The organism is Duncaniella sp. (genome assembly GCF_029054785.1).
GTDB lineage: Bacteria > Bacteroidota > Bacteroidia > Bacteroidales > Muribaculaceae > Duncaniella.
Map to the genome: position 1 here is coordinate 1 of NZ_JAIDEN010000027.1, position 47,331 is coordinate 47,331.

The 47,331-nt window shown below is 54.3% G+C and carries 38 protein-coding genes and 2 tRNA genes; 22 read left to right on the plus strand and 18 right to left on the minus strand.

Annotation, left to right across the window (positions count from 1 at the left end; all coding sequences use genetic code 11):
• Positions 1-157 precede the first annotated feature (157 nt).
• From K2H17_RS01525 to K2H17_RS01545, 5 genes are all read left to right on the plus strand, one after another.
• Positions 158-1,057, plus strand: coding sequence for a hypothetical protein (locus K2H17_RS01525; RefSeq protein WP_300130570.1), 900 nt, complete (start codon positions 158-160; stop codon positions 1,055-1,057).
• A gap of 68 nt (positions 1,058-1,125) precedes the next feature.
• On the plus strand, positions 1,126-2,433 hold the full coding sequence (locus K2H17_RS01530; protein ID WP_300130573.1) for a Na+/H+ antiporter NhaC family protein: 1,308 nt from the start codon (positions 1,126-1,128) through the stop codon (positions 2,431-2,433).
• Positions 2,434-2,461: 28 nt separating this feature from the next.
• Positions 2,462-3,355 (plus strand): WYL domain-containing protein, encoded by an 894-nt coding sequence (locus tag K2H17_RS01535; protein ID WP_300130575.1) that lies wholly within the window; start codon positions 2,462-2,464, stop codon positions 3,353-3,355.
• A gap of 42 nt (positions 3,356-3,397) precedes the next feature.
• Positions 3,398-4,387, plus strand: coding sequence for a hypothetical protein (locus K2H17_RS01540; RefSeq protein ID WP_300130578.1), 990 nt, complete (start codon positions 3,398-3,400; stop codon positions 4,385-4,387).
• 157 nt (positions 4,388-4,544) lie between these two features.
• Positions 4,545-6,623: a TonB-dependent receptor gene (locus K2H17_RS01545; protein WP_300130580.1), complete on the plus strand. Its 2,079-nt coding sequence runs from the start codon at positions 4,545-4,547 to the stop codon at positions 6,621-6,623.
• 127 nt (positions 6,624-6,750) lie between these two features.
• Here the strand turns inward: K2H17_RS01545 and K2H17_RS01550 are convergent, their stop codons facing one another.
• From K2H17_RS01550 to K2H17_RS01575, 6 genes are all read right to left on the minus strand, one after another.
• Positions 6,751-7,899, minus strand: coding sequence for a Fic family protein (locus K2H17_RS01550; RefSeq protein WP_300130583.1), 1,149 nt, complete (start codon positions 7,897-7,899; stop codon positions 6,751-6,753).
• A gap of 186 nt (positions 7,900-8,085) precedes the next feature.
• Positions 8,086-10,107 (minus strand): M13 family metallopeptidase, encoded by a 2,022-nt coding sequence (locus tag K2H17_RS01555; protein WP_300130585.1) that lies wholly within the window; start codon positions 10,105-10,107, stop codon positions 8,086-8,088.
• 38 nt (positions 10,108-10,145) lie between these two features.
• A complete protein-coding gene (gene xseB, locus K2H17_RS01560; protein WP_300130588.1) occupies positions 10,146-10,373 on the minus strand; it encodes an exodeoxyribonuclease VII small subunit in 228 nt (75 codons plus the stop codon).
• A 256-nt stretch (positions 10,374-10,629) separates the two neighbouring features.
• A complete protein-coding gene (locus K2H17_RS01565) occupies positions 10,630-11,214 on the minus strand; it encodes an adenylate kinase (protein WP_300130591.1) in 585 nt (194 codons plus the stop codon).
• Positions 11,215-11,338: 124 nt separating this feature from the next.
• Positions 11,339-11,881 carry a hypoxanthine phosphoribosyltransferase gene (gene hpt, locus K2H17_RS01570; protein WP_300130593.1) on the minus strand — a complete coding sequence of 181 codons (543 nt, stop codon included), beginning with the start codon at positions 11,879-11,881 and terminating at the stop codon, positions 11,339-11,341.
• A gap of 120 nt (positions 11,882-12,001) precedes the next feature.
• The gene (locus tag K2H17_RS01575; RefSeq protein WP_300130596.1) at positions 12,002-12,283 is read right to left on the minus strand and encodes a PQ-loop repeat-containing protein; all 282 of its coding nucleotides are present in this window, start codon (positions 12,281-12,283) and stop codon (positions 12,002-12,004) included.
• Positions 12,284-12,414: 131 nt separating this feature from the next.
• On the opposite strand from K2H17_RS01575, the gene K2H17_RS01580 reads away from it, so the two are divergent.
• Both K2H17_RS01580 and K2H17_RS01585 read left to right on the plus strand, forming a co-directional pair.
• Positions 12,415-14,472 (plus strand): Ig-like domain-containing protein, encoded by a 2,058-nt coding sequence (locus K2H17_RS01580; RefSeq protein WP_300130599.1) that lies wholly within the window; start codon positions 12,415-12,417, stop codon positions 14,470-14,472.
• A 650-nt stretch (positions 14,473-15,122) separates the two neighbouring features.
• Positions 15,123-15,617, plus strand: coding sequence for a hypothetical protein (locus tag K2H17_RS01585; protein WP_300130602.1), 495 nt, complete (start codon positions 15,123-15,125; stop codon positions 15,615-15,617).
• Positions 15,618-16,356: 739 nt separating this feature from the next.
• Here the strand turns inward: K2H17_RS01585 and K2H17_RS01590 are convergent.
• Entirely contained in the window at positions 16,357-17,304 is a 948-nt protein-coding gene (locus K2H17_RS01590) for a hypothetical protein (RefSeq protein ID WP_300130605.1), read from the minus strand.
• 393 nt (positions 17,305-17,697) lie between these two features.
• Here K2H17_RS01590 and K2H17_RS01595 point away from each other — a divergent pair, with 393 nt between their 5' ends.
• Positions 17,698-18,399, plus strand: coding sequence for an Abi family protein (locus K2H17_RS01595; RefSeq protein ID WP_300130607.1), 702 nt, complete (start codon positions 17,698-17,700; stop codon positions 18,397-18,399).
• Between the two features lie 56 nt (positions 18,400-18,455).
• On the opposite strand, the gene K2H17_RS01600 is transcribed toward K2H17_RS01595, so the two are convergent.
• The 4 genes from K2H17_RS01600 to K2H17_RS01615 all read right to left on the minus strand — a co-directional run bounded on the left by K2H17_RS01600 (position 18,456) and on the right by K2H17_RS01615 (position 21,018).
• Positions 18,456-18,529 (minus strand) — tRNA-Asn (locus K2H17_RS01600).
• A gap of 28 nt (positions 18,530-18,557) precedes the next feature.
• Positions 18,558-18,631 (minus strand) — tRNA-Asn (locus tag K2H17_RS01605).
• Positions 18,632-18,767: 136 nt separating this feature from the next.
• On the minus strand, positions 18,768-19,937 hold the full coding sequence (locus tag K2H17_RS01610; RefSeq protein WP_300130610.1) for a nucleoside recognition domain-containing protein: 1,170 nt from the start codon (positions 19,935-19,937) through the stop codon (positions 18,768-18,770).
• Positions 19,938-19,995: 58 nt separating this feature from the next.
• A complete protein-coding gene (locus K2H17_RS01615) occupies positions 19,996-21,018 on the minus strand; it encodes a porin (RefSeq protein WP_300130612.1) in 1,023 nt (340 codons plus the stop codon).
• A gap of 521 nt (positions 21,019-21,539) precedes the next feature.
• Between K2H17_RS01615 and K2H17_RS01620 the strand changes: the two genes are divergently transcribed.
• From K2H17_RS01620 to K2H17_RS01630, 3 genes are all read left to right on the plus strand, one after another.
• Positions 21,540-23,189 carry a S41 family peptidase gene (locus K2H17_RS01620; RefSeq protein WP_300130614.1) on the plus strand — a complete coding sequence of 550 codons (1,650 nt, stop codon included), beginning with the start codon at positions 21,540-21,542 and terminating at the stop codon, positions 23,187-23,189.
• A gap of 66 nt (positions 23,190-23,255) precedes the next feature.
• Positions 23,256-26,564 carry a transcription-repair coupling factor gene (mfd, locus tag K2H17_RS01625; protein WP_300130657.1) on the plus strand — a complete coding sequence of 1,103 codons (3,309 nt, stop codon included), beginning with the start codon at positions 23,256-23,258 and terminating at the stop codon, positions 26,562-26,564.
• Positions 26,565-27,012: 448 nt separating this feature from the next.
• The gene (locus K2H17_RS01630; RefSeq protein WP_300130617.1) at positions 27,013-27,219 is read left to right on the plus strand and encodes a hypothetical protein; all 207 of its coding nucleotides are present in this window, start codon (positions 27,013-27,015) and stop codon (positions 27,217-27,219) included.
• A gap of 151 nt (positions 27,220-27,370) precedes the next feature.
• Here K2H17_RS01630 and K2H17_RS01635 read toward each other — a convergent pair whose 3' ends face one another.
• Positions 27,371-29,824 carry a hypothetical protein gene (locus tag K2H17_RS01635; protein WP_300130620.1) on the minus strand — a complete coding sequence of 818 codons (2,454 nt, stop codon included), beginning with the start codon at positions 29,822-29,824 and terminating at the stop codon, positions 27,371-27,373.
• A gap of 358 nt (positions 29,825-30,182) precedes the next feature.
• Here K2H17_RS01635 and pdxA point away from each other — a divergent pair, with 358 nt between their 5' ends.
• From pdxA to K2H17_RS01680, 9 genes are all read left to right on the plus strand, one after another.
• Positions 30,183-31,268 carry a 4-hydroxythreonine-4-phosphate dehydrogenase PdxA gene (gene pdxA / locus K2H17_RS01640; RefSeq protein ID WP_300130623.1) on the plus strand — a complete coding sequence of 362 codons (1,086 nt, stop codon included), beginning with the start codon at positions 30,183-30,185 and terminating at the stop codon, positions 31,266-31,268.
• A 27-nt stretch (positions 31,269-31,295) separates the two neighbouring features.
• Positions 31,296-32,030 (plus strand): sugar phosphate nucleotidyltransferase, encoded by a 735-nt coding sequence (locus K2H17_RS01645; RefSeq protein WP_300130627.1) that lies wholly within the window; start codon positions 31,296-31,298, stop codon positions 32,028-32,030.
• A complete protein-coding gene (locus K2H17_RS01650) occupies positions 32,023-32,889 on the plus strand; it encodes a hypothetical protein (RefSeq protein ID WP_300130629.1) in 867 nt (288 codons plus the stop codon). Before K2H17_RS01645 ends, K2H17_RS01650 begins: the two co-directional genes overlap by 8 nt.
• Positions 32,886-33,401: a phosphatidylglycerophosphatase A gene (locus tag K2H17_RS01655; RefSeq protein ID WP_300130632.1), complete on the plus strand. Its 516-nt coding sequence runs from the start codon at positions 32,886-32,888 to the stop codon at positions 33,399-33,401. The genes K2H17_RS01650 and K2H17_RS01655 overlap by 4 nt, the downstream gene beginning before the upstream one ends.
• Before the next feature lie 31 nt (positions 33,402-33,432).
• Positions 33,433-34,002: a GtrA family protein gene (locus K2H17_RS01660; RefSeq protein WP_300130633.1), complete on the plus strand. Its 570-nt coding sequence runs from the start codon at positions 33,433-33,435 to the stop codon at positions 34,000-34,002.
• A 66-nt stretch (positions 34,003-34,068) separates the two neighbouring features.
• Entirely contained in the window at positions 34,069-34,785 is a 717-nt protein-coding gene (locus K2H17_RS01665) for a CDP-alcohol phosphatidyltransferase family protein (RefSeq protein WP_300130634.1), read from the plus strand.
• A gap of 43 nt (positions 34,786-34,828) precedes the next feature.
• Positions 34,829-35,782, plus strand: a complete 954-nt coding sequence (locus K2H17_RS01670; protein ID WP_300130636.1) for a phosphatase PAP2 family protein — start codon at positions 34,829-34,831, stop codon at positions 35,780-35,782.
• Positions 35,782-36,735, plus strand: a complete 954-nt coding sequence (locus tag K2H17_RS01675) for a CDP-alcohol phosphatidyltransferase family protein (RefSeq protein WP_300130638.1) — start codon at positions 35,782-35,784, stop codon at positions 36,733-36,735. The genes K2H17_RS01670 and K2H17_RS01675 overlap by 1 nt, the downstream gene beginning before the upstream one ends.
• Positions 36,674-37,390 (plus strand): HAD family hydrolase, encoded by a 717-nt coding sequence (locus K2H17_RS01680; protein WP_300130639.1) that lies wholly within the window; start codon positions 36,674-36,676, stop codon positions 37,388-37,390. The genes K2H17_RS01675 and K2H17_RS01680 overlap by 62 nt, the downstream gene beginning before the upstream one ends.
• Here K2H17_RS01680 and K2H17_RS01685 read toward each other — a convergent pair.
• Positions 37,362-39,737, minus strand: coding sequence for a patatin-like phospholipase family protein (locus tag K2H17_RS01685; protein WP_300130641.1), 2,376 nt, complete (start codon positions 39,735-39,737; stop codon positions 37,362-37,364). The genes K2H17_RS01680 and K2H17_RS01685 overlap by 29 nt on opposite strands.
• A gap of 94 nt (positions 39,738-39,831) precedes the next feature.
• Between K2H17_RS01685 and K2H17_RS01690 the strand changes: the two genes are divergently transcribed.
• Positions 39,832-40,380 (plus strand): hypothetical protein, encoded by a 549-nt coding sequence (locus tag K2H17_RS01690; protein ID WP_300130643.1) that lies wholly within the window; start codon positions 39,832-39,834, stop codon positions 40,378-40,380.
• Positions 40,381-40,662: 282 nt separating this feature from the next.
• Here K2H17_RS01690 and K2H17_RS01695 read toward each other — a convergent pair whose 3' ends face one another.
• The 5 genes from K2H17_RS01695 to K2H17_RS01715 all read right to left on the minus strand — a co-directional run bounded on the left by K2H17_RS01695 (position 40,663) and on the right by K2H17_RS01715 (position 46,328).
• The gene (locus K2H17_RS01695) at positions 40,663-42,351 is read right to left on the minus strand and encodes an endonuclease (RefSeq protein ID WP_300130645.1); all 1,689 of its coding nucleotides are present in this window, start codon (positions 42,349-42,351) and stop codon (positions 40,663-40,665) included.
• 47 nt (positions 42,352-42,398) lie between these two features.
• Positions 42,399-43,496, minus strand: a complete 1,098-nt coding sequence (locus tag K2H17_RS01700) for an Mrp/NBP35 family ATP-binding protein (RefSeq protein ID WP_300130646.1) — start codon at positions 43,494-43,496, stop codon at positions 42,399-42,401.
• A 113-nt stretch (positions 43,497-43,609) separates the two neighbouring features.
• Positions 43,610-44,362 carry a tRNA (guanosine(46)-N7)-methyltransferase TrmB gene (gene trmB / locus K2H17_RS01705; protein ID WP_300130648.1) on the minus strand — a complete coding sequence of 251 codons (753 nt, stop codon included), beginning with the start codon at positions 44,360-44,362 and terminating at the stop codon, positions 43,610-43,612.
• A 65-nt stretch (positions 44,363-44,427) separates the two neighbouring features.
• Positions 44,428-45,900, minus strand: a complete 1,473-nt coding sequence (locus tag K2H17_RS01710; RefSeq protein WP_300130650.1) for a leucine-rich repeat domain-containing protein — start codon at positions 45,898-45,900, stop codon at positions 44,428-44,430.
• Positions 45,897-46,328 (minus strand): SufE family protein, encoded by a 432-nt coding sequence (locus K2H17_RS01715; protein ID WP_300130653.1) that lies wholly within the window; start codon positions 46,326-46,328, stop codon positions 45,897-45,899. The genes K2H17_RS01710 and K2H17_RS01715 overlap by 4 nt, the downstream gene beginning before the upstream one ends.
• A 341-nt stretch (positions 46,329-46,669) precedes the next feature.
• Here K2H17_RS01715 and K2H17_RS01720 point away from each other — a divergent pair, with 341 nt between their 5' ends.
• Positions 46,670-47,257: a phosphoribosylglycinamide formyltransferase gene (locus tag K2H17_RS01720; RefSeq protein WP_300130655.1), complete on the plus strand. Its 588-nt coding sequence runs from the start codon at positions 46,670-46,672 to the stop codon at positions 47,255-47,257.
• The last annotated feature ends 74 nt before the right edge of the window (positions 47,258-47,331 follow it).

Below are 47,331 nucleotides of genomic sequence, written 5' to 3' on the forward strand. Positions count from 1 at the left end.
CCTCCAGACCCGTCCCCTCCGCAAAACCGCCCCTACCCCCTCGCTAAAGCTCAAGCCAAAACAAAACAAAAATTTTTGTCCATGCTCCGAGCTTTAGCGAGGAAATGAGAGAAGTGAGGAGAGAAGAAAAGCAAGAAGCAATAAAAAACGACACAGCATGAACAGACTCTTAAGAGCCTCCTGGCACGACTACACGCAAAGGTGCATCTACATGATAACCCTCAATAAAAATCCGCATGTAAAAGACTTCGGCATCCTTATGGGCGATCACCGGATCCCTGTCGGGCAAAAAGGGAGTTCCTTTGTCAGCGCAACCATGATCGGCTCTGCCATCAAAGATATTCTTCGCCGTTTCTACCTCATCGAGCCAAACATCAGGATTCTGCAATACGCCCTCATGCCCGACCATCTTCATTTGCTGCTTTTCGTGGAAGAACCAACCCAAGAAATCCTCGGACGGATAATTGCCCGCTTCAAAGTCACAGTCAACAAAGAAGCAGGCATGACAGAAGTTTTTGCCAAAGGATTCAATGATCAGATCCTTAAAAGCACACGCTCGCTTGATACACTCTACCGTTACTTGCGGGAGAACCCCTACCGCCTCGCCGTCCGCAGGGCCTATCCTGACTTTTTCAGGCGCGTCTATGGAGTCACCATCGGCGGCAAGCGTTACCAGACCTATGGCAACCAATTTCTGCTTCGCAACCCCTTCAAAGAGCAGGTCGTTGTCCATCGCAGGGACAGCGAGACAGAAAAAGCACAAAACCGCGAACGATGGCTCCACACAGCAGCCAACGGCGGCGTATTGGTCTCCCCCTTCATCTCTCCCGCAGAAAAAGCCATCAGGAAAGAAGCTGAAGAGCATGGCGGAAAGATAATCCTCATCACCAACCAACCCTTTCAGGACCGCTACAAACCGTCGGCCCATGACTTCGACCTCTGCCTCACCGGCCGCCTCCTCATCATCGCCCCGCTCGAAGCCGGCCCGGCAGAACTTACCCGCTCGGCCTGCCTGGAGATGAACACCCTTGCCGAAGAGATCATATCCATTACATAAGCATGAAAATGCCGAAAGTTTTCGCTATTTTTGCAGGTGGATAAGTATAGAAAAGATGTATAAGAACTATGAATGCGAAAATCAACACTGAGCGTCGGGTGACGCCTGCAAAGGGATGGCTGGCGCTGTCGCCTGTCATCGTCTTTCTGCTGCTATATGTGGCGGTATCGGTGATCCTCAACGATTTCTACAAGATGCCGATCGCCGTGGCTTTGGCTGTGGCGTCGATCTGGGCCGTGGTGATCTACCGCGGACAGCCTCTCGCCGCCCGTATCGAGACTTTCTCCCGCGCTGCCGGACACTCCAACATCCTCTACATGATCTGTGTCTTCATCCTTGCCGGTGCTTTCGCCACTGTCGCCAAGGAAATCGGGGCCGTCGACGCTACTGTCAGCCTCACACTCCGGATATGCCCTCCGCAGTTCGTGGTCCCGACTCTGTTTTTCGCCGCCTGTTTCATCTCGCTGTCGGTCGGAACCTCGGTCGGTACCGTGGTGGCTCTGACACCACTGGCCGTAGAGATAGCTCAGACGGTCGACGGCTCTGTGGCGTTTTATGTGGCGGTAGTCCTCGGCGGTGCTTTCTTCGGCGACAATCTTTCGTTCATCTCCGACACCACCATCGCCGCCACCCGCTCCCAGGGGTGCAGCATGTCCGACAAATTCAAAGCCAATCTGTGGATAGCCCTCCCTGCCGCTATCGTGACCATCGTGATCTATATGGTGATGAGCAAAGACTCACCGGCAATCGAACTGACGAATGACAGCAATCCCTGGCTTGTGTTGCCCTACCTTGTGGTCCTTGCCACGGCCATAGCCGGCATAAATGTCACCGTCGTCCTCACACTTGGCATACTCTCGGCTCTCGTCATGGGGCTGATCAACGGCTACTCAATCATGGATATGGCAGGCTATGCCGGGGCCGGTATCGACGGGATGGGCGATCTCATAATCATTACCCTCCTGGCTGCCGGAATGCTGGGCATCATCAAGGCCGCGGGCGGCATACAGTTTCTGCTCCAAGGACTCAGCTCTCGCATCAGCGGCAAACGCGGCGCCCAGGCTATACTCGCCATGCTCGTCGGGCTTGTCAATCTCTGCACGGCCAACAATACGGTAGCCATCATAACCGTAGGCGGAATCGCCCGCGACATCGCCGAGCGCTATGGCATCGACCCGCGCAAAAGCGCCTCGCTGCTCGACTCGGCCTCCTGTGTGGTGCAGTGTCTGATCCCCTACGGCGCCCAGACCCTCCTGGCAACCTCTCTCGCCGGAATCTCCCCGGCCTCTCCCTTCCCCTATCTCTACTATGCCTGGGCTCTTGCCGCAATGATAACCCTGTCAATCATATTCCTCTTTCCACGCCGTCTGAACTAACCGAATCCCCCCACCATCCCCCACGGCCATGTCCCGAAATCTGCTCGCCCGCTACATCTGGATCATAGACACCATACGCCGCTACGGCTCCATCACCCGTGAGAAGCTAAACGAACTCTGGGTGCAGTCGCCATATTCCGACGGCAATCCGCTGCCGCGCCGCACGTTCTACAACTACCGTGCGGCCATCGAAGAGCTTTTCAACATCAACATCGAGTGCAACTCTGCCACATACGAATACTATATCGACTCCGGAGACTCCCATCAGGAAAGCGTCACCGACTGGCTGCTGAACTCCGCAGCGATGAGCAATGTGCTCTCGAACGTGAGCGACATCTCGGACTGCATCTTTCTGGAGGATGTCCCCTCGGCGCGGCTCTATCTCTCGCAGGTGGTCTCGGCCCTGCGCGAACGCCATCCGCTGCGCTTCACCTACCGCCCCTACACGCGTGTCAATCCGACGCGCGACGTTGTCGTCGAGCCATACTTCCTCAAGATATTCCGGCAGCGCTGGTATGTCACAGGTCTCAATGTGCGTGACGGTGTTGTCAAGACCTATGCCCTTGACCGCATGGAGGATGTCAAGGTTGAGGCCGAGACCTTCGTGACCGACCCCTCGTTTGACCCCGAAAGCTTTGTCAAAGACTCGTTCGGAATCATCTTCACCCAGGCAGAACCGCGCGAAGTTGTGATCCGCACCTCCACGCGCCAGGCCAAATATCTCCGCGCGCTTCCCCTCCACTCCTCGCAGCAGGAAGAGATCCATGATGACTACTCGCTTTTCCACTACCGGCTGCGTCTGACCCCTGACCTCGTGCAGGAACTCCTCTCCCACGGCCCGGACATTAAGGTCGTCGAACCTCCCGAACTCCGCGCCATGGTCACGACAGCCCTCCGCGACGCCCTAAGACAATATGACTGATCCATCCACACCCACCACGCAGATTGCCATTTTACCACTATTATGAGAATACTTTTTTACGGAATACTTCTCATGCTGATATCCGGCTGCTCGTGTGTCATCTCCTCTGCTCACGGCTTTGAAGACACGGAGAAGCTGATAGACACCGATCCGGAAGAAGCCTTCAGACAGCTGAACGCCTATGATGTGACTGAATTTGAAGACTCAGCCACGATGGCCCGCTGGGCCTTGCTGTATAGCGAGGCAATGGCAGCAAGCCGCCTGTGGATCCCGACAGACACCATCATTAACATCGCCATCGACTATTACGGACGCAACCCTCGCTCGACCGACTATCTCAAGGCTTGCAGCATCAGGGCCGAGATGGAGGCTTATGCCACAAAAGATGACCTCGCCACAGCTCTCTACCGCCAGAAAGAGAAAGAGTTTTTTCTCTACAAGGAACGGACCAGAAGGCAGAACCTGGTATTCGCGACACTCTTCGTGGTCCTGCTTGCCGGAGGCGTGATCATCTATCAGCGTCAGCGCCTCAGAATCAAATCGACACAGAACGAGACCCTGATCTCGGAAGCCTCACACCTGCGCGAAGCGATGCTGAAACAGCAGTCGGACTACTCACGGCTTGAATGCAAGCTCTCAGGAGTGCTGGAAAAACGTTTCAGGCTGATCGACGAACTCTGCGAGACCTACTATCAGTCAAAAGGCACAGCCGGCGAGCGGAAAATGATCGCCGAAAAAGTGAAATCTCAGATCGAAGCCCTGCGGACGGAAGACGGTCTTTTCAGAGAAATGGAGCTAACGGTCAATGACAGCCTCTGCGGATTCACCGACCATCTGCGCGAGGCTTTGCCCGATATAAAAGCCGATGACTACCGCCTCGCCGTCTACCTCGCGGCCAATCTCTCGAACAGGACCATCGCACTTCTTCTCGGTGAAAGCATCGAGGTTGTCTACAAGCGTAAATCCCGCCTGAAAGGCCGGATCGCAGCCCTTGACAGCCGCCGGAAGGAGCAACTGATGTCAATTTTCTGACCTCATTTCCAGACGGTCAGACATTTCGCAAACAGCTCAAAGCAACAAACAGCATATCAACATATTGCACCTCCGACGGTCAGACTTCAAATTTGGATAAAAGGGCCTCATGGCAGTAATTTTGAAGTAAAAAATCAGCTTCTCAATTACTGTCATCATGCGAAAACAAATCCTACTCCTATTCATTGTCACAGCCGGGCAGATCTTTGCCTCAGGCACCACACCGCAAGCCGCCGACTCGCTCGCCTGTGAATTGCAGGAAATAGTCGTGACCGCAAATCAGCCGACGACAAAACTTGTCGGCCACACACTCATATCGACAATCGGCGGCACTCCACTCCAGAACCTTGGCTCGGCGCTCGATGTCCTCGCCCAGCTGCCGATGATCAATGTCAGCGACAATGAGGTATCGGTCTCAGGAAAAGGTACGCCGGAGATTTTCATTGACGGACGTCCGGTCAACGACGGGACGGAACTTGCCCGACTGCTCTCCGAAAACATCCGCCGCGTGGAACTTGTGATGGCCCCAGGCGCAGAGTATGCGAGCACGACAAAAGCCGTCATCAAGATCATCACCCGCCGTAATTTCCTCCATGGTCTGTCAGTAACCGAAAAGGCAGAAATCAGAATGCGCCGCCGCTTTTCGGCAAACGACATGCTCGACCTGAACTACCACTCCGGCAACTGGGATTTCTTTGCAAGCGGTACCCTGGCTTCCGACAAAAGCCTGACAAAAGGCTCGACAGTCAATTCACTTATATATGACGGCAGCCCTACGGTCATCGGAAGTTCCCAGCATAATGTCAGCCGGGAGCATAGCGGCGCTGTGAAAGGGGGCATCAACCACACGTCAGACTCCCGGTCGGTCGGCGCATACTATCTTTTCACCCCTCAGCAGTCCCGCCTTGACAATTCCGGCCATGAATGGCTCAACGGAAATGATCCGGTCGAACGCCTGATCGGTCGGAAAGCCCGCGGACACAGCCATCTCATATCGGCTTACTACGACGAGACATTCGGCGATAAGTATCATCTGCACTTCGACGGGGACTACAAGACCGCCGATACCGACAACCGCGTTACAACCTCCTATCCGGCGGCCCAAATGGAGGATGTCAGTTCCAGCCAACACCGCCGCTCATCGCTCCTGGCCGGAAAACTCTACCTGAATGCGCCGCTTTTCGGCGGAAAGCTGACCGCCGGAACCCAGGATTCACACTCCGAATCGAAACTTGACTTCCTGATGCTCAACGAGGCTGTCAGCGACTACCTCCCCTCGTCGACCACTGATGTCAGACAGACTTCTCTTGCATTCTTCGGCTCCTGGAGCAGAATGTTCGGAAAATTCTCGCTGACAGCAGGCTTGCGCTATGAATATTCCGACTATGATTTCCGGCTCGACGGCAAACGCGACAGCCGGCTCTCACGCAAAGACCGTCTGCTGACTCCGGATCTCAGCTTCGGATATTCCTTCGGCAAGAATGCCCAGGTATCGCTCAGTTACAGAATGGCAAGCGTCAGACCGCCCTATTCCCACCTGTCGGGAGGCTTGAACTATGTCGGGATCCATGAGATCGAGGGCGGAAACACGGCTTTGCGCGATGAGCGCAACCACGACATCCGTCTCTTCACCGCCATAGGCGACTTCATGCTTCAGGCCGACTTCACGCGCAGCCTCGACAGCTATGCCTTCGTCAAGGAACTTTATCCCGCCCCATCGCTTCAGCTACTCATGCACCCGGTCAACATTGACGTATCAGCCATTGACATCTACCTTGTCTGGTCCCGAAAAATCAGCCGGTGGTCACCGCAGATGGTTCTCGGCGCCTACCGCCAATGGCTCAGCCTCGGAGGCCGTGAATATCAGCGCCCGATATTTTCCTATGACTTCAGCAACACCCTCTCCTTACCCAAAGGATTCCTGCTCACCCTGAACCTCAGGGGTCAGAGCAAAGGCGACATGCACACCAACCGATTCGGACGGACCGTCTGCTGCATGGACATGTCTGTTGAAAAATCGTTTTTCGGCAAAGCACTCAGCCTGAAAATGGCAGCGACAGACATCTTGAACACACTCAACAACGACTGGTCGATGACCACCTGCGGCATCAACGTCGACAAACGTCAGAGCTATGACCGCCGAGGCCTGAGCCTGAGCCTCACCTACCGCTTCCAGCCACGCCAAAGCGCCTACAAAGGAAAAGCAGCCTCCGAAGCCGAAATGAAACGCCTGTGAACTGCAAAATGGGAAAATCGGAAAAGCCCCGCATCCTTTCCCAGGCTTACTGAATACTTCTCAAAAATCGCATTTTTTGAGAAGTAACCTCAGAATACTTCTCAGAAATCGCATTTTTTGAGAAGTATTATAGAGATTCTGAAACAGACTCTATCGGAGGAACACTTTCAGTTGCCTGAGAATCGGAAACACTTAAGAATAGATCCATCAACGGAAGATTCATGTAATAACAGGACCTCCCGACCTTAACTTTATTAATTAATCCGGTTTCAACCAATCCATTTAGATAGCGGGTAGCTGTGGGGCGACTGACTGCAAGTTCCTTTTCAAGGAATTCCACTTTTGTATATGGGTGAAAGAACAGGTTGTTCAAAAGTTCATGACGATACTGCTTTCCGAATTTCGGACGAAGTATGCTTTTGAACTCGGCCATTAGCTTGGAAATACCCTTGACAAGCCTTGTAGTCTCTATGGCTGTCTCTTCCACACCTTTAAGCATGAAGAGAATCCACAATTCCCACTCGGCGGCATTGTCATCGTTCTTGTCTCTGATCGCCTGAATCAGTCGATAGTATTCGCCTTTATTATGAGTTATATATCGGCTGAGATAAAGAATCGGAAGATCCAGTCTGCCGGTAAGAACAAGATACAGCACACATATTATACGGCCTGTTCTTCCATTACCATCATAAAACGGATGAATGCTCTCGAACTGATGATGGACAATGGCCAATTTTATTAATGGATCAAGATCTGATATGCGGTCATCATTGATGAAACGTTCAAGATTGTCCATCAATTCAAGGATCGTCTGTTTATCCTGAGGAGGTGTATAGACGGTTTTGCCATCCGAACGTTTCAACGCAGTGCCCGGCACACTTCGGAATCCTGCCGAATTGTGTTCCAAAATCTGCTGAATCTCCTTTATCACCGAAGATGTCAGCATTCCTTTTTCTTTTACAAGATGAAAACCATGCTGAAGAGCCTCCCGATAATTAAGGACTTCTTTGGTTGCGGCATTGGCAACGAAATCAGACATTGACTCAGCCGCCCCTTGATACAGATCGTCCTGAGTAGTAACAATATTCTCAACCTCTGAACTGTCTTTGGCTTCCTGCAAAGTCAGTGTGCTGACAAGAATATTCTCATTCGGAATCGTCAGCGCAACTCCCTTCAACTCAGCCAATCTGCGATTAGCCTGATTGAGTTGCTTAAGCACCGCTTTCGTCTCCAAATCATACGGAAGCGGAAGAGATGGAATATTATACTGAGTCATACAGTCTGTTTTTAATGTTTCTCGCAAATTTACTCATAAAATCCGAGATATAAGAATAATTTATTCCCCAAAACTCCCTCTATATCAAGCCAAAATATAATATAAAAGTAACACCGACTTTCTGAAATACAGAAGTCGGTGTTACTTTTATGAGGATATATGCCAGATGGTGACTGGCGCTGTCTCTTACCAGATGATTACGCGTTCTGACTCAGGACGGAACATCGGCTGGTCTTCGGTGATCGAGAATGCCTCGAAGAAGGGGGCGATGTTGCGGAGGGTGACATTGACGCGGTTGCAGCCGAGAGAGTGGACGTCGCCGGTGGTCAGCGAGCGGATCTCCTCGTCACGGATGTTGTTGGCCCAGAGGTTGGCATAGTTCATGTAGAACACCTGGAGGGGATCAAAACCGTCGATCTTGGCTTCAGGCGACTTGATGTCCACTCCCTTCTTGGCCTGGGCGTCGAGGAAAGCTGTCATCGCGATGCGAAGACCGCCCTGGTCGGCAATGTTCTCGCCGAGGGTGTACTGGCCGTTGGCGTGAACGCCGGGGAGCACCTCTACTTCATCGAACTGGGCGATGAGAGCCTTGGTCTTTTCAGTGAACTTGGCAGCGTCCTCAGGAGTCCACCAGTCAACCATATTTCCGTTTGCATCGAAATTGCGGCCCTGATCGTCGAATCCGTGGGTCATCTCATGACCGATCACCACACCGATGCCGCCATAGTTTTCAGCATCTGAAGCGTTCGGGTCGAAGAAAGGAGCCTGGAGGATTGCGGCGGGGAAGACGATCTCGTTGGCAAGCGGATTGTAATAAGCGTTGACTGTCTGCGGAGTCATGCCCCACTCGGTACGATCAACGGGCTTGCCCCATTTTGCATAGGTCTCGGCCTGGTGCCACATGCTGACGTTGTGCATGTTCTCATAATAGCTGAGCTGGGGATCGATCTCCATCGAGGAGTAGTCTTTCCACTTGTCGGGATAGCCGATCTTGACAGTGAAGGCTGCAAGCTTCTCGTGGGCGCGGGCCTTGGTGGTGTCGCTCATCCAGTCGAGGTTGTCGATATGCTTGCCAAGAGCCACACGGAGATTCTCGACAAGTCCGAGCATATAGTCCTTTGAGGACTGGGGGAAATATTTGGCTACATAGAGCTCGCCCACCGCTTCGCCGAGAGCACCCTCGGTAGCGTCAATGGCGCGCTTCCAGAGCGGACGCATTTCCTGAACACCGCTCATCACCTTGGAGAATTCGAAGTTGGCCTGAGTGAAGTTGTCGCTGAGCTTGGATGCGGCCTGGCTGACGTATTTCCACAGGTAGTAGTCCTTGACCTCACGGTCGGAGAGAGAACCCATCAGCTTGTCGGCCTGGGCAAGGTATTTAGGCTCTGTCACGATCAGAGTGTCAGGAGACTTGATGCCCATTGTCTCGATGAAGAAACGGTCCCAGTTGACGTTGGGATAGAGTTCCTTGACCTGAGCGAAAGTGCGGGGATTGTACATGCTTGGGATGTCGCGGCTTTCCTCACGGGTGCGGGAGTCTTCAGCCAGAGCAGTCTCGATCTTCATGACATTGGCCACAATACGGGAAGCGTCGGCAGCTGAATAGCCTGCGTTCTGCATCTGGTCGGCGATGAGTTTCTTGTAAGCGTTGCGCACAGCTGTGTTGCGCTCGTCGTCAAGCAGATAGTAGTCGCGGTCACCCAGACCCATGCCTCCGTTGGAGAGATACATGGCATAGACCTGCGAGTTGGCAAGGTCTTCCATAGGACCGGCACCGAAGAAGGGGCTTGCATAGTTGCCGTGCATCCAGAGGAAGAGATCTTCCATACCTTCATGGGGAGTCTCCTCGATTTTCTTGAGGTCGGCGAGGATCGGAGTGGCGCCTTCGCGGTTACGGCGAGCGGTGTCCATTGCCTGGGAATATACGGTCCACACTTTGTGGGCTACGGTGCCGGGTTCGGGATTCGTTGTGCCGAGGTTGGCGATAAGATCTTTCACGCGGCTCTCCGAAGAGTCGTTGAGGATATCGAACTGTCCGTAGCGGGCGTGTTCGGCAGTGAGCGGATTGGCTTCCATCCAGCCCTTGTTGACATAGGTGTAAAAATCTGCACCTGGAGCTACTGTCGTGTCAAGATAGGCTACGTTGAGGCTGGCTAAGTGTTCGGAGGCACGGTGATTGCAAGAAGCCGTGGCTAATGTCATTGTCATGGCAACTGCGGTTAGGGGTAATAACTTCATTTTAAGTTTTATTGGTTTGACTGGTTTTCGAGAGTGGAGAGAATGGTCCGCAGCTCTTCCTCGGTTGCGGTGAGGTGTGAGCGGCAGGCTTTCAGCAACTCTGTCGCACGACGGGTGTAGGATGCAAGCCGGTCGATGTCGCAGCTATCGCTCTGCATTGTGCGCAGGATAGCTTCGAGTTCGCTGAGGCTCTCGGCATAGGTCATGGTGCCTACGGGTTTTAGAGGGTGTTCCATAACAATAGTTAGAGGTTGTTTAAAAACAATAGTTAAAATCTGAGCGACGATATTATTTTTTCTTCTGTCAATAAATCCATATTTCAATCGTTAAAGTTACATGAGCCTTGGTGTCTCTTTTGCAACAATTTATCTAAAAGATACTCCACTCAGATTTTAACTCTTGGTATGAAACCCCCTCTTGATTCAGGCATCGGTGATTTGTTGATTGGTCAGAGAGAGTTGAGGGTTGATGTTTTTTGAGGGGTGAAGCGCATCAGTTGAGAACCGGATGGCTGTCGATGGCTTCGGTTATGCGGGAGAAGATCTCGTCGACAAGCCCTGTGCCTTCGATTGCACGATAGGTTCCCTCGGCGGTATAGTAGTCGCGCAGGGGTGAGGTTGTCGAATGATAGACTTTCAGGCGCTTGCCGATTGTTTCGGGATTGTCATCCGAACGGCCGCTCTGTGCGCCGCGTTTGATCAGACGGTCCATGAGTTCTTCGTCAGCGACTTCGAGTCCGATGACGGAATGGACGTCCTCACCACGCTCCTTAAGCATTTTCTTGAGGGCTTCGGCCTGGGGAATGGTGCGGGGGAAGCCGTCGAAGATGAAGCCTTTGGCCTGGGGACGCAGATTGTCAACCTCATTTGCGAGGATGTCAACCATCAGGTCATCGGGGATGAGCTGGCCTTTTGAAATATAACTGTCGGCGATCTTGCCGAGTTCTGAACCTGCGGCGATTTCCTTACGCAGGACGTCGCCGGTTGAAATGTGAGTCAGACCGTAACGGTCGATGAGCTTTTCGCTTTGGGTGCCCTTGCCGCTGCCGGGTGCACCGAAAATCACAAGATTAAACATTCGTTATCCTTAAAAATTGGGAAAAATTTGCCATGAAGATCCGGAAGCGTCGTCCCGGTCGGGAAGAAACAACGGATGGCCGAAATCTTCCTAAGAGGGTGTTTCTGAAACACCCTCTTAAGGGCTATTCGTCAAGTATATAAATATCCTGAAGATTGCGGGCGAGGCCGTCGATGTCGAGGCCGTAGCCGATAATGAATTTCTTTGGAATCTCGAATCCCACGTAGTCAGCGTGGAGTTCCGGATGCTCAAGAGCTTCCGGTTTGAAAAGCAGAGTCGCGATGCGTATTGACGCCGGATTGTGTCTGCGCAGTTCTGCCAGAAGGCTGACCATTGTGTTGCCGGTGTCAATGATGTCTTCGATCAGCACAATGTGGCGTCCTTCGAGGTTTTCGCTCAGGCCCATGATCTGTTTGACATCGCCGGTGGAGCCGGTTCCCTCATAGCTTTTGAAACGCATGAATGTCAGTTCCGCGTCGATGTCCTCGCATGCACGGAAAAGATCAATTGCAAACGGAGCCGCGCCGTTGAGGACGCAGATGAACAGGGGGGTCACGCCTGCGCAGTCTTTCATTATGGCGGCTGCCAGTTCCTGAACTCGTGTTTTAATCTGGGAGTTGTCGATATAGGGACGGAAAGTCATCCCCTGATAGCATTTCTGTTTCATGGTTCCTGGCGGAAAAATTTGCGGCAAAGTTACGAATTTTTCTTGAAAATCTACATGGATTTTCTGCCGATGGCTACAATGAATTGCTCTCAGGGGAAAAATATTTGCGAAAAAACCTTGTTATTTTTTCTTTTTGAGACGGTCGTTATGAATTTTGATGCCGAAGACGATGGCCGAGGCGATGGTGGTGATCGTGTTTGTGATCATGAGCGGCCAGTTGGCAAGCATGATGCCCTGAATGACGAAAAAGATGCTGCCGAAGCCTAAAAGCAGGAAGGTCGGGAGCGCGATGCCGTCGGTGTCACGCGTACGGATCGTATAGATTGCCTGTGGCAGATACCCGCAGATCATACAGATGGCCGCGGCATAACCAATGATGTTTATAATGAGGGGTGAGGCCATAATATGAATGTAATTTTACAGATTAATAATAATTAAACGTCCGACAAATCCTTATGTTGTGGAAATTTCATAATTTTGCATTTTTAAACACCTTGATTAAGTGTTATTAAACAACCTCTAAATACAATAATATGCGCTCAACAACAGCCCTGAGGCTGCTCTTCATAGCGGTGATCACCGCCTTCTTCGCCGCATGTGCGAGCATCGGACGCCCGGAAGGTGGACCGCGTGACGAGACTCCGCCTGTCTATGTCCGATCCAACCCGAAACCGGGACAGCTCAGGTTTGACGGCTCCAAAATCACTGTCGATTTTGACGAGAACGTCGCCATTGACGACCCCATGACCAAGGTTGTGGTCTCTCCGGCCCAGCGCAACACTCCGGTAATCTCGGCCAACGGCCGCCGCATCACAGTAGAACTCCGTGACACTCTGCTGCCCAACACAACCTATACGATTGACTTCGCCGATGCGATCAAGGACCTGAACGAAAGCAATGTACTCGATGGCCTGGCTCTCGACTTCGCGACAGGCGACACAATCGACACCCTGCGCGTCTCCGGCATGGTCTTCGAAGCCCGCACCCTCGAACCGGCTCAGGGAATGCTGGTCGGTGTCTACTCCAATCTGTCGGACACCGCCATCTCCACCCTCCCCTTCGAGCGGATCACCAAGACCAACCAGCTCGGACAGTTCACCCTGCGCAATCTCAAAGCCGGTACATACCGCATCTATGCTGTCAACGACGTGAACCGCGACTACCACTGGGACCGCTCGGAAGACGCGGCGTTTTTCGACGTAACGATATCGCCGACCACCGAAGCAGCCCAGTTCACCGACACACTGACCAATATGGCCGGCGAGGATTCGATCGTGACCTATCCCGGCACCCGCTATCTGCCCGACGACATATTGCTGACATGGTTCAACGAGGGCTATGTCTCCCAGTATCTCCGGAAAAACGAGCGCCCCGAACCGCGCAACATCGACCTCGAATTCTCCACGAAGGCCGACACTCTTCCGATCCTCAGACTCCTCAACACCCACCGGGCCGGTGACGAAAGCGAAAAATGGTCTGTGCTTCAGGCCTCGCCGACCCTCGACACTCTGCGCTACTGGATCACCGACACCGCGCTTGTCGCTCTGGACACCCTCATGATCGAGGCTAAATACATGCGCACCGACACTCTGGATCAGCTATCCTGGACCACCGACACCCTGCGCATGGTGACCAAAAACGCCCGTATGCGCAGAAAGCGCATGGAGGAGGAAGCAAAGGAAATGGCCAAAGCTCGCGAAGAACACCGCAAGGAACTTGCCCGCCAGGGCGTGGACCTCGATTCTCTCGACGCGGCTGACACCATCCCGCCGCCTCCACCGCCGCTAAACTTCAAGATCAGCAGTCCTGCCTCTCAGGACCTCAACCTCCCGCTGGTCTTCAACTCGGTCACCCCCGTGGCCAGCTTCGACTCGACCGCCATACATCTGGAGGAGATGATTGACTCCGTCTGGTATGCAAGACAGACTCCGTCAATGCGCTTCATCGGACCTTACAATACAATAAAACTCATCGCGCCCTACCAGTGGGAACCGGGAGCCCATTACAAACTGACCATCGACTCGGCGGCCATCTATGATGTCTACGGGCTGACCAATCCGCCGCTCGTCCATGAGTTCGAAGCCAAGAAGCTCGAAGATTATTCGACACTCAACTTCAACATCGACGGCCTGGACGGACGTCCCGCCGTGGTCGAGGTGCTTGACGCATCAGACAAGGTTGTGGCCGCGGCCAAAGTCAAAGGCTCTCTCGGACGCATCGAATATCTCACGCCGGGCACATATTACGCCCGCCTGTTCATCGACACCGACTCCAACGGTGTCTATACCAACGGCATTCTCGACTCCATACAGCCTGAGGAGATCTATTACTACCCCAAGAAAATAACCCTTAAAAAGAACTGGGGAGTGGAACAGTCGTGGAACATCTACGAGCTTCCTCTGGAAATGCAGAAGCCGCAGGAAATCAAGAAGAACAAGCCCAAACGCAAACGCGGTGAAAACGAAGAACGCAATGATGAGGACGAGGAGGAAGATGAATTCTTCGACGACCCATTCATGAACGCGGCTTCCCGCCGTCAGCTCGGCAACAACAACTACAATAACAGCTACAACAGCCGCCAGGGCTATTGACGTGGTTGTTGCAGAACTATGATTCACGGTAGGGACGCTTTTCAAAGCGTCCCTACCGTGTCCAATTACGGCAAGTTTTGTAACATCCTCCGGAGGCATCCGTAGGTGTCCGCATCAGGTGCGGGGCAGGCTGGCCGCGTCAGCGGTCGGAAGAATTCAGACCACTGCAAGGGCGCCGTAGGTGTCCGCAGCAGGTGCGGGGCAGGCTGGCCGCGTCAGCGGTCGGAAGAATTCAGACCACTGCAAGGGCGCCGTAGGTGTCCGCAGCAGGCGCGGGGCAGGCTGGCCGCGTCAGCGGTCGGAAGAATTCAGACCACTGCAAGGGCGCCGTAGGTGTCCGCATCAGGTGCGGGGCAGGCTGGCCGCGTCAGCGGTCAGGAGAATTCAGGCCACTGCAAGGGCGCCGTAGGGGTCCGCATCAGGCGCGGGGCAGGCTGGCCGCGTCAGCGGTCGGAAGAATTCAGACCACTGCAAGGGCGCCGTAGGTGTCCGCAGCTGTGGTTAACCGCCATTCCCCAACCCAACAGAGCGCCGTAGGTGCGAAACCGGGAAAATTTTTTCACCCGCTCCGCATTATCGCACTTATCCGGGCTTTTGAGCTTGTATCTTTGCAGTAAATAATCACTACCTCTACAAAATTTTACTGCTCTATGAAAAAACATGCACGAAAACCGCTGTGTCCGGTATCAAAAAATTTCTATTCCACGATCACAAGCCGCGTCAGGGAGTCCCTGAGGCTCGTAGGCCGCGAGGATGCAGCAGAGGAGACCATGGGCTGTATCGACCGGTATATGTCTGACGGCACTCTGCCTCCAAACGGTTCTGACAACACTATTATTTTGGTTTTCAATCTGCTGCGCATGGAGATTGATAAGGCTCTCCAGCGTTCACGCCGTGCGCGTCAGCGTGCCGCCGACAAGGCTGCGAGCATGGACAAGCAGTTCAGTGCGCTCGCTGCTGTTTTAGCCGCCTCGAACGGGGCAGCACAGGAAACAGCCGTGAAGGACAATGCGGATGTTGCGAGCGATGAAGAATCGGAAGATCCGGCGCCGTTCGTCCCCCGCAACCGCCGCGAACGCAGGCTTTATGAGCAGGAGGTACGCCGTGCGGCAAACCGTCTGACGCGCCGTCTGGCCCGCCAGTAGGCCAATATGTTTCGCACCTACGGCGCTCTGTCGGGTTGGGGAATGACGTTTTACCACAGCTGCGGACCGCGATGCGGCCCTTGCAGTGGCCTGGATTCTCCCGACCGCTGACGCGGCCAGCCTGCCCCAGTCGCCTGATCTTAAACAATCCCCGTTCACTACCCACCGGACAATCCAGCTGCCCCTGCGCCTGCCGCCACCCTCTTGTAGGGATGCTCCACGGAGCATCCGCCATTCCCGCGTGATCCCCGGACTCGGTTTTCCCGTGTGAAACGGCTGCACCGTGGTGCAGCCCTACAAGTATGGAACGCCGCTCCACGGAGCATCCGCATCCACCGCAATGATCAGACACGAAGAAGCGGATATAGCAAAACCATCCTCGACCGGGAATCACAGTTTTGCAACATCCTCGATTTACGGAATATGTTTTTTGGGGGGTGAGGTAAATCCGTGTCCTGGCGGACACTTTTATTGGGGATGAAAACCACAACCCCCGACACTCTGCGCGATGCGCGTGCGTCAGGGGCTATGAGTAAATCCGCGTCCTTTCGGACGCCCGCGTACCTGCCCGCAGGTACGCGGGTTGTGTTTTTATGGGCCTGATGCGGACGCGGTTGAATCGCGTCCCTACAAAGGCGGTGTGTGACAAAAACATCCGCTTCCCGGTGAGGAGGAGCGGATGCGCATGTTTTACAGGTCCGGTTTGTAGTAGTGTTTTTATAGGTTGAAAAGTACTGCTTTACCGGATGATTACTTTTGAAACCTTGTTACCCTGACGGCGGATGTAGAGGCCGTTTGAAGGATTCTCGACGCGAACGCCCTGGAGGTTGAAGAATTCAACGGGAGCATTTTCATTGTCAAGCACGATGTCGGCGATACCTGAGGGGTCATTCTTGATTTTAGCCACGATACTTACGATAGTAGCTCCGTTGTATACGTTGAAGCTCAGACCCTGCTGGTTGTATTGGTCTGTGATATATTCGCCGTTCTCTTTTGCCCATTCCTTAAATTGTACAGCAGTAAATTTGTAGGTATTCAAGGCTCCTTCTTCAGAGACTTCCTTGGCATTAAAGCCGTATCGAGTGGTTGAGTAGTCGCTGATCGGATGTATGGCGCCCACACCCCATCCGGCAGCAACGTTGGAATCTTTGTTTGAGATCGAGAGGGTAACGATTATTTCCGTGTCATCTGGAAGCTCAACAAACTGGCTCAGCAGGAGATTGTTGCCGTCAAGCGACAGCGTTTTTTCCGTAGTGGGGACTGTCGGACCGGTTTCGGCTGTAAGCGTGATTTTTGAAATTTTGATAGCTGTTCCCTTGAGGAATATTCCGTGTACCTTCGCTTTTTCGACGAAGTCCTCGGTCATTTCATATTCCATGACGGCCGGGAATGAGGTTTCGTTCCATACCCCGATGTTGTGAAGGTCAATCCACTTCCAGTCTGCGTCGGAACCGCAGATTGTAAACTGAGGCCACGCGTCATCGTCGGTTTTTTCAGCGACGGTAAAGCCGAGTATGTCACCGGCTTTGAAATCTTCACATTTGGCAGCTGAGATTTCGCAGCTTGGCGAACCCCAGGTGATGGTGACGGGTTCTGCGCTTTCCCATAAAGTTGATACTGTTTTCTCGGCCTTTGCACCGAAAGCAATGATTGAAATGGCCGCGCAAGAGAGTAAATGTTTAATCATAAGCGTAAAATGTGATTTAGGTAAGAAATATCATGGATGAGAGTTTTTGTGGTCGTAGTCAGGCGGTTTGCAGTGTCGTCATTTCAGGTCTGTGAGACTTGTCGCGATGAGCGTGAAATCGCTTTTTGCAAATTTATGTAAAAAAAGGATGCCCTAAGTGATACTATTTTATCATTTTCACGTGGAAAGATACGATAATTATGCACAGCTGCGGTAAAGCGCTGATCACCCCTTATTTCTTTCTGCGATTGCATAATACAATAAAATCACTATCTTTGCAGAAAAACAAAACCCGATAGCTTGATATACAGGGGCTACCGGGATTCAACACTACAAAGATAGTGCTTTCTATCTTAAAAACAAAACTTTACTCCAAAAGGTTACGATTTTCTGATGAAATACGCAGATTTTGAAAAAATAATGTCCGCCAAAAGAATGGAGCGGTATCTGACAGCCTGCGGCGGCGATACCCGTAAGGCTATGACACTATATCGCTATAATCTTCAGATTTCACAGGAAATGTTTACTATTGTCTGTTGCTTTGAAGTCGCCCTCCGTAATGCGATAGACCGAAAACTTACAGATAATCTTGGGGATGACTGGCTGAGAGATTCAATTATGCCTGACGGCGTATTTGCAGAACCGATTTTAAGAAAAACTCGCGACATAATATCATTTGCCCATCGCAAGCTAATTCAATCCCATTCATATAGCCATTCTAAATTACTTGCAGAGATGGAATTTGGTATATGGAAGTATATGTTTTCACCAATACAATATCGGGTAACCGGTCGTAATCTTCTATCCATATTCCCTAACAAGCCGCGTTCATCAAGGGAAATGCAGTATAACCAGACTTATATATTCAACGAGCTTGACAAGGTAAATTCATTGCGCAATCGTATCGCACATCACGAAACGATTTGTTTTGCTACAACCACGTCAACGATAGACACTTCGTATGTGATAAACATTTACTCAAAAATCAAGACATTATTCTCTTGGATGGATATTGATAGCAATTCTCTATTATATGGGCTGGATCATATAAATCGTGTTTGCGCTCAAATCAATCAATTGAAAGCAGGAATTTGAAAATACAAAATCAGGCGGTCCGGAATGATTTCCGGACCGCCTGGCTCCTTGCTTTGCGCTTCAGGATGGGCTTGAACCAACGACCCCCTGATTAACAGTCAGGTGCTCTAACCAACTGAGCTACTGAAGCAGGATATTGTTTTAAGTATGGCGTTTTGCGCTTCAGGATGGGCTTGAACCAACGACCCCCTGATTAACAGTCAGGTGCTCTAACCAACTGAGCTACTGAAGCAGGTGCAATTTCAATTCGGTCTCTACCGAAATTTGCGTTGCAAAATTACACCGTTTTTTTTAATTATGCAACCTTTTGCAAGAAAATTTGAAAAAAAGTTTTTATAAACTCCTTTTTCGCTTATCTTCAAAGCTTTTCAGAGCAGGCTGACAGCAAGAAATACCATGTGGGCGACAATTGCGGCCACAATGCCTCCGACCGTATGGGCCAGAATGGCTTTCGGAGTCAGTTCGCGGTAGCCCAGAGAGTCAAGCATGGCGGTGTGGGTGCTGAGATAGCCGCTCCAGCACATGCCGATGGCTGTGAAGACTGCGATCGCATTGCCGTCGATCCATCCCTGTGCTGCAAAGTTGGGCACCAGACTCAGGGCCGCGCCAACTGCGCCGAGGGCTGTGATCGGGAAGGCCACGAGATGGGGATCATTGAAACCGAAGAGCCATTCGAAGACGAAATTGACCTTCGAGGCAAGCCAGGGGAGAAGTTCTATGCCTTCATAGGCAGCTCCCGTATAGCCGTTTTCAGATGCGCCGAAAGTCAGGATCATGACCAGCGTGGAGATGATCAGCACACCGGGGATAATCGCAATGCCGACGTCAACACCCGTGCGGCCTCCGTCAAGGAGCGAGTTGAGTGTGCGGATGAAAACCGACTTGGATTCAACCTTGGTCTCTTCTTCCTCCAGCTTATCGGCCTCTTTGGTGACCGCATCCTCGACAGCGAAAGAGGGATAGGCCTTTATGACGAAATATTGCATCAGACGTGTGGAGACGATACAACCGCAGAAGGCGCCGAAGAGGCCGATGACCGGTTCGATATAGTAGCCCTGGCCGACCATGAAGACCATGACGAGGAGTCCCATGCCGAAGGCTGTTCCGAAGTTGGTCAGAGAGATGTATTGAAACTTCTTGAAATAGCGGCAGAAGCGGCGGTCCTGCGAGAGGGAGATGATTGCGGGGTTGTCGCTCAGGAAGGTCATCGTAGCACCCAGTGCTGCCACACCGGGCAGGTTGAAGAGCGGACGCATCAGTGGGCGCAGGATATTCTCAAGGAGTTTGACCACTCCGAATTCGACAAACAGACGGCCGATGGCTCCGGTGACCACACAGATACCCATGAGGTAGAACACCGTGTTGAGCAGAAGATCATGGGCTGTGTGCATGATCGTGTTGAGCATGTTGGGCAGCCCCATGATAGAACCTACATACCAGAAGAGGAGAAAAACAACCGCCAGACAGGGCACACCTGTCGGGATTAAACGTTTCAGTGAGAATGAGCGGGACTGTGTCCTGCGTTCAGTTTTTTCCATGGTGGGGATTCTAAGGTTGGTTGAGTGTTGTGAAAGGCAATTGAGCCCCGGCGGGGCATTAACGTTTGAGTGACAATAGGTTCATGTTCCATTTGACACCGAAGTCAACGAGCATCGTCTTGTTCTGCATGACATCGGCTGTGTTTCCGTTGCTGCCCCACGAATAGAACATATTGGCGTGAAAACGCAGATTATGACGTCCGTTGTCGAGCGGATAGAATTCGACACCCGCACCGGCCATTTTCATTTCTGTGCCGGGAGTGACACAATGGTCGGCATCGGTGTGGGTGCGGTTGACATCATAGGTCATCTTGCCGAAGACCCTCCACTTCCGAGCCGGTGCATAGGCCACTTCGCCCATCACCGACATGTCGCGCAGGAAGAATGTCTGGTGGGAAGCGGCGCGGTTCATCAGATCCAGTTCAACCGACACTTTGTTGAAAGTAAACTTGTTGCCAAGAACGAGGTAGCTGATATAGCGGTCCGGGGCATATTCGATGAGGTTGGCCGACCAGATGGCGTCATAGAAGCCGTGGCTGCCGTTCCACATCAGGTTGTAGGCATACATGTCGCGGTTTTCAGCCGTGTAGAACGGGCTTTCGCAGAGCTGGAAGGTCAGTCTGTCAGAGGCAGAGGGACGGAAGCTGACCGATCCGCCGATCTGATAGCAGGGGATATTGTTCCAGAAAACAGAGCAGCCGTAGAGGTCGATCGGCGAGCGGTCATATTCCCAGCCGCCTATCGCCACCACCTGCTTGCCTCCGGCCACAGACCATCGGCCGAAATCATAGTTGAGATAGACCCAGTCAGTCGCATCGAAAAACGAGGCATCCTTGTGGGCTTTGTTGAAACGCTGACGCCACGAATAGCTCAGACCGTCGGTGATGTTGCCGTCGACACGGACGTTGATATATTTGCCCTCGAAGCCCGTGTTGTCTTTGACGGTGCTTCCGTCAAGCCAGTCGTGCTGATAGTCAAGGCGCACTTCAGCCTGAACTTTCAGGAGAGTGTCGCTTGCCGGCTCGTCAGCACACACAAAAGGCGCTGCCGCCAGGCAGAAAAGTGAAAGTGTTTTCCTCATTGGTGAATTTAAGGTTAAGAGGTTGATTAACAACAATAGTTAAAAACTTTCGCAGGCGACGGTATTATCTTTTTTCTTTTAATAATTTCATGTCTGAGACTTTTTAAAGTTACCTGAGCCTTGGTGTCTCTTTTGCTAAATTGTTGAAATTCGTCAGTCGCATAGCTCGCTATGCTCCTTTCTCATTTACAATAATTTATCTAAAAGATACTCCACTCAGATTTTAACTCTTGTTTTTAAACAACCTCTATTGTTAACGGTTTTTAAGTCTGGCAAAGATAAGTTAATTTATTTAGATTCCAAAAAAGTGCACAGGATAATTGCCGTCAGCAATTTTAAGCGACCTCTTAACATGTTTAAACGAGATTGATATTTTGATTGTTGTAATTATTGATTATCTTTGGTCTCCGTTTCCGAAGACAGGAAATCAGACACCCCAGGAGGTTGTCAAAAAAAACGGCCTATGGGACTCACGTCTCTCACCCTCACGGACTTTCATCAATTCACTATCATTCAGGAGTATGAAAAAACTTACCCTTATTGCCGCGTCGCTCGTGCTGCTCTGTATGCTTGCCTCTGCGGCTACACGCAGCAAAAAAAACGAGATCTCACGCAACCTTGACATATTCAACGCTCTCTACAAGGAGCTCCAGACTTTCTACGTAGACTCCATCGACGCCGAAAAGTCGATCAACACGGCCATCGCGGCGATGCTCAACGACATAGACCCATACACCGAATACTTCTCGGCCAAGGATCAGGATGCTTTCCGCACCATGACCACCGGCGAATATGGCGGTATCGGCTCTATCATCCAGCAGAACGAGGAGGGTGTCATCATCTCCGAACCCTACGAGGGCAGCCCCGCACAGAAAGCGGGCCTGCGCCCCGGCGACCTCTTCGTGTCGATCGACGGCGACTCGGTCCTTGGCTGGACCTCCGACCGTGTCAGCAACAAACTGAAAGGCCAGAGCGGATCGACCCTGAAACTCGTGATGAAGCGTCCCTGGGTCAGTGACTCGATCAAGACCTTCGAGTTCAAGCGTGCGAAGATCCAGATTCCACCCGTGCCTTACGTCGGAATGGTCCGTCCTGAGATCGGCTACATCGGCCTGAACACCTTCTCGGAAAAAAGCGCTGCCGAAGTCCGCGCCGGTGTCGAGAAACTGATCAAGGATGGAGCCAAGGGCCTGATCCTTGACCTCCGCGGCAACGGAGGCGGCCTGGTTGAAAGCGCCATCGAGATCCTCGGTTTCTTCCTCCCGAAAGGTACCGCTGTCCTGACCACACGCGGCAAGGGAGTGCTCAACGAGAAAGTCTACAAGACCAGCGTCAACCCCATAGACACCAAAATTCCTCTTGCAGTGCTTGTCGACGGCAGTTCCGCCTCAGCTTCGGAAATCGTCTCCGGCGCTCTTCAGGATCTTGACCGCGCCGTCATCATCGGCAACCGCTCTTTCGGCAAAGGACTCGTGCAGAGCACACGCGAACTGCCCTACGACGGCATGCTCAAAGTGACCATCGCCAAATACTACATCCCCTCAGGCCGTCTGATCCAGGCCATCGACTACTCGCGGCGCAATCCTGACGGATCTGTGGCAAGGATCCCCGACAGCCTGACAAACGTGTTCAAGACCGCCGGCGGACGCGAGGTGCGCGACGGAGGCGGCATCACCCCCGACATCAAGATCGAATATCCCGAGGTCAACCGTCTGACCTACAATGTTGTCCGCGACAACTGGGCGTTCAACTTCGCCAACAAGTATGCCGCCACCCATGACTCCATTGCCTCGCCGGAGACATTCGAGGTGACCGACGAGATCTACGCCGAGTTCAAGGACTTCATCGACCCAGAAAAATTCAACTACGACAAAGTCTGCGAGAGCGCCGTCAAGCAGCTGCGCGAGATCGCCACTGCCGAAGGCTATATGAACGACTCGACTGCGGCGCAGTTCGATGTGCTCGCGGCCATGCTGCGCCACGACCTCAAGCATGACCTCGACATCAACCGCAAGAATCTGACCCCCTACATCGCCGGCGAACTCCTTAGCCGCTACTATTTCAACCGCGGCGAAGTCATCTACTCGCTTCGCGACGACCAGGCAGTCGACTCGGCCACTGCCGTCCTGACCACTCCCCGCTTCAACGAAATATTAGGCAAAAAGAAATAAGTAACTCTTCTGTCACACACTCAACCAACGCACATGATCTCCATACAGCAGTTAAGCGATGAATTCATGTCGTCACGCCGCCGGGAGGCCCTTGAAAAGGCTCTCGGCGGCGAGGCTGCAATTACGTCGGTCTACAATCTGGCCGGATCGTCCCCGGCCCTGATGCTCGCAGCCCTGCCCCCGCGCAAGGTCCCGACGGTGGTGGTCGGAGACTCGCTTGACGATGCCGGCTATATCTACCACGACCTCAGCCGCATTCTCGGCGAAGACCGGGTGTTGCTTTTCCCCTCCGGCTACAAGCGCGACATCAAATATGGCCAGGTCGATCCGCCGTCGCAGATCCTGCGGACCGAGGCCCTCAACCAGTGGCACTCCGACCGGGCGCCGGTCTATGTGGTCACCTACCCTGAGGCCCTGGCCGAGAAAGTGGCCCGGCGCGAGGTGATCGACCGCCACACTCTCCATCTGCGCAAAGACAGCGAGACCGACATGACGGAGACCATCGCCTGGCTGCGTGAAAACGGTTTTCTGGAGGTGGACTACGTCTATGAGCCGGGCCAGTTCGCCTCCCGCGGCTCAATCCTCGACATCTTCGGTTACAGCCATGAGCTTCCGTTTCGCGTCGACTTCTTCGGCGACGAGATCGACTCGATCCGCACTTTCAACATCGAGACACAGCTCTCGGAGAAGCAGCTTCAGGAGATCGCCGTCACCTCAGGGGTGGCCTCGCAGTCTTCGGGCGAGTCTCTGCTGGAATATGTAGATCCGTCGACTCTTTTCGTTGTCCGCGATGCCCTCTACACCGTAGAGCGCGTCAAGGCCATCGGTGCCGAAGAGCTTTCACAGAGCGCCCTGGCCGCGGTCGATGCCGCGACAGACACCAACGCCATGAAGCAGGTGGTCGACGGCGATGCCTTTGCCCGCCGCTTCAGCTCCTTCCGCCAGCTGCGCTTCACAGCCGCCGCCAGGCCCGACACCGCAGCCAAGGCCTCGATTGATTTCCACTGCTCCCCGCAGGTCATCTACCACAAAAATTTCGAGCTGATCAGCGAAAGTTTCTCGAAATTTCTCGCCGAGGGCTACCGCATCTACATCCTCAGCGACAGCGAGAAGCAGATCGAGCGCCTGAAGGTGATTTTTGCCGACCGCGGCGATTCGATTGACTTCGCGCCGGTGATGCCGACCGTCCACGAGGGTTTCACCGACCATTCGCTGAAGATCTGCGTCTTCACCGACCATCAGATCTTTGACCGTTTCCACAAATACACTCTCAAAAGCGACCGCGCCCGCTCCGGCAAGCTCGCTCTCTCACTCAAAGAACTCAGCGCCATCGAGCCGGGCGATTTCATAGTCCACGTGGACCACGGTGTCGGCAAATTCGCCGGCCTGCTGCGCACCAATGTCAACGGCAAGACCCAGGAGATGATCAAGCTGGTCTATGCCAATGACGACATCATCTTCGTCTCCATCCACGCGCTCCACAAACTCGCGAAATACCGGGGCAAGGAGGGCGTGCCTCCGAAAATCAACAAACTCGGTTCCGGCGCATGGAACAAGATGAAGGAGCGCACCAAGTCGAAGCTCAAGGACATCGCCCGCGATCTCATAAAGCTCTACGCCGCCCGAAAGGACGAGAAGGGCCATGCCTTTGCCCCTGACAGCTATCTCCAGCAGGAACTGGAGGCGTCGTTCATCTATGAGGACACCCCTGACCAGCTCACGGCAACAAAGGCTGTCAAGGCCGACATGGAGAGCGACAAGCCGATGGACCGCCTGATCTGCGGCGACGTGGGCTTCGGAAAGACCGAAATTGCCATCCGCGCGGCTTTCAAGGCGGCTGCCGACGGCAAACAGACCGCTGTGCTCGTCCCGACGACCGTCCTGGCCTATCAGCACTTCAACACCTTCCGCGACCGTCTGAAAGAACTGCCCGTCCGCGTTGACTACATATCCCGCGCCCGCACTGCCAAGCAGGTCAAGGAGATTGTCCGTGATCTCGCCGACGGTAAGATCGACATCCTGATCGGCACCCATAAGCTGATCGGCAAGGAGGTCCGCTTCAAGGATCTCGGTCTGCTGATAGTCGACGAGGAGCAGAAGTTCGGCGTTGCCGTCAAGGAGAAGCTCAAGCAGATGAAAGTCAACGTCGACACTCTGACCATGAGCGCAACGCCGATCCCCCGCACCCTCCAGTTCTCGCTGATGGGCGCGCGCGACCTCACGGCGCTCAACACTCCCCCGGCCAACCGCTATCCGATCATAACCTCTGTCTGCGCCGGCGGCGACGATATTGTATCTGAGGCTGTCAACTTCGAACTCTCGCGCAACGGCCAGGTGTTCATGATCAACAACCGCATCGAGGGCCTCTACGAACTGGAGGCGCAGGTCAAGCGGCTTGTGCCCGATGCGCGTGTGATCGTGGCCCACGGGCAGATGCCCCCCGAAAAGCTCGAAAAGGCCATCATCGACTTCGCCAACCATGACTATGATGTCCTGATAGCCACTACCATCATCGAGAGCGGCATCGACATGCCCAACGTCAACACCATCATTGTCAACAACGCGCAGAATTTCGGCCTCAGCGAGCTTCATCAGCTGCGCGGACGCGTGGGCCGCAGCAACCGCAAGGCTTTCTGCTATCTGCTCGTCCCGCCCCACATCCCGCTGACTCCCGTGGCGCGCCGCCGACTTCAGGCCATCGAAAGTTTCAGTGACCTCGGCAGCGGCATACACATCGCCATGCAGGACCTCGACATCCGCGGCGCCGGCAACCTCCTTGGTGCCGAGCAGTCGGGATTCATAGCCGATCTGGGCTATGAGACCTACCAGAAGATTCTGAAGGAGGCTGTCACCGAACTCCGCACGGAGGAGTTCTCGGATCTCGACCAGGCCGACCGCCTCGGAGAGGAAGAGACCGACTATGTGGCCGACTGTGTGATCGAAAGCGATATGGAGCTGCTTCTGCCCGCCGACTATGTCCCCACCGAGAGCGAACGCATTGCCCTCTATCAGGAGCTCGACGGCATTGAGCGCGAACTGGATCTTCAGGCATTCAAAAGCCGCCTGACCGACCGCTTCGGCGCCATCCCGCCTGTCACAGCCGAGCTGCTGCGCATCCCGCGCCTGCGGAGTTTCGCCCGCCGTCTGGGTATCGAGAAAGTGGCTCTGAAGCAGGGCAAGATGTACACCTATTTTGTCGACGAGAGCAACAAGGCTTACTATCAGTCGGAGATGTTCGGTAAGATGCTTTCCTATCTGACGTCCAATCCGCGGCGTGTGCAGATCCGCGAGCGCAATGGCAAACGTTCGTTTGCCATCTCCGATGTCCCCAACGTAGAGACCGCCGTGGCAATCCTCTCCGAAATCATCGGGTGACAAGCGGGAGTGTCGCACCTACGGCGCTTTTTTGGGAGGAGAGGATGGTATCGGCATACCACAGCTGCGGACCCCTCTGGGGCCCTTGCAGTGGCCTGGATTCTTCCGACCGCTACGCGGCCAGCCCGCACCGCATGGCGCGTCCGTGGATATGTGTCCGAGACGGACGCATCCGTGGATGTGTGTCCGCATGGGCGTCCGAAGGACGCAGATTTATCGTAGCCCGTGACGCGTCGGTGTCACGGGAACAATGAATTCCCCCCATGCGGCGTGTCCGGTAGGACACGGATTTACGGGGTGATGATTTGTCCGATTTTATTACGGATTTAATATCGGTTATTTTGTGGCGGATTTGGATGACGGTAAATCGGTGTCCTGTCGGACACCTTTCTTATTCTATATACACCAAACCCGTGACACCTGTCGCTGCGCGACGGTGTCACGGGCTATGATAAATCTGCGTCCTACGGACGCCCATGCGGACACATGTCCTTCGGATGCCCATCCGGGATGTCTCGTTGTGGACGCCCATGCGGGATGTCTCGTTGTGGATGCCCATGCGGGATGTCTCGTTGTGGACGCCCGTGCGGGCTTCACGCGCCAGGCGGGCCGCGTAGCGGTCGGAAGAATCCAGGCCACTGCAAGGGCGCCGTAGGTGTCCGCAGCTGTGGTATAACGATACCACCTCCCCACAAAAAAAGCGCCGTAGGTGCGACACTACGCATACCCCGCCCAAAACGTAATCGCGCCCCGGAGGCCTTAAAAATGGCTTCCGGGGCGCGGGTTAAAATGTATTCAGTAAGAATTTACTCGCGGCTGACTACTCGGTTAGCGTCCCATGTAGCGCCTCCGGTGTACCATTCGGTAGTCCCGTCTTTGAGCCACTGCTCAAAGTTGTAATAAACCTCGTGGATTCCCTGCTCCTCCATCGGCCAGCGCCAAGAAGCCTCAAGACAGAGCATTTCGGGCGATACATAGACCGGTTCTTCACCATTCTTGAACGAGGTGGGAGGGGTCACCATGTGGTAGTGGTTCTCATCGTCGAGCAACTTCTCGTCGAAAGGCCTGATAGCATTCTCCATATAGTGCAGACCGTCACCGGGATTGACAAGCACATAGAAGCCGCCCATACCCTTGACATCCTTCTCAGACCACTGGGGATTGTCCTTATATTCATCGGTCAGCGACCACTGGCCGTCCACATGGAACGAAAGCGGAATACCCTTTGCCGATGCCACGGGGGCGTCAACGTTGATCGGGCTGCGGTAATAGCCTCCGAGCCATTTGTGAAGTTCAGGGCCGATGTTGAAATGACCCTTACCGTGATCATTACCCTTCTCATCAATAATATCTCCGTTGAACATCACGTAGATGGGCAGTGTACCGCCTGCGGCGAGGGGTTCGACTGTGATCCATGTCTGAACTGCATTGTCTTTCTCGCCGTCGACAATAGGCGTAGCCGTAACGGCAAAGACAGCGTCGTTGAAGTCCCAGTCGTATGTTCCGGCCAAGTCCTCGGCAGCGATCAGCCAACGGTAAGCCTCAGGTTCGGGATCGTCGGGATGGATGATTGAGTCGACCGGATCGTGGTAGACCTCAGTGTCGTCATCGAGGATAAACACGAAATCCTGCATGTCGAAATCGCAGCTTGAGCGGCTGTATGTATCGCCGATCGTACCATCCTCAAACGACATATATCTCCATTCATATTTGGATCCCAGCCAGGTCACGGCGCGGAAAGCATTGCGATGCGGATCTTTGACAAATGCTGATTCGGGATACCTAAAACTTTTGACACCGCTTTGTTCGTCTTGGAACTCTTCTGTTCGTTCGGCACCGGGTCCCGGCACCCATCTCACCCCTTTGTTCAGCGGAGAGTAGGAATAGAGATAGCCGTTGTAGGCACTCTTGATATATCCTCCATAAGCCTTGTCGATGTCATCGAGATGCACCTTGATTCCCTTGGAAATCAGAGACGGATAATTATTATCGTCCATCGTCAGATCGCCTATCATATCAGGCAACCGATTTGACCAGCCCTTGGCTTTGTTCTCATAGTCATAATTATAATATGTATAGACGATCTCCAGATCCTTTTTTGGACACATCCATTCCCAATTCAGGTTCTCAGCCTTAGCGGTGAACGTCTTGTCATAAATATCATTACCATTTTTGTCTTTGAGCTTGTCGCCTGTCATTCTCCAGCGGTAGACATAGTTGAATCTGCTGTCAGCCGGAGCGTCCGGATCGTTTTTGATACCGATCCGGTCAAGATATTCACGGCAGGCATGAGTCATGTCTCTGTCACAGATCGAAGTGGTGAAGCCGCGGAAGTTATCAAGAGAGTAGACATCGATATATCTGTATTCCGCTCCGTAGTTGCCGACTCGGTCGATCACCGATATTCCGTTGTTGTTCAGGCACTCCATGAACACCTCATCATTCATGAAATCCTTGATGGTGATTGACTTTGTCTCTGAGGGCACCCAACAGAGAGCCAGATTGTCGACAGGCTCGTTTTCCGTGTTTTTCTCCATATCGTAGATCGGACAGTGGACTGGTTTGCCATCTCCATCAAAGTAAAAGAGTCCGAATTCCAGCTGCTGGCTTGTCTGCCAGTAGAGAGGACGGATAATGATGTCATTCTTCTTGAACTTCAGCATGAAGTCGTTGTCGACCCCGTCGCGGCTGGAATTATAGCAGCCTTCCGGCATCTTGCGGCGGAAGATAGTGGCATTGAGCAAGGGAACCACCATCCAGTCTTTTTTTTCGGTGCAGAGTTCGGCAGTGATACCTGAGCCGCCCTCCGACGATGGATCCTGAACTCCTTTTCCTACGTATTGACCCGACGAAAAATTCTGAACACCTGAGCCGCTTCTTGAGGGAGCGTCGACCCTGACCGTAGATCCGATGGCGGCAATGGTTTTCGTGCCTCCGGCATCGACGATCACTTCCTTGACCGATGCGGGAATGTCGAATTTGAGTGTTGTTGTGCCGTTTATCCTGCGTCCTTTGGCAAAAAGGTAGCGCTTTCCGTCAACATCGGCATAGACCTTGACATCTGTCGGGGCTGTGGTGACGATGTTGATCCCGGAGTGACGGGCTGCATTGAGATTGCGGTTCGGGTCGATGACACCGAACTTCTTGATAAATTCACGTGCATAGAGTTCGCGACGGGGGATTGCGATCTCATCAGCAGTGCACGAAGTCAGCAGTGCACCAGCAATGGAAACACCTAACAATAAGTTACTTAAACGCATAATGTATGGTCTGTAAAGATCTCGGTTAACGAGAAGGAAACATGAGAAGAAGAAAAAGATAAATCTGATATTGTCAAGCTCTACAATTTCGGGGTGCAAAATTAACAAATTCAGAAGTGAAGCGAATAAAATTTAACCTACCTTAACAGAATAAAACACAAATTTCACACACTTCACTTCCATTCCCAACAGCCGCTGACATCAGTGTTTATCGGCAGGCTGCTTCTTAATAAATGTTAAACCACAGACAGCCGCAGACCCCGATAGGACTTTTTTAGTAACTTTACCACTTAATTGAGATTGGTGTGTGCGGCCCGCTGCATCCGCCCTCTCTCTATTTCACATTATGCACTGACAAATGGAACAAGATAGAAAAATTCGTGTCGGAATCACCCACGGAGACATCAATGGCGTCGGCTATGAAGTACTGCTGAAAGCCCTTGGCGATGTGCGCATAGCAGAGCTGTGCACTCCGGTGATCTACGGCTCGGCAAAAATAGCCAACTTCTACCGCAAAGGCATCGAGCTTCCTGACTTCCGGCTCTTCCAGATCGACAGCCCCGACAAGGCAGCCGAAGAGCAGATCAACATCATCAACGTGGTTCCGGAAGACTGCAAGGTCGAACCCGGACAGGCAACCCAGACAGCAGGACAGGCAGCCCTCGCCGCCCTCGAACGGGCTACTGCCGATCTGCGCGACGGACTGATCGACGTGCTCGTCACAGCCCCGATCAACAAACAGACCATCCACAGCGACGCATTCAACTTCCCCGGCCACACGGAATATCTCCAGGAGCGCCTCGGCGGAGGCCGCGAAGCCATGATGATCATGTGTGGCGGAAATCTGCGCGTGGCGCTTGTCACCATCCATGACAGCATCGCGACAGTCGCCGCAGGCATCACTGCAAAGAGCGTCACCGACAAGATCGCAGCTTTCAACCGCTCGCTGGTCGAAGACTTCGGACTCCACGGACCGCGTATCGCCGTGCTCGCGCTCAATCCTCATGCAGGCGACGCCGGAGTCATCGGCTCGGAGGAGACTGAAATCATCGCCCCCGCCATCGCCGAAGCGGCCAAGCGCAAGATCCTCGCTTTCGGCCCCTATCCCGCCGACGGATTTTTCGGCAGCGGCGCCTACACCAAGTTTGACGGCATCCTGGCAATGTATCACGACCAGGGCCTGATCCCCTTCAAGCTCCTTGCCGCCGAAAACGGCGTGAACTTCACCGCCGGACTCCCCTTCGTGCGCACTTCGCCCGACCACGGCACCGCCTATGACATCGCAGGCCAGGGCAAAGCCGACGAACAGTCGATGCGCGAGGCCATCTACACCGCCATCGACATCTACCGCAACCGCCGGCGCGAGGCTGAAGCGACCGCCAACCCTCTTCGCAAACAGAATTTCGACAAAGGCAGCGACAAGCTCCCCGCCGACCGCGGATAACAATCTCCCCTGAAAGGAAATTTCACAATGGACTTCGCCATCATTGCCGCCGGCCAGGGCTCACGCCTGAAAATGGAAGGACAAGATCTTCCGAAACCATTGGTGCGTCTTGGAGGCAAACCGATGATCGGACGGCTGATCGAAGTGCTCTCCCTCGCGGGCGCGCGTACTGTATATATAATCGTCAACGAAGAGATGAGCGAAGTGGCCGACTATCTGCGGTCACTCACCCCTGCGGGCTGCGAACTGCGGCTGACGGTCAGAACCACCTCAGGCTCGATGGAAAGTTTCCGCGAACTTGCCCGTTCGATGGACCGCCGCCAACCGTTCTGCCTGCTGACAGTCGACAGCGTCTTCCTCCCCGACGAATTCGGGAAATTCATCGCCGAATTCGAGGCTGACAAAGAGGCCGACGGCTATATGGCCGTAACATCATACGTCGCAGACGAGAAACCGCTCTATGTGGCCGCCGGACCCGACGGAGAGATCACAGGCTTCCTTGACCGTCCGCTCCACGACACTCACTACGTCTCCGGAGGCATCTACGCCCTGCGCCCTGAGGCATTCAGCCTGCTTGACGACTGCGCCGCAGCCGGAAAAACCCGCATGCGCGACTTCCAGCGCTCGCTTGTGGCCGCCGGACTCAGGCTCAAAGCCCGTCCGTTCTCGAAAATCATCGACGCCGACCACGTCTCCGACCTGCGCGAAGCCGAAATCTTCCTTTCTGAAAACCAATCTAACCTCAAACGATATAATGGCTGACATAAAGATAGCCGGGATCATGAGAGCCGGCGCATACTCGCCCAATCATATCGGCAATGACGCCGCCATCCTCAACCTCACAGCCGAACAGTTGCGCAAACGCGGATGCGAGGTGAAAATATACAGCGAAGAGCAGCTGATGGCCGGACAGGTGACTGAAGATATCATCGTCAGCATGTGTCGCCACCACCGCTCTTTCCCGATACTCCAGAAGATGGAAGACGAAGGCGCGCTGGTCATCAACTCAGGCTACGGCATCGAAAACTGCACCCGCGAACGCCTCACCCGCATCCTCATCGGGAGCAATATCCCGACACCCGACAGCCTGATTGTCAACACCAACGAGGTCGTGACCGAACGCATGAAAGAGGCCGGGATGACCAAGGCCTGGATCAAGCGCGGCGACTTCCACACGATGCACAAGGAGGACGTCACCTATGTGCGCCACACCGAAGAGGCCCAGGAAGTGGTGCAGGAATACTTCCTGCGCGGCATCAAGCGGGCCGTCATCAACCGCCACATCGAAGGCGAGCTGCTGAAATTCTACGGCGTCTACGGCACCCCCTGGTTCCACTGCTTCTTCCATTACGGATCACGCGAGGCCAACGGGACCGACGAGGGAAAGCCGCAGTTCGACCACGACAAACTGAAGGAGGTCTGCACCCGCGCAGCCGAAGCCCTGGACATCAAGATCTACGGCGGCGACGCCATAATCCTGCCCGACGGCTCGTTCACGATCATCGACTTCAACGACTGGCCGAGCTTCGCCCCATGCCGCGCCGAAGCCTCGGCAGTGATCGCCCGTGCGATCCTCTCGGAAATCAAAAGCCACAACGCCCGAAAATCATCACGAAAATGACCGACAACTCACATTTCCCCTTTCTCCCGCGTTTCATAGCCACATCGTTCGGCGCCGGTTACTGGCCCTACGGTCCCGGAACCGCAGGAGCAGTCGTCGGACTGATCCTCTGGCTGCCGCTTGTCCTGACAGGCCATGTGACAGGCACCTTCCTTGCCACTCTTGGTCTCATCCTGGTCTTCACCGTCCTCGGCATCTGGTCGGCAGGAGTGGCCGAGCAGCACTGGGGACCGGACCCCTCGCGGGTTGTGATGGACGAAACCGTAGGGCAGTGGATCACCATGCTTCCGCTGTCGGTCTTCGCCGGGCAGCCCGATGCGCTCACAAGCGGCAAATTCTGGCTCTGGGCCGTCATCTCACTGATCCTCTTCCGCTTTTTCGACATAGTCAAGCCACTCGGTGTCAGAAAGATGGAAGACCTGCCCGGAGGCACCGGCATCATGGCCGACGACATCCTGGCCGGAATCTACGGCGAAGTCATCCTGGCCCTGGCAATGTATTTCTTCTTTTAAGGATTAAGGATAAAAAAACAATACCGACAACATGTCAAAATACAGTGAGCTGAAAGATAAATTTCTCCACGGCGGAGGCCTGATCTCCACCTTTCTGCGCTCGTCGGTCTCATCGCAGGTCGCGTCATGGGTCGATCTCGGCACGAGCATGCTGCTCTACTCCTTCGTCTTCGTGGCCCTCGAACCCTTCTACCGCTCAAACCTCTCGGTGGCAATAGGCGCCATTGCAGGAGGAATCGTGAACTGCTGCATCAACTACCGCTTCACGTTCCACGCCGCCGGTCAGAGCGTGAAAGCCGTCGGAGTGAAATACTTCCTGGTCTGGACCGGATCGCTGCTGCTCAACATGTACGGCACAACCGGACTGGCCACTCTGCTGAGCAAATGGCAGTGGCTGCTCGACCTCGGCTTCAAGCCCGACGGCATCTTCGCCGCCTCGCGTCTGGCCGCCTCGCTCGCCGTCTCCTGGGGATGGAATTTCGTGCTCCAGCGCAATTTCGTCTACCGCAAGACCCCCTTTGACCCCTATGCCATCCGCTTTGTCAATCTCTTTGTAAAAAAATCAAATCAGAATACCGCCGCAAAAGAGCACATCGACTGATCCCCCGCTACGGACCGCCTCCGACTGCGCCCACGGCTCAACCCCATCAACACATCACAGTATACAATGGCTGAAAACGAAATGACAATGACACAGAAATCATCGACATTCAAGCGTTTCCGCGATAGCCTCCAGCAAGGCATCTACTTCATCATCAACCCCTTCGTGCGCTTTCTGATCCGCATCGGAGTCACCCCCAACATGGTCACCACCATCGGGCTGCTCGGCAACATCGCCGCTGCCGCCATCTTCGTCTATGCCGGTTACAGCGCCACTCCGGGCACCGACATGAACTATCCGCTCATGACCTGGGGCGGTGTGGTCATCATCCTCTTCTCGCTTTTCGACATGCTTGACGGCCAGGTTGCGCGCATCGGCAACATGACCTCCACTTTCGGAGCCATGTATGACTCGGTGCTTGACCGCTACTGCGAGCTGTTCACCCTCGGCGGCCTGAGCTACTACCTGATCCAGACCGGCTACGTGATCGGCGCCCTGATCACCTTCGTGGCCCTCGTCGGCTCCATCATGGTCAGCTATGTCCGCGCCCGCGCCGAAGGCCTCGGACTCGAATGCAAGGTCGGCTTCATGCAGCGCCCCGAACGCGTGGTAGTCACCACCATCGGCGCACTCGCCACAGGCATCACAGGCCAGTGTGTCGATCCCGCCAGATTCGATGCCGTCAGCATCCTCATCTTCTGCATGGGCGTGATCGCCGTGTTTGCCAACATCACGGCCTTCGCCCGCATCAACCACTGCCGCCGTCTTCTCAGCAAAAAATAATCACCCCCAGGACTGCTCTCCCGGTCTTTTTCCAATCGTTATCATGACAGGATTTTCATTTCCGACACGTCGCGAAACGGCTATAATCATTCCGGTTGTGCTGCTCTGGATAGCAGTGACAAGCATCTGTGTGGGTTTCCGCCCGGAACACATCTACATCGCCGGAACTCTGACTCTGCTGCTCTTCATTACCGCGACCTCACGCCGTTTCGTCGTGGCGATGCTGCCATTCGCCGTCTTCGCCATCTCCTATGACTGGATGAACATCGTCCCCAACTATGAAGTCAATCCGGTTGACATCCGCGCACTCTATGACTGCGAAAAAAGCCTCTTCGGCATAGCCTCGGCAACCGGAACACTCACTCCTAACGAGTTTTTCGCCATCCACAACTGCACGCTGATGGACTTCATGGCCGGACTGTTTTATCTCTGCTGGGTCCCGGTGCCGATCCTCTTCGGCATCTGGCTCTATTACAAGCGCCAATATTCAGTCTATCTCCACTTCTCGCTGGTGTTTCTGCTGGTCAACCTCATCGGATTCGCCATCTACTACATCCACCCGGCCGCTCCGCCGTGGTATGTAGCATCCCACGGATTCGATTTCATCGTAGGCACTCCGGGCGAAGTGGCCGGACTCGGAAAATGGGACGAGATGACGGGCCTGAACATCTTCCACGGTCTCTATTCGCGAAATGCCAACGTCTTTGCGGCAATGCCGTCGCTCCATGCCGCCTACATGCTCATTGCATTCATCTACTCGCTCAGAGCCCGCTGCTCAAACCTGCTGCGCGCACTCTTCGCCTTCATCTGCCTCGGCATCTGGTTCACGGCGGTCTATACCTCACACCACTATATCCTCGACGTGCTCGCCGGAATCAGCTGCACCCTCGGCGGATATGCTCTCTTTGAATACGTGTTCATGAAGATCCCGGCATTCGCCCGCTTCATGAAGGCATATACCGGCTACGTGGCCTCCGGCCCCTCCACTCAAGCATAATGAAGAAGAATCTCAAGGAAGACTACCGACGCTCGCTGAAGTCAATGGATACCGAAGAAGGTATCGACCTGGCTTTCTACCGCCCCATAGGCTATATGTGGGCCAGGCTGGCCGCGCGCTTCGGAGTCTCCCCCAACGCCATCACCATTGCCGCGATTTTTCTCGGAATCGGTGCGGGTGTGCTCTTCTACTATCCGGATCTGTGGATCAACGTTGCGGGAATGCTGCTGCTCGTCTGGGCCAATTCTTTCGACAGCGCCGACGGACAGCTCGCCCGCATGACAAAACAGTATTCCCGGCTGGGCCGTATCCTCGACGGTCTCTGCGGCGACTTCTGGTTTGCCGCCATCTACATAGCAATCGTCCTGCGGGAAAACACATTCTCGCCGTTCTTCAGCCTCCACCCGTGGATCCTCTGGGTGACTGCCGTGGTCACCGGAATATGCCACACCCGCCAGGCTGCAATGGCCGACTACTACCGCCAGTTCCATCTCTATTTCCTCAAAGGTGAGGAAGGGAGCGAGCTTGACAGCGCCGACCAGCTGGAAAAGCAGCTCAAGGAAAGCGGCATCACCTGGAAGTCTGACTTCTGGAAACGGCTCTCGACGGGGACCTATCTGGCCTACACACGCCAACAGGAGGCTTTCACTCCGGCAATGCAGAGACTGCGCCGCGAGCTGCGCCGGCGCTTCCCCGACGGCAATATCCCTGCGGAATTCCGCGAAGATTTCCGCCGGGCCTCTCTCCCACTGATGAAATACACCAACATTCTCTCTTTCAACTGGAGGACGATCTCACTGTTCACCTCCCTGCTCATCGGCCAGCCCTGGCTGTACTTCGCAGTGGAGCTGACGGTGTTCAACATCCTTCTTGCATACATGACAATCAGCCATGAAAAAATCTGTAAACACTTTATCATCCGGCTCGGCAAAGGACTATACCGACCTGATTGATTTCGTCCCCGAAAATGTCAAAGGCATAATTTTCGACTATGGCGGCACACTTGACAGCCACGGCGACCACTGGAGCCGCATAATCCTTGACGGCTGGCGCCATGCGGGCCTCAACATCGACATCGATGAATTCTGCCGGGCCTACATCCACGGTGAGCGCTATCTTGCCTGTCCAGGTGTCATCGATCCTTCCGACACGTTCTTCGATGTGATGCTCAAAAAGATCGAGGCGGAAAGCTCGGTCCTTGACCCGATACCCGACGGACGGACCTGCGAGCGGGTGGCCCGCTATTGCTATGACACGGCCCGGACCTGCACTTCAGAATCCAAACTGACGCTTGAGGCACTCTCCCGGAGATGGCCCCTTGTCTTAGTTTCGAATTTCTACGGCAATCTTGACGCCGTGCTTGAGGATTTCGGCCTGAGCGGCTATTTCAAAGCCGTGATCGAAAGCGCCAAAGTAGGCCTGAGCAAGCCCGACCCCGAAATTTTCCGCCTCGGTGTGGAAGCCCTCGGTCTGCAACCAGAAGAAGTGCTTGTCATCGGCGACAGCATGGACAAAGACATCTTGCCCGCAGGCTCGATCGGTTGCCCGACTCTGCTGATCGACGGACGCCCCTGGCCTCCTACTTCAGAAAACGAGGCGCAAGGATAAAGGCGCCGATCGAGATGCCGAAACTCCAGTTGCTGTCATGGGCCGGCGTATAGTTGCCATAGGCGCTTATCGAGCCGAACGGCAAGGCTATGACGGCCTGGATCTCACCGAAAAACTCCGGATCATGAAGCCACTTCCCGTATGAGGCGGCCCCGTTGTCGTAGACTATTTTGCGCACAGGCAGGAAGCAGTGGAAAGAACCTCTCAGCTGAAACGATCCTGAGATTTTCCACACAGGAGCCACTCCCGCCGCCACGTAGGAATTGGCCCTCAGCTTTGTGTTGAAATAGTTGTAGCTCGACGGTGTCGGGTGGAAGGCTTCAGCCGAGACAATGGAAGCATCGTAGGTCGGGAGGAGCTTGCGCGTCGACAGCAGTACATTGCCGAGCAATCCGAGGGAGAATTGCTTGTCAAGGACAAGATAGTCGGCGACCGAGGCGGAGGCCTGCACCCATTTTAGGTTGCGCCTGTAAGAACGCTCCCGGCTGTCCTCTGCCTTGTAGTGGTAACGGCCCAGTGCGCCGAGCACTCCGGTGCGCAGATCGATTCCAGATGTCGGATTGAGCTGATTGTCAAGAGTGTTCAGTTCCCAGGAGGCAAAGAGTTCGCCGAGGTCGGATATGCCGCTGTTGCGCCCTGACACCTGTTCCTCGCCGATCAGCTGCGCATGAAACCGGTCGGTCAGATGGCCTGCGCCGATGCCTGCCGTCAGCTGCGAGCGCTGAGATGTGGCCGAGGTGTAAAACAATTGGCCGAAAGTCTCGGATTTGACCACAAAATCAGGCTCATGGATCTGATAGAAGAGCTTTTCGGTCTCGTGGTACTTCTGCCGCGAGCTGACGAAACGCGCAACCATCGCCGACGGACGTCTCGAATTGAAGATGAAGCTGAAATCGCCCTCAGCCGCCATGTAGCTCTGCCCAAGCCAGGCATTGATATTGGCCCGCAGGGTCCGGAAGCTCAGTCGGTTGTAACCGGCATTGAAAAAGAGCATGCTGTTGGTCGATGAGGATATGTAGCCCCCGACTCCGACCGTGAACGGGTCTTTGATTATGGCTTTGAAATCCAGATCGACAAGGCTGTCGCGGACATTGAAGCGCGGGGTAGGCACGAAATTCTGAATTCCTCCGGATGTCGCGGCCCGATAGTAGGCATCGCGTCCCTGTGCGAGATCGAGCGTGGACCCATCGCGCCTATGCCCGAAAAACGATTTCAGATAGGCATTCTCCACCCCTTTGCCACCGCTGACATTCACGTCGGCTATGCGTACCTGCGGAGTGGCGCTCTTGAACTCTCGGCGGGCGGCGCTGACAACACTGCTGTCGACCCGCTGGCTGATCCGCGCCTTGATCGAATCCATCATCTCCAGTCCGCGCTTATAGCCTATGTCGTAGATCTCGCGGTAGCGGTCGAAAGCCAGAAGCCCGAACTCTTCGAGATTGATGCGGATGCTGATCCCCTTGTCCGAGGGGAAGGGGTAGTCATTGGGCTGCATGATCATTTCTTCGAGCTGGTCCATCATGTTGCGCGAGTCCGGGGAGGTCTTGCCTGAACTGACATTGACTCCGATGACGGCGTCCGGGGCGAACTCTTCCATCATGACGTCGACCGGATAATTGTCATAGATGCCGCCGTCATACATCGGCACACCGTTCAGCTCTATCGGTTCGAAGACCATCGGAAAGGACATCGACATTCTGACGGCATCGCCGAGAGGTCCGCGGCCCAGCACAACCTTGTGTTTGGCATAGACGTTGGATGTCACGCAGCGATAGGGCACAAAGAGCTTGTTGAAATCGCCGCCGCATTGCAGGGTGTAGGGGCTGAACAGTTCGAAAAACGCATAGTTCATCGGGATCGGGTTGATCAGGCTGATCGGCAGCACCGAAGTGATCTGCGTCGAGTCCTTGCCGATGTTCAGAGTGACAAACGACGGAGTGTCGCGCCGCGAGCTGAAATAATAGGTGTCCGACGGATCAATCCGCCCGGTGCTCCAGTAGCCGAAATCTTTCGAGGCGATCAGCTCGATCATCTCAGCGGGAGAATAGCCCGACGCATAGAGGCCTCCGACAATCGCACCCATCGAGGTGCCGGTGATATAGTCGATCGGGATTCCGGCGTCTTCAAGCGCCTGGATCATGCCGATGTGGGCTATGCCCTTGGCGCCTCCGCCACTGAGCACAAGACCGACTGTCGGACGGTCCGGACGCGGCGGACGCCCCATGGCGCCGCCGGGTGTCACAAATCCTTCCGGCGTGATGGCCGGAACCGTATCGGAAGTCTGCGCGCCTACTGCCTGCATGCCCGCTATGGCCATGACCAGCCACAGAGTCAGTATATGTCTCATAAATCAAAATAGTTGAAGCGTTTCTTTTTTAACAATCCAACTATGAAAATTGATTAATATGCAGTAATTTTGCATGAAAATCAAACCATCAGAGATGACAGAATTCAATCAGTTCCAGCAGATCAAACGCAATTTTTTCGCCATGCGCAACGGCATCGTGGCCGACACCATCCGCCGCGGAGGCCTGCAATATAAGATGATATTCGGACTCAACCTGCCGCAGATCGCCGACATTGCCGCCACACTCCCCCACAGCCGTGAACTTGCCGAAGAACTGTGGGCCGACGTGCGCACCCGCGAAAGCCGTCTGCTCAGCCCGATGGTCTATCCGCGCGAGGAACTGACGCGCGGGCGCGCAGCCGAGATGCTCCGTGAGGCGCAGACAACCGAAGTGGCCGACATCCTCTGTCACCGTCTGCTGCGCCACATGCCATTCGCTCTGGACCTGGCGACTGAGGCTGCCACAGCCACAGAAGAAATGCACCGCTACGGCGCCTTCCGCCTGATGTGCAACCTCGTCTACACACATCCTGCCGAAATCAGACCATTCGCCGAAGCGGAACTCCAGACCGCCACATCCCTCACCCGCCCCCTCTGCCTCAACCTCCTCCAGGAAATCGAATTCCTCAGCGAAGGGGAATAAGTTCGGTCAAAATATCGGATTCAAACAGAATTATGTAAATTTGCAGTGGCACTGCAAACTCACATAATCTAACTATAATATACTAAATTACTTATATGGTGGGATAAAGATGAAGGGATAATCAAACTTATTTGTTTTGGGACTCATTCAGAGCTGTTTTAGAACGGCTCTGCAATTTTCAATTCTCAATAAAAAATACCCACTCCCCGACGGCTATTTGACATCCTGTCGGGGAGTGGGTATTTTATTGAGGGTATATAATATCTCTACGCGGGGAGGGGGTTATCTTGCGATGATGCGGACGGCGGCGGGGTGCTGGGCGGTGCGGACAAGGTAGATGCCGTAGGGGAGGGTCAGCTCGTAGCCGTCGGTGATTTCAGGCAACATCATCATGAGGCGTCCGGTCATGTCGTAGATGCAGACGTCGGTGTGGGTGCCTGCGCAGCGGAAGCGGACGGTGCCGGGATAGCTTTCAACCGAGAAGGGGTTGTCAGCACCGATGTTGGAGATGCCCGACTGGCTGACAAACTTAGTCTCAGAGGGTTCGGAAAGATAGCCCAGACGGCTGCTCTGCACATAATAGGCTTCGGATACGGAGGGATCATAGTCGTCGATCACAACTGAATTTTCATCGCACTCGATCTTCTCCTCAACCATATTTCCGCCGATAGTGCGGATGCGGGTCAGCAGGTAGTAGTCAACCACTTCAGGAGCCTCAGACCAGGAAGCCTTGTAGGATGTCGCGGTGATGTCCGAAGGATCGTAGGCTGTCAGGCGGCTGAGTGTCGGCACATCGAAAGCCTGACCGAGAAGATTGACAGTGGTGGTGCCGACCATGCCGCCGTCATAGATCGTGATCTTGGCGCTGTGTTCTCCGACAGCAGTAGGCTTGTAGGAGACCTGAAGCTGATAGCCGCCGGACGCATTGATCAGAGAAGCCGAAATGTTATCGGACAGTTTCGGATTCTGGGCCGCAGGATCAAGGGTAAACATATTCCTGTCGGTTCCCGAAATGCGCAGCGAGACATTGCCTGACAGGCTTTCACCTTTCAGATAGAGGAGAGCCGTGGTGGTGCTTCCGACAGCCGCTTCTGCAAAATCGAGAGCAGTGTTGTTGACCGGGTTGATCAGTATCGGATCGCCACCGGGTTCGGAAACGCTGCCCGGATCAAAGGGCTCACCGAACTTGTTGCCCCAGATGTATTCCGCAAGGTCGGGAAAGTCAATGAAGGGGTTGCGGTTGTTCTGATAGCTGTACACAACCTCATTACGAGTGGTTTCTTTCTGGCTGACAGGGTCGCCGCGATGCCACTTGAGCAGCAGGTCGACAGCCCATGAAGAAAGGGTCGGATAGGCGTTCTGCTGAAGCATCCAGGTGCTGTTCCAGGTCAGATTCTGGTAGCAGGTGACCATGTAGAAATATGTACGGGCGAAATCTCCCTTGTATTCGTCGGCAGGCTCGAAGACATACTGTGCGCCGCCTCCCTGGCCTGCGACCGGATAGCCGATTTTAGAAACACCGTTGTCAAACTTCGGGTTGTTCCCAGTCACGCCAAGCGGATAGTTGCTCTTGGCCTGATTGGCCGGACCGTCACCGGGATAAAGATGGTTCAGGTCAATGTAGGCCGGTGTGTACTCAACACTGCCGTTCTGCTTCCACCAGCTTTTAGGGAAGGCATGCTCACGGTTCAGGCCGGAAAAACTCGGCGAATAGCGCTTGACATTGGAGTACATGTCCCACCACTGCCTTGACGATGGATAGACGTCGGTCTTCTGGAAATACTGAGGCAGGTTGCTGTAACTCGAAACAGTCGTGTGGGGATTGATCACCTCAAAAACAGCTGTTTTCAGGTCGGCTCCTGACTTTCCTTTCAGGCGTGAATAGTAACCTGCTGGAATTTCTGCGCTTCCGGCGAGCCACGATCCGGCTCCTAAAGCCACAAGCACAAGTCGGCTTAGGAAATTTCTCATAATGTTGGATTAACGTGAGTGGGAATTAATGAGGAGTGTTGCTATGATCAGTGTTTCAGTTCTACCTTGTGAGTGGGCGGGAGCTCGCGGTTGCGTTCGGCAACTGCGTCGACCACTTCACGGCCCAAGTGGGCAAAAGCCTGGGCTGTCACGCTGCCGTCAAGGGCGATCGGGGTGCCGTTGTCGCCGCAGTCGGCGATAGAGCCTACCAGGGGAATCTGGGCGAGCAGACGGACTCCGAGCTTTTCGGCGAGACGCACGCCGCCTTCGCGGCCGAAGATATAGTAGCGTTCGTCGGGATGCTCGGCAGGTGTGAACCATGCCATGTTCTCAACAAGTCCGAGAATGGGGACATTGACTTTGTCTTCCTGGAACATGGCGATTCCCTTGCGGGCGTCGGCGAGGGCCACTTCCTGAGGGGTGGTCACCACTACGACTCCGGTGATCGGAAGGGTCTGCACAAGGGTCAGATGGATGTCACTTGTTCCCGGCGGCATATCTATGACAAAATAGTCGAGATCGCCCCAGTCAGCATCCATGATGAGCTGTTTGAGTGCGTTGGAGGCCATTGATCCGCGCCAGAGGACTGCTTTCTCCTTGTCGACGACAAAGCCGATGGAGAGGAGTTTGACGCCATAGCGCTCCTGCGGGATGATCAGCTGACGGCCATCGACGTCGTGGACGTAGAGCTGCTCGTCCTCTATGCCGAACATTTTAGGCATGGAGGGGCCGAAGATGTCAGCGTCGAGGAGTCCGACCTTATAGCCCTCCTGGGCGAGTGCCACAGCGAGGTTCGAGGCTACGGTCGACTTGCCTACACCACCCTTGCCCGAAGAGACTCCGATGATGTTTTTTACTCCGGGAAGCGCAGGAAGATTCTTCGGGGCCGCCGGCTGACGGGTTGCCACATTGACAGTCACTTTGACTTCGGGTGAGATATAGGTATGGATCGCCGTTTCGGCAGCCTTGACCATTGACTTGATGAAGGGATCGGTCGGTTTGTCGAAAATCAGCGAGAAGCTGACGCTGTCGCCGTCGATGCGGATATCGTCCTCGACCATTTCTGCTTCGACAAGATTTTTGCCATTGCCGGGGTAGCGGACGGTCTGAAGAGCGTCTGTGATCAATGCAGGATATAATTGCATGGTTTCAAGCAGGATTTTGAAGGCTTGGAGATGCCTTTGTGAGTGATATTTGTGAGTGATGAATGTTTTTTAGATTATTTCTACGGGAGTAACACCTGAAAGCTCGTTTATGTTCAGAAGCCCTGGAGGGTTCCGCGTCCGAATGAGCGGTAGGTGTCCGGCTCGATGTCGATTTCGGGTTCGGAGAGTGACACCTCCGGCTCAGGAAGAGCCCACGCGATGTATTTGCTCGGAATGCCCCGTCCGAGCCACTGCTGCTCGTAGTAGGTGCGGATCGGCGGCACAATGTCGTTGCAGGGGGAGTTGTAGAGATCGGCGGTCGAGTGGATGGGAGCAATCGAGTTATGGTCGAGCATCGCCGAGGTGTAGGCATAGAGAAAGGGGCTGTCGGTCTTCAGATGGACCACGGCGCCGGGGGCCATCACCTGGCGGTAGATGTCGAGAAAATGAGTTCCCGTAAGGCGTTTGTTGACCTTCTTCATCTGCGGGTCAGGGAAGGTGATCCAGATCTCAGAGACCTCTCCGGGCGCGAAGAAGCGCGGAAGCAGATGGATCGAGGTGCGCAGGAAGGCTACGTTTGACAGGCCGAGCTGATCGACTTCCTTGGCTCCGGTCCACATGCGGGCTCCCTTGATGTCGATGCCGATGAAGTTCTTTTCAGGATAGAGCTTGCCCATCCCGACGGCATATTCACCTTTGCCGCAGCCGAGTTCAAGCACTATCGGGTTGGAATTGCCGAAGACTTCCCGGCCCCAGCGTCCGCGCAGAGGGCAGTCGCCGTGCTCTTCAAGCACCGACTGAGGATACTGATAGACGCATCCGAGCGTCTCCATCTCAGCAAATTTCTTTAATTTGTTCTTTCCCATAGAGGGGTTGGTCTATATAGATTTTGATAAGTAACTCTTGAGAATTGATTTAGAGGTGAGATTTGTTACTTATTGACAAGTTTAAGGCCCAACAGGGCGTCCGAATGCAGACGCAGGGCAATGATGTAGACTCTGCCCGTCGGCAGGCCGGTCTGGAGCGAGAGCGAACAGCTGTTCTTGACAGCGGAACTGAATAGCGCGCGTCCGTCGGTGGCATAGACCGTCACAGAGGTGATCTCGGCAGCCGTCCTGACGTTCAACACAGAGTTGTCAAACGAAGCCTCGATCAAGGCTTCGCCGGCGCTGTCGGCAACCGGCAGACGGTCGAGAGTCGACTCGTCGGGAATCCGGATGATGAAATCCTTCCACTGGTCTGCCGAGGCGAATTCCGTCTCCATCCCTTTGGCTACGGAAAGCACAGTCTCCGGGCAGTTCACTCCGGCCCAGACCGCATTGCCCAGCTCAGGGACTGATTTCAGGTTTTCGGCGTCAACAAATGCAAGAGATGTCCAGCCTTCAAAAGCCCCGGTGCCGATCCGCTGAAGAGATTCCGGCAGCGCGACATCTCCCGGAGTGTCGATTCCGGCCAGTGAATAGTCTCCGATCTGACTGACCCTCTGGTGGAGCAGAGCAGCGGCATCACTGATGCCTGACGCTCCTGTAAGGGCCATGTCGGGAATCCGGACCACAGATTCAGGGAGGCTGAATTCCCGCAGCGACTCGCAGCCGAAAAGCACACCCTCGCCCATCTCTGTGACCGACGGCGGGAGTCTCAGTTCTTCCAGAGAGGCGCAGCCGGAAAAGGCGCGCGGCCCTATGGTCTGCAATCCGGTGCAGGCGCTCAGATCGAGCGAACGCAGGCCGCTTGAGCTGAATGCTTCCTCTCCGAGAGCCGCGAGAGCCGGTGTGGAGGAAACAAAGCCGAAAGTCTCCAGTTTCAGACAACCGGAAAAGGCCCGGTCGCCGATCTCCCGAAGACAGCCGCCTCCGGCTTCTACCGATACCAGCTCGGCACAGCCGCGGAAAGCATATCGCCCGATGCATTCAAGTCTCTGGCCAAGGCGGATACTGCGGAGAGCGCCGCAGCCTGCAAATGCGCCTTCGCCGATCCTGACCACAGACTCCGGGAGCACAATATCCGTGACAGCCGCGCCCAGCAGAGCGCCGTCAGAGATTTCGGTGATCCCCTCAGGCAATACAAGCTCTTGGGCTGCAAGCCCCGACAGCGAATAGGCAGGAAGGACCCCTCCGGGAAACTCACGCAGCCCGGTGGCCAAGCCCTTTTCAAGCCGGCATGGTTCGACAGTCACCTCACGCATGTCCAGGCGCCGGAGTTCCCGGCAGTTACGCGCGATCCAGTCCAGATCGGCGGCATTTACGGACCCGCGCAGAGTCAGGGCGCTCTCATCCTTGCCGACAAGCGTTCCGCCGGCAATTCCGCCGGCAGTGACATCGAGAGTCACCGCGCCGCAGCCGTCGGCAAAAGCCAGGGCCACGGCCAGAACAAACGCCGTTATCGCCAACCTCAGCACTCTCACTTCATCTGCTGTTTTGCCTGAAACGCGAGAGCATAGAGACGCATCTGCTTCACCATTGCAAGCAGACCGTTGGAGCGGGTGGGCGAAAGATGCTCCGAGAGGCCGATGTCGTCGATGAAATGCAGATCGGCCTTGAGAATATCGTCAGGCGTCTGATTGTCAAGCACCTGAATCAGCAGGGAAATGATTCCCTTGACAATGATCGCGTCGGAATCAGCCGTATAGTGCACACGTCCGTCAGGAGTCATGTCGGCATTGAGCCAGACACGGCTCTGACAACCCTCGATCAGGTGGTCGGGAGTCTTGTAGGCCTCGTCGATTTCCGGCAGATTGTTGCCGAGATCTATAATCATTCCATAGCGGTCCATCCAGTCCTCCACATCGGAAAACTCTTCCACTATATCATTCTGGATTTGGTCAATAGTCATAGTAAACAAAAATTATGAGTACAATTCACGATTCAGCATCCTCCCCATAGCCGCCCCGGTCGGGGAAACAGAAGAGGACAATTCACATTACCTTGCAAATTTACAAAAATCCCCTTGTTTTCAACAAAAAATCGGATCGCTATCTGCGGAATAGCTTTGATTTTCAGTTTTTCGCAACTATAATACCGTCAAAAAGGATCGAACAGGCCCCGATTCCAATCGTGCAGATTCAATCCTGTATCAGTCTCTGCATTCTCTCCTCCTCAGGCTTGCTATGATTGTGAAAGGTTTGTATCTTTGCACCTGATGTCATCAATGTGTTTTTTCTTAAAACTGATTCCATGAACAAGACTTCTGTTTCGGGCAGGATCGCGGTGTTTGCGTCGGGCAACGGGTCGAATGCCGAGAATATCATCCGCTATTTCCGCGAGGCTGACCGCGGGGCGGAGGTGGCGCTGGTGGTCACCAACAAGGCTGAGGCCGGGGTGATCGGTCGCGCCGGAAGACTCGGTGTCGACTGCCGCATAATGACTCCTGCCGAGATCCGCGATCCGGAGATCATGCTGCCGCTGCTTGAGAGCTATGGCGTTGACCTGATAGTCCTCGCGGGTTTCCTGCTGATGGTGCCGCAGTTCCTTATCGCCCGCTATCCCGACCGGATCATCAACATCCACCCGGCGCTGCTTCCGAAGTTCGGCGGCAAGGGGATGTATGGCCGTCACGTCCATGAGGCCGTGGTTGCCGCCGGGGAGTGTGAAACCGGCATTACGGTCCATTTCGTCAGCGAGAAATATGACGAGGGGCGCATCATCGCTCAGGTCAGAACCGACCTCAGCCCTGCCGACACTCCCGCTGATGTCGAGGCAAAGATCCATCGGCTGGAACAGGAAAACTTTCCCCGCATCATCCGTGAAACTTTCTATAACTAAGAGGTTGTTTAAAAACAAGAGTTAAAATCTGAGTGGTGTATCTTTTAGATAAATTGTTGTAAATGAGAAAGGAG

Coding starts and splice junctions, on each gene's coding strand:
- K2H17_RS01525 (WP_300130570.1), top strand. CDS start 158: ATGAACAGACTCTTAAGAGCCTCCTGGCACGACTACACGCAAAGGTGC.
- K2H17_RS01530 (WP_300130573.1), top strand. CDS start 1,126: ATGAATGCGAAAATCAACACTGAGCGTCGGGTGACGCCTGCAAAGGGA.
- K2H17_RS01535 (WP_300130575.1), top strand. CDS start 2,462: ATGTCCCGAAATCTGCTCGCCCGCTACATCTGGATCATAGACACCATA.
- K2H17_RS01540 (WP_300130578.1), top strand. CDS start 3,398: ATGAGAATACTTTTTTACGGAATACTTCTCATGCTGATATCCGGCTGC.
- K2H17_RS01545 (WP_300130580.1), top strand. CDS start 4,545: ATGCGAAAACAAATCCTACTCCTATTCATTGTCACAGCCGGGCAGATC.
- K2H17_RS01550 (WP_300130583.1), bottom strand. CDS start 7,899: ATGACTCAGTATAATATTCCATCTCTTCCGCTTCCGTATGATTTGGAG.
- K2H17_RS01555 (WP_300130585.1), bottom strand. CDS start 10,107: ATGACAATGACATTAGCCACGGCTTCTTGCAATCACCGTGCCTCCGAA.
- xseB (WP_300130588.1), bottom strand. CDS start 10,373: ATGGAACACCCTCTAAAACCCGTAGGCACCATGACCTATGCCGAGAGC.
- K2H17_RS01565 (WP_300130591.1), bottom strand. CDS start 11,214: ATGTTTAATCTTGTGATTTTCGGTGCACCCGGCAGCGGCAAGGGCACC.
- hpt (WP_300130593.1), bottom strand. CDS start 11,881: ATGAAACAGAAATGCTATCAGGGGATGACTTTCCGTCCCTATATCGAC.
- K2H17_RS01575 (WP_300130596.1), bottom strand. CDS start 12,283: ATGGCCTCACCCCTCATTATAAACATCATTGGTTATGCCGCGGCCATC.
- K2H17_RS01580 (WP_300130599.1), top strand. CDS start 12,415: ATGCGCTCAACAACAGCCCTGAGGCTGCTCTTCATAGCGGTGATCACC.
- K2H17_RS01585 (WP_300130602.1), top strand. CDS start 15,123: ATGAAAAAACATGCACGAAAACCGCTGTGTCCGGTATCAAAAAATTTC.
- K2H17_RS01590 (WP_300130605.1), bottom strand. CDS start 17,304: ATGATTAAACATTTACTCTCTTGCGCGGCCATTTCAATCATTGCTTTC.
- K2H17_RS01595 (WP_300130607.1), top strand. CDS start 17,698: ATGAAATACGCAGATTTTGAAAAAATAATGTCCGCCAAAAGAATGGAG.
- K2H17_RS01610 (WP_300130610.1), bottom strand. CDS start 19,937: ATGGAAAAAACTGAACGCAGGACACAGTCCCGCTCATTCTCACTGAAA.
- K2H17_RS01615 (WP_300130612.1), bottom strand. CDS start 21,018: ATGAGGAAAACACTTTCACTTTTCTGCCTGGCGGCAGCGCCTTTTGTG.
- K2H17_RS01620 (WP_300130614.1), top strand. CDS start 21,540: ATGAAAAAACTTACCCTTATTGCCGCGTCGCTCGTGCTGCTCTGTATG.
- mfd (WP_300130657.1), top strand. CDS start 23,256: ATGTCGTCACGCCGCCGGGAGGCCCTTGAAAAGGCTCTCGGCGGCGAG.
- K2H17_RS01630 (WP_300130617.1), top strand. CDS start 27,013: ATGATAAATCTGCGTCCTACGGACGCCCATGCGGACACATGTCCTTCG.
- K2H17_RS01635 (WP_300130620.1), bottom strand. CDS start 29,824: ATGCGTTTAAGTAACTTATTGTTAGGTGTTTCCATTGCTGGTGCACTG.
- pdxA (WP_300130623.1), top strand. CDS start 30,183: ATGGAACAAGATAGAAAAATTCGTGTCGGAATCACCCACGGAGACATC.
- K2H17_RS01645 (WP_300130627.1), top strand. CDS start 31,296: ATGGACTTCGCCATCATTGCCGCCGGCCAGGGCTCACGCCTGAAAATG.
- K2H17_RS01650 (WP_300130629.1), top strand. CDS start 32,023: ATGGCTGACATAAAGATAGCCGGGATCATGAGAGCCGGCGCATACTCG.
- K2H17_RS01655 (WP_300130632.1), top strand. CDS start 32,886: ATGACCGACAACTCACATTTCCCCTTTCTCCCGCGTTTCATAGCCACA.
- K2H17_RS01660 (WP_300130633.1), top strand. CDS start 33,433: ATGTCAAAATACAGTGAGCTGAAAGATAAATTTCTCCACGGCGGAGGC.
- K2H17_RS01665 (WP_300130634.1), top strand. CDS start 34,069: ATGGCTGAAAACGAAATGACAATGACACAGAAATCATCGACATTCAAG.
- K2H17_RS01670 (WP_300130636.1), top strand. CDS start 34,829: ATGACAGGATTTTCATTTCCGACACGTCGCGAAACGGCTATAATCATT.
- K2H17_RS01675 (WP_300130638.1), top strand. CDS start 35,782: ATGAAGAAGAATCTCAAGGAAGACTACCGACGCTCGCTGAAGTCAATG.
- K2H17_RS01680 (WP_300130639.1), top strand. CDS start 36,674: ATGAAAAAATCTGTAAACACTTTATCATCCGGCTCGGCAAAGGACTAT.
- K2H17_RS01685 (WP_300130641.1), bottom strand. CDS start 39,737: ATGAGACATATACTGACTCTGTGGCTGGTCATGGCCATAGCGGGCATG.
- K2H17_RS01690 (WP_300130643.1), top strand. CDS start 39,832: ATGACAGAATTCAATCAGTTCCAGCAGATCAAACGCAATTTTTTCGCC.
- K2H17_RS01695 (WP_300130645.1), bottom strand. CDS start 42,351: ATGAGAAATTTCCTAAGCCGACTTGTGCTTGTGGCTTTAGGAGCCGGA.
- K2H17_RS01700 (WP_300130646.1), bottom strand. CDS start 43,496: ATGCAATTATATCCTGCATTGATCACAGACGCTCTTCAGACCGTCCGC.
- trmB (WP_300130648.1), bottom strand. CDS start 44,362: ATGGGAAAGAACAAATTAAAGAAATTTGCTGAGATGGAGACGCTCGGA.
- K2H17_RS01715 (WP_300130653.1), bottom strand. CDS start 46,328: ATGACTATTGACCAAATCCAGAATGATATAGTGGAAGAGTTTTCCGAT.
- K2H17_RS01720 (WP_300130655.1), top strand. CDS start 46,670: ATGAACAAGACTTCTGTTTCGGGCAGGATCGCGGTGTTTGCGTCGGGC.